The sequence below is a fragment of the Thiorhodococcus drewsii AZ1 genome, from assembly GCF_000224065.1.
In the GTDB taxonomy this organism is placed as follows: Bacteria; Pseudomonadota; Gammaproteobacteria; order Chromatiales; family Chromatiaceae; genus Imhoffiella; species Imhoffiella drewsii.
This window is the reverse complement of sequence record NZ_AFWT01000038.1, coordinates 1-45,020: the sequence shown is the minus strand read 5'-3', so window position 1 is coordinate 45,020 and position 45,020 is coordinate 1. Positions and strand designations below refer to the sequence as shown.

39 protein-coding genes, 1 tRNA gene and 1 pseudogene are annotated in these 45,020 nt (G+C 63.1%); 23 read left to right on the top strand and 18 right to left on the bottom strand.

All coding sequences use genetic code 11. The features are described 5' to 3' along the window. Nucleotides 1-709: pseudogene (locus THIDRDRAFT_RS26250) on the top strand (hypothetical protein); the annotation flags it as partial. A gap of 115 nt (nt 710-824) precedes the next feature. Further along, nucleotides 825-1,115, top strand: coding sequence for a nucleotidyltransferase family protein (locus THIDRDRAFT_RS18940; protein ID WP_007042519.1), 291 nt, complete (start codon nt 825-827; stop codon nt 1,113-1,115). Nucleotides 1,116-1,205: 90 nt separating this feature from the next. Here the strand turns inward: THIDRDRAFT_RS18940 and mnmG are convergent, their stop codons facing one another. Then, the gene (gene mnmG, locus THIDRDRAFT_RS18935; RefSeq protein WP_007042518.1) at nt 1,206-3,080 is read right to left on the bottom strand and encodes a tRNA uridine-5-carboxymethylaminomethyl(34) synthesis enzyme MnmG; all 1,875 of its coding nucleotides are present in this window, start codon (nt 3,078-3,080) and stop codon (nt 1,206-1,208) included. 131 nt (nt 3,081-3,211) lie between these two features. On the opposite strand from mnmG, the gene THIDRDRAFT_RS18930 reads away from it, so the two are divergent. The 4 genes from THIDRDRAFT_RS18930 to THIDRDRAFT_RS18915 all read left to right on the top strand — a co-directional run bounded on the left by THIDRDRAFT_RS18930 (nt 3,212) and on the right by THIDRDRAFT_RS18915 (nt 9,010). Then, a complete protein-coding gene (locus THIDRDRAFT_RS18930) occupies nt 3,212-4,156 on the top strand; it encodes an AAA family ATPase (RefSeq protein ID WP_007042517.1) in 945 nt (314 codons plus the stop codon). Then, the gene (locus THIDRDRAFT_RS18925) at nt 4,153-5,121 is read left to right on the top strand and encodes a DUF58 domain-containing protein (RefSeq protein ID WP_007042516.1); all 969 of its coding nucleotides are present in this window, start codon (nt 4,153-4,155) and stop codon (nt 5,119-5,121) included. The genes THIDRDRAFT_RS18930 and THIDRDRAFT_RS18925 overlap by 4 nt, the downstream gene beginning before the upstream one ends. A 96-nt stretch (nt 5,122-5,217) precedes the next feature. Continuing rightward, a complete protein-coding gene (locus THIDRDRAFT_RS18920; RefSeq protein WP_007042515.1) occupies nt 5,218-6,999 on the top strand; it encodes a sensor domain-containing diguanylate cyclase in 1,782 nt (593 codons plus the stop codon). A 25-nt stretch (nt 7,000-7,024) separates the two neighbouring features. After that, nucleotides 7,025-9,010, top strand: a complete 1,986-nt coding sequence (locus THIDRDRAFT_RS18915; RefSeq protein ID WP_007042514.1) for a transglutaminase TgpA family protein — start codon at nt 7,025-7,027, stop codon at nt 9,008-9,010. A 61-nt stretch (nt 9,011-9,071) separates the two neighbouring features. On the opposite strand, the gene THIDRDRAFT_RS18910 is transcribed toward THIDRDRAFT_RS18915, so the two are convergent. Then, complete coding sequence (locus tag THIDRDRAFT_RS18910; RefSeq protein ID WP_007042513.1) at nt 9,072-11,510, bottom strand: response regulator; 2,439 nt, start codon at nt 11,508-11,510, stop codon at nt 9,072-9,074. Between the two features lie 353 nt (nt 11,511-11,863). Between THIDRDRAFT_RS18910 and THIDRDRAFT_RS18905 the strand changes: the two genes are divergently transcribed. Beyond that, nucleotides 11,864-12,805: an AEC family transporter gene (locus THIDRDRAFT_RS18905; RefSeq protein ID WP_007042512.1), complete on the top strand. Its 942-nt coding sequence runs from the start codon at nt 11,864-11,866 to the stop codon at nt 12,803-12,805. A 60-nt stretch (nt 12,806-12,865) separates the two neighbouring features. Here THIDRDRAFT_RS18905 and THIDRDRAFT_RS18900 read toward each other — a convergent pair whose 3' ends face one another. Next, on the bottom strand, nt 12,866-13,462 hold the full coding sequence (locus THIDRDRAFT_RS18900; protein WP_007042511.1) for a DUF2076 domain-containing protein: 597 nt from the start codon (nt 13,460-13,462) through the stop codon (nt 12,866-12,868). Between the two features lie 270 nt (nt 13,463-13,732). On the opposite strand from THIDRDRAFT_RS18900, the gene THIDRDRAFT_RS18895 reads away from it, so the two are divergent. Together THIDRDRAFT_RS18895 and THIDRDRAFT_RS18890 are read left to right on the top strand one after the other, a co-directional pair. After that, nucleotides 13,733-13,957, top strand: a complete 225-nt coding sequence (locus THIDRDRAFT_RS18895; RefSeq protein WP_007042510.1) for a hypothetical protein — start codon at nt 13,733-13,735, stop codon at nt 13,955-13,957. 11 nt (nt 13,958-13,968) lie between these two features. Continuing rightward, nucleotides 13,969-14,472, top strand: a complete 504-nt coding sequence (locus THIDRDRAFT_RS18890) for a MerR family transcriptional regulator (protein WP_007042509.1) — start codon at nt 13,969-13,971, stop codon at nt 14,470-14,472. A 30-nt stretch (nt 14,473-14,502) separates the two neighbouring features. On the opposite strand, the gene THIDRDRAFT_RS18885 is transcribed toward THIDRDRAFT_RS18890, so the two are convergent. From THIDRDRAFT_RS18885 to THIDRDRAFT_RS18860, 6 genes are all read right to left on the bottom strand, one after another. Further along, nucleotides 14,503-15,489, bottom strand: a complete 987-nt coding sequence (locus tag THIDRDRAFT_RS18885) for an AAA family ATPase (RefSeq protein WP_007042508.1) — start codon at nt 15,487-15,489, stop codon at nt 14,503-14,505. Between the two features lie 153 nt (nt 15,490-15,642). Beyond that, nucleotides 15,643-16,845 carry a DUF4350 domain-containing protein gene (locus THIDRDRAFT_RS18880; protein WP_007042507.1) on the bottom strand — a complete coding sequence of 401 codons (1,203 nt, stop codon included), beginning with the start codon at nt 16,843-16,845 and terminating at the stop codon, nt 15,643-15,645. Continuing rightward, the gene (locus THIDRDRAFT_RS18875) at nt 16,842-18,320 is read right to left on the bottom strand and encodes a hypothetical protein (RefSeq protein WP_007042506.1); all 1,479 of its coding nucleotides are present in this window, start codon (nt 18,318-18,320) and stop codon (nt 16,842-16,844) included. Before THIDRDRAFT_RS18875 ends, THIDRDRAFT_RS18880 begins: the two co-directional genes overlap by 4 nt. Further along, complete coding sequence (locus THIDRDRAFT_RS18870) at nt 18,310-19,323, bottom strand: stage II sporulation protein M (RefSeq protein ID WP_007042505.1); 1,014 nt, start codon at nt 19,321-19,323, stop codon at nt 18,310-18,312. The genes THIDRDRAFT_RS18875 and THIDRDRAFT_RS18870 overlap by 11 nt, the downstream gene beginning before the upstream one ends. 6 nt (nt 19,324-19,329) lie before the next feature. After that, nucleotides 19,330-20,016 carry an RDD family protein gene (locus tag THIDRDRAFT_RS18865; RefSeq protein WP_007042504.1) on the bottom strand — a complete coding sequence of 229 codons (687 nt, stop codon included), beginning with the start codon at nt 20,014-20,016 and terminating at the stop codon, nt 19,330-19,332. Nucleotides 20,017-20,077: 61 nt separating this feature from the next. Further along, the gene (locus tag THIDRDRAFT_RS18860) at nt 20,078-20,659 is read right to left on the bottom strand and encodes a chorismate--pyruvate lyase family protein (protein WP_007042503.1); all 582 of its coding nucleotides are present in this window, start codon (nt 20,657-20,659) and stop codon (nt 20,078-20,080) included. 64 nt (nt 20,660-20,723) lie between these two features. Here THIDRDRAFT_RS18860 and THIDRDRAFT_RS25830 point away from each other — a divergent pair, with 64 nt between their 5' ends. Together THIDRDRAFT_RS25830 and THIDRDRAFT_RS18855 are read left to right on the top strand one after the other, a co-directional pair. Further along, the gene (locus tag THIDRDRAFT_RS25830; protein ID WP_139058813.1) at nt 20,724-20,990 is read left to right on the top strand and encodes a hypothetical protein; all 267 of its coding nucleotides are present in this window, start codon (nt 20,724-20,726) and stop codon (nt 20,988-20,990) included. A 341-nt stretch (nt 20,991-21,331) separates the two neighbouring features. After that, entirely contained in the window at nt 21,332-21,529 is a 198-nt protein-coding gene (locus tag THIDRDRAFT_RS18855) for an alanine-zipper protein (protein WP_007042502.1), read from the top strand. On the opposite strand, the gene THIDRDRAFT_RS18850 is transcribed toward THIDRDRAFT_RS18855, so the two are convergent. Beyond that, nucleotides 21,508-22,473 (bottom strand): L,D-transpeptidase family protein, encoded by a 966-nt coding sequence (locus THIDRDRAFT_RS18850; RefSeq protein WP_007042501.1) that lies wholly within the window; start codon nt 22,471-22,473, stop codon nt 21,508-21,510. The two genes, THIDRDRAFT_RS18855 and THIDRDRAFT_RS18850, sit on opposite strands and share 22 nt — an antisense overlap. 33 nt (nt 22,474-22,506) lie before the next feature. Between THIDRDRAFT_RS18850 and THIDRDRAFT_RS18845 the strand changes: the two genes are divergently transcribed. Continuing rightward, entirely contained in the window at nt 22,507-24,558 is a 2,052-nt protein-coding gene (locus tag THIDRDRAFT_RS18845; RefSeq protein ID WP_007042500.1) for an elongation factor G, read from the top strand. A 22-nt stretch (nt 24,559-24,580) separates the two neighbouring features. Here THIDRDRAFT_RS18845 and THIDRDRAFT_RS18840 read toward each other — a convergent pair whose 3' ends face one another. Beyond that, nucleotides 24,581-25,639: a GGDEF domain-containing protein gene (locus THIDRDRAFT_RS18840; protein WP_007042499.1), complete on the bottom strand. Its 1,059-nt coding sequence runs from the start codon at nt 25,637-25,639 to the stop codon at nt 24,581-24,583. A 334-nt stretch (nt 25,640-25,973) separates the two neighbouring features. Here THIDRDRAFT_RS18840 and THIDRDRAFT_RS18835 point away from each other — a divergent pair, with 334 nt between their 5' ends. Next, nucleotides 25,974-26,285: a FeoA family protein gene (locus tag THIDRDRAFT_RS18835; protein ID WP_007042498.1), complete on the top strand. Its 312-nt coding sequence runs from the start codon at nt 25,974-25,976 to the stop codon at nt 26,283-26,285. A gap of 6 nt (nt 26,286-26,291) precedes the next feature. Then, nucleotides 26,292-28,652: a Fe(2+) transporter permease subunit FeoB gene (gene feoB / locus THIDRDRAFT_RS18830; protein WP_007042497.1), complete on the top strand. Its 2,361-nt coding sequence runs from the start codon at nt 26,292-26,294 to the stop codon at nt 28,650-28,652. Between the two features lie 20 nt (nt 28,653-28,672). Here the strand turns inward: feoB and THIDRDRAFT_RS18825 are convergent, their stop codons facing one another. The 3 genes from THIDRDRAFT_RS18825 to THIDRDRAFT_RS18815 all read right to left on the bottom strand — a co-directional run bounded on the left by THIDRDRAFT_RS18825 (nt 28,673) and on the right by THIDRDRAFT_RS18815 (nt 30,773). Further along, nucleotides 28,673-29,182, bottom strand: a complete 510-nt coding sequence (locus tag THIDRDRAFT_RS18825) for a SixA phosphatase family protein (protein WP_007042496.1) — start codon at nt 29,180-29,182, stop codon at nt 28,673-28,675. Between the two features lie 110 nt (nt 29,183-29,292). Continuing rightward, complete coding sequence (locus tag THIDRDRAFT_RS18820) at nt 29,293-30,168, bottom strand: fructosamine kinase family protein (RefSeq protein WP_007042495.1); 876 nt, start codon at nt 30,166-30,168, stop codon at nt 29,293-29,295. After that, on the bottom strand, nt 30,165-30,773 hold the full coding sequence (locus tag THIDRDRAFT_RS18815) for an HNH endonuclease (protein WP_007042494.1): 609 nt from the start codon (nt 30,771-30,773) through the stop codon (nt 30,165-30,167). The genes THIDRDRAFT_RS18820 and THIDRDRAFT_RS18815 overlap by 4 nt, the downstream gene beginning before the upstream one ends. A 473-nt stretch (nt 30,774-31,246) precedes the next feature. On the opposite strand from THIDRDRAFT_RS18815, the gene THIDRDRAFT_RS18810 reads away from it, so the two are divergent. The 4 genes from THIDRDRAFT_RS18810 (at nt 31,247) to THIDRDRAFT_RS18795 (ending at nt 37,215) form a co-directional block, all read left to right on the top strand. Next, nucleotides 31,247-33,484 carry a primosomal protein N' gene (locus THIDRDRAFT_RS18810; RefSeq protein ID WP_007042493.1) on the top strand — a complete coding sequence of 746 codons (2,238 nt, stop codon included), beginning with the start codon at nt 31,247-31,249 and terminating at the stop codon, nt 33,482-33,484. Between the two features lie 173 nt (nt 33,485-33,657). After that, the gene (gene argS / locus THIDRDRAFT_RS18805; protein WP_007042492.1) at nt 33,658-35,439 is read left to right on the top strand and encodes an arginine--tRNA ligase; all 1,782 of its coding nucleotides are present in this window, start codon (nt 33,658-33,660) and stop codon (nt 35,437-35,439) included. A 3-nt stretch (nt 35,440-35,442) separates the two neighbouring features. Beyond that, nucleotides 35,443-36,066: an SPOR domain-containing protein gene (locus tag THIDRDRAFT_RS18800; protein ID WP_007042491.1), complete on the top strand. Its 624-nt coding sequence runs from the start codon at nt 35,443-35,445 to the stop codon at nt 36,064-36,066. A gap of 207 nt (nt 36,067-36,273) precedes the next feature. Then, entirely contained in the window at nt 36,274-37,215 is a 942-nt protein-coding gene (locus THIDRDRAFT_RS18795; protein WP_007042490.1) for an L-lactate dehydrogenase, read from the top strand. 43 nt (nt 37,216-37,258) lie between these two features. On the opposite strand, the gene THIDRDRAFT_RS18790 is transcribed toward THIDRDRAFT_RS18795, so the two are convergent. The 4 genes from THIDRDRAFT_RS18790 to THIDRDRAFT_RS18775 form a co-directional block, all read right to left on the bottom strand. Then, nucleotides 37,259-38,434, bottom strand: coding sequence for an RtcB family protein (locus THIDRDRAFT_RS18790; RefSeq protein ID WP_007042489.1), 1,176 nt, complete (start codon nt 38,432-38,434; stop codon nt 37,259-37,261). A gap of 106 nt (nt 38,435-38,540) precedes the next feature. Next, on the bottom strand, nt 38,541-38,732 hold the full coding sequence (locus THIDRDRAFT_RS18785) for a hypothetical protein (protein WP_007042488.1): 192 nt from the start codon (nt 38,730-38,732) through the stop codon (nt 38,541-38,543). A gap of 111 nt (nt 38,733-38,843) precedes the next feature. Continuing rightward, nucleotides 38,844-40,064 (bottom strand): slipin family protein, encoded by a 1,221-nt coding sequence (locus tag THIDRDRAFT_RS18780; protein ID WP_007042487.1) that lies wholly within the window; start codon nt 40,062-40,064, stop codon nt 38,844-38,846. 524 nt (nt 40,065-40,588) lie between these two features. Continuing rightward, nucleotides 40,589-40,661, bottom strand: a tRNA-Ile gene (locus tag THIDRDRAFT_RS18775). A gap of 556 nt (nt 40,662-41,217) precedes the next feature. Between THIDRDRAFT_RS18775 and THIDRDRAFT_RS18770 the strand changes: the two genes are divergently transcribed. From THIDRDRAFT_RS18770 to THIDRDRAFT_RS18755, 5 genes are all read left to right on the top strand, one after another. Then, complete coding sequence (locus THIDRDRAFT_RS18770) at nt 41,218-41,808, top strand: helix-turn-helix domain-containing protein (protein ID WP_007042486.1); 591 nt, start codon at nt 41,218-41,220, stop codon at nt 41,806-41,808. A 204-nt stretch (nt 41,809-42,012) separates the two neighbouring features. Then, nucleotides 42,013-42,903 carry a phage integrase N-terminal SAM-like domain-containing protein gene (locus THIDRDRAFT_RS27355; RefSeq protein WP_425358450.1) on the top strand — a complete coding sequence of 297 codons (891 nt, stop codon included), beginning with the start codon at nt 42,013-42,015 and terminating at the stop codon, nt 42,901-42,903. Then, nucleotides 42,893-43,264, top strand: a complete 372-nt coding sequence (locus THIDRDRAFT_RS18760; RefSeq protein WP_007042484.1) for a hypothetical protein — start codon at nt 42,893-42,895, stop codon at nt 43,262-43,264. The genes THIDRDRAFT_RS27355 and THIDRDRAFT_RS18760 overlap by 11 nt, the downstream gene beginning before the upstream one ends. A 325-nt stretch (nt 43,265-43,589) precedes the next feature. Then, complete coding sequence (locus tag THIDRDRAFT_RS25825) at nt 43,590-44,087, top strand: hypothetical protein (protein ID WP_139058812.1); 498 nt, start codon at nt 43,590-43,592, stop codon at nt 44,085-44,087. A 13-nt stretch (nt 44,088-44,100) separates the two neighbouring features. Next, a complete protein-coding gene (locus THIDRDRAFT_RS18755) occupies nt 44,101-44,604 on the top strand; it encodes a hypothetical protein (protein ID WP_007042482.1) in 504 nt (167 codons plus the stop codon). The last annotated feature ends 416 nt before the right edge of the window (nt 44,605-45,020 follow it).

The window sequence follows — 45,020 nt, the reverse complement described above, 5'->3', positions numbered from 1 at the left end:
GGCGGGCGCCGCCTCGCCGGCCCTGGCCGCCGCGACCGCAGTCAAGGGTGGATCGGCGGTCCTCAAGAGCGCACGCAAGCTCGGTAAACTGCCCTCCTGGCTGGGCAAGAGACTCGTCAAGGAGGCCCAGACGGTCAAGAAGACCCGCTCGCTGGATTCGGTGAAGGGCCTGTTCGGCGACGTCTACACCCTGGCTAAAACGCGCGGCGGACTGACTCTGCTCAGCCACACCCGCGATGCCGCCTCGCTCACTCGCATGGCCCGTTTCGCCGAGGCATTCGGCCAGCACAGCGCGACCCTGTACCGCATTGGCGGCGAGACGATCGTCAAGACCGCCGAACGCGCCGGAGCTCTCGGCCGCGACGCCGTCAGGCTGGCCGCGACCTTCGGTCTAGGCGGGCTGCGCACCCTAGACAGAATCGGCGCGGTTACATTCGTCAAGTATTCCGCCCGCGCCACCAAGATCGGCTACAAGGGCGATCTGATCCGGCTCATCGCCCGCTGGCTGACACGGATCCCGACCTGGGCGCTCTATGGCCTGGCCGTACTGGGTCTCGGTGTCTGGGTTCCGTGGCGATGGCTCGGAGGACGGTCGGGACACCGCCGAGAACCAGCGCTGGCGACAGCACACCCAACTCGAACGCGGCAATGCAGTGCGGGTCTATCGCGGCATCGACTGGAAACGCATGCGCTGAGCCCAGTGCGGTAGGCAGGTGATCGCGACTCAGCGAGACCCATGCTAGCCTTGCTGCAGCGCATGTCGATCCACTGGTATCTTCTGAGACGGGAAATCGAGCTTCTGCTCCTGCTGTAAGGAGGAAAACGTGAGCCGTGAACAAACGCTAAAGCTGCTCGCCGAGCACAAGGCGAATCTCGCTCGGCGTTTTGGTGTCGCCGAGCTGGCGCTCTTCGGCTCAACGGTGCGAGACGAGGCCCGCGTGGACAGCGATGTCGACATCCTCGTCTCTTTCGATGGCCCCTCGACCTCTCACCGCTACTTCGGCGTACAGTTCTACCTCGAAGACCTGCTCGGACGCCCGGTCGACCTGGTCACACGCAAGGCACTGCGCCGAGAACTGGCTCCCTATATCGAACGCGAGGCGATTCGTGTCTGAGCCCAGCGACAGCAAGCGGGAGTGGGGCTTCTACCTCGATGACATGATCGCCTTCGCCGAGAAGGCGCGATCGCGTCTCAGCCCCCCAAACTAGCCAGCCTGTCGCTTGAGATGGATGAGTAAGAGCGACACCGCCGCCGGAGTCACACCTGGGATGCGCGCAGCCTGACCCACGGTTGTCGGGCGGACCCGGTTGAATTTCTCGCGCACCTCGGCCGAGAGTCCCCGCACCTGATCGAAATCGAAGTCGTCCGGCAAGACCTTGGCCTCCTGCTCGCGCTGACGGTCGATCTCGGCGCGCTGACGGGCGATGTAGCCGTCGTAGCGCGACTGGATCTCCAGTTGCTCGGCGACCTCGGGCGCCAGCGGCTCGGGCGGATCGCCCGCCAGCGCCCGGATACCGGCATGGCCGACATTGGGCCGGGCCAGCAGGTCCAGCGCCCGCGCCTCGCGGCGCAGCGGTTCGCCGAGCACCTGGGCGGCGAGCGACTGGTCCACCGTCTCGGGCCGCACCCAGGTGTCGCGCAGACGCTGACGCTCGCGCTCGATCGACTCGCGTTTGTCCTCGAAGAACCGCCATTGCTCCTCGCCGACCAGACCCAGACCCCGTCCGATCTCGGTCAGACGCAGATCGGCATTGTCTTCGCGAAGCATGAGCCGGTACTCAGCACGGCTGGTGAACATGCGATAGGGTTCGTTGGTGCCACGGGTGATGAGATCGTCGACCATGACGCCGATGTAGGCCTGATCGCGATAGGGCGACCAGGGCTCGCGTCCCTGGACCTGGAGCGCCGCGTTGGCGCCGGCCAGCAGCCCCTGGGCGGCGGCCTCCTCGTAGCCGGTGGTGCCGTTGATCTGACCGGCGAAGAAGAGACCCTGGACGAAGCGGGTCTCCAGCGACGGCTTGAGATCGCGCGGATCGAAGAAGTCGTATTCGATCGCGTAGCCGGGCCGGGTCAGGTGGGCCTGCTCGAAGCCAACGATGGAGCGCACCAGCGCCTCTTGGATGTCGTAGGGTAGGCTGGTGGAGATGCCGTTGGGATAGACCTCGTGGGTGGTGAGTCCCTCGGGTTCGACGAAGATCTGATGCGAGCTCTTGTCGGCGAAACGCACGATCTTGTCCTCGATCGAGGGACAGTAGCGCGGCCCCACACCCTCGATCACGCCGGTGAAGAGCGGCGAGCGCGACAGCCCGGAGCGAATGATCTCGTGGGTGCGCTCGCTGGTATGGGTGATGTGGCAGCTGATCTGACGCGGATGGTCCTCCGCACGGCCCATGAAGGAGAAGACCGGGACCGGATCGTCGCCGGGCTGCTCGGTCATGCGGCTGAAGTCGATACTGCGGGCGTCGATGCGCGGCGGGGTGCCTGTTTTGAGACGTTCGACACGAAATGGCAGCTCGCGCAGCCGCTTGGCCAGCGCATTGGACGGTGGATCGCCGGCGCGCCCGCCCTCATAGTTGGAGAGACCCACATGGATACGACCGCCGAGGAAGGTCCCGACCGTCAGCACCACGGCAGACGCCATAAAGCGCAGCCCCATCTGGGTCTGGACGCCGACAACGCGATCCTGCTCGACGATGAGGTCGTCGACCGCCTGCTGGAAGATCGAGAGCCCAGGCTGATTCTCCACCGCCGAACGCACGACCGCCTTGTAGAGCAGACGGTCCGCCTGGGCGCGAGTGGCACGCACAGCCGCGCCCTTGCTGGCATTGAGGATGCGGAACTGGATCCCGCCCCGGTCGGCGGCACGGCCCATGAACCCGCCGAGCGCGTCGATCTCCTTGACCAGATGCCCCTTGCCGATCCCACCGATCGCCGGGTTGCAGCTCATCTGACCGATGGTCTCGATGTTCTGGGTGAGCAGCAATGTGCGGGCGCCGCAACGCGCCGCAGCCAGTGCCGCCTCGGTCCCGGCGTGGCCGCCGCCGACAACCACGACATCGTATCGATCGCTCGCAATCATGATAGGAAACCTGCTTCAAACAAGCCGAGTAGTTTAACCCAATTCATCGCCTCTCCGGAGAGGTTTACCCTCTTGATACCAGTGCCTTTTTCACCGTGCCCAGCAAGCACGGCACGAGCGGAGCCTAGTCCATGAGCCTGACCCAACGCCATCCGAGACCGCGCGCCAATCTCACCGAAAGCATCCTCGATAGCGCGCGCGCCGTCATCCTCGGCAAGGATCGCGAACTGCGGCTCGCGCTCGCCTGTCTGCTGGCGCGCGGCCATCTGCTGATCGAGGATCTGCCCGGCGTCGGCAAGACCACCCTCGCCCACCTACTGGCGCGCCTGCTGGGTCTGGACTACTCGCGCATCCAGTTCACCAGCGACCTGCTGCCGGCGGACGTCATCGGGGTCTCGGTCTACGACCGCGCGAGCGAGGGCTTCCGCTTCCACCCGGGGCCGATCTTCTCGCAGCTGGTCCTGGCCGACGAAATCAACCGGGCGACGCCCAAGGCCCAGAGCGCCCTGCTGGAGGCGATGGAGGAGCGCCAGGTCACGGTCGATGGCGAAACCCGTCCCCTGCCCGAGCCCTTCTTCGTCATCGCCACCCAGAATCCGCTGTTCCAGGTCGGCACCTTTCCGCTGCCCGAGTCTCAGCTCGACCGCTTCCTGATGCGCATCCAGCTCGGCTACCCGGACGCCGAGCAGGAGAAGACCCTGCTCGCCGGCGAGGACCGCCGCGCCATGGTCGCCCGTCAGGCGCCGGCGCTCGACAATGCCCAATTAATCGCGCTTCAGGACGCGGTGTTCCAGGTTCATGCCGCGCCCCCCATCATCGATTACGTGCACGCCATCCTCCAGTTCACGCGGGCGAGCGAGCGGTTCGCCTTCGGGCTCTCTCCGCGCGCGGGTCTCGGCATGCTGCACGCCGCCAAGGCCTGGGCGCTGATGGCCGATCGGGACTACACGATTCCGGAGGACGTGCAGGCGGTCTTGCCTGCCTGCGCGGTGCACCGGCTGAGCGCTGGCGCCGCCGGACAACGGGTCGGCGAGGAGGAGATCGCGACCTTCCTATTGGAACGGGTCCCAGTGTGAGCCCGCGCGACCGCATCCGCCGTGTCTTCGAGGGCATGCTGCGTCGCGTGCCAAGCGACCCGGATGGCATCGCGCGCGTGCGGGCGCGCCAGATCTACATCCTGCCGACCGCCACCGGAACGCTATTCGGCGCCGTGCTCATGCTCATGCTGATTGGATCGCTGAACTATCAGAACAACCTGGGGCTGCTCTTCACCTTCTTCCTCGCCTCGATCGGGATTGTGGCCATGCATCACGCCTGGTTCGATCTGCTCGGGCTCGCCATCCAGGTCCGAGGCGGGACAGCGGTCTTCGCCGGGGAGGCGGCCCAGTTCGAGGTCGCCTTGCGCTCCGAGCGTTCGCGCCCCCGCTACGACATCCGCGTCCTCAAGGATGGCCAGGGACCGGATCCGCAATACGTCCCGCCAGGCGACCAACGTTCGGTCCACCTCGGTATCGCGACCGAGCGTCGCGGCCCGCTCCGGCTCGTGGACCTGAAGGTCGAAACGCGCCACCCGATGGGACTCTTTCGCGCCTGGTGTCTCATCGCCAGCGACGCCAGCACGCTGGTCTATCCAAAGCCGGCTACTCAGGCGCCGCCACCCACATCGGACGCCGGGGAGGATCGCCGTCCGCATCGCCACCGAGGCGAGGGGGCCGAGGACTATCAGGGATCGCGCGGCTATCGCCCAGGCGATTCCCCGCGCCATATCGACTGGAAGGCCTTTGCTCGAGAGCGCGGCCTGACGGTGAAGCTCTTCGGCGGGGATCAGGGCCAGGAGCTCTGGCTCGACTGGTCGCACCTCGACGCGACGGACCCCGAGGTGCGCCTGAGCCTGCTGGCCCGTCAGGTGCTGGACGCCAGCACCGCCCGAGTTCGCTTCGGGCTGCGTCTTCCCGGTGCCGTCGAGGGGCTGGACCAGGGCGCGGCCCACACCCAACGCTGCCTGACCCGCTTGGCGCTGTTCGGATATGAAGGTGCGTGAGGCTTCGGCGGCCAGCAGGAGACTCGACAGCGTCGACAGACTGTCGGCATCTTTTTCATCCGTTGAAGCGAATCAGAACCCACCGACGTCAATGGCATGAACAGTCCCGGAAAAGACCTAACGGCCTCACCACGCCCTGACATCCGGCGCTTTTGGGGCGGCATTCGCTTCCGCCTGACACTCATGTTCGGTGGGGTCTCGCTGATTCTCGGCATCACCTCCACAGGACTCATCGAACATCTCGCCGCACGCAGCATGATCGCGCTCAGCGGGGAGCGGACGCGCGAAATCTCGCGCTCCATCGCGAACAGCATTTCGCAGAGTCTTATCGAGCGACTCCGCGAGATCACACTCATGAGCCGCTCCCCGCTACTCACCAGTGGTGACTGGACGAATCCCGCCGTGCGAACCATCATCGAAGCGGCGAAGGAGAGCTACACTCCCTACGCCTGGATGGGCGTGGCCGACACGAGCGGCAGGGTGGTGATCGCAACCGGGCATCTCCTCGAAGGCAAGGATGTGAGCCAGCGACCCTGGTTCGTTCACGGCCGCACGGGACCATTCCTCGGTGACGTCCATCAAGCACTGCTGCTGGAGCACTACCTCCAGAACGCCGATCCGGACGTCCCCCTGCGCTTCATCGACTTCGCCGCTCCGATCCGAGACCCCGAGGGCCAATGGCTGGGCATCGTTGCCACCCATGCCAATTGGAACTGGGTCGATGCCGTCATCAGCGAAGGAATGAGCCCCGAGAACACCGCTCAAGACATCGAGGTGCTCTTGGTCGATCAGGAGGGCTATGTGCTCTACCCCATCCAAGGCGACGGCCAGCTCCACTCTCTCGGGCAGAGGCTTCCCAAGTCGGGCTATGCGATCCTGGACTGGGACAATCGAAGATATCTGACCGCCCAAACGATCGTTCGGGCACCGGGCACCGATACCCTGAGCTGGCACATCGTCGTTCGCCAGCCGGTCGAGGTGGCCCTTGGATCCGTCGCCGACCTGCGCTACCACATGCTCCTGCTGGGCGTATTCATGTCGCTCCTCCTGGTGTTTCTGGCCAACCGGGTCGCAATCAGCTTCAGCCAGCCACTCCAGAAGCTGGCGCAGGTGGCCTACCGTATCGATCATGGCGAGGAAACGTTCAACTTCACCGTACGCCCTTTCAAACTCCGCGAGCTGAACGAACTGGTCTCATCCATCCGAGGCATGACGGCGACGCTGTTCGAACGCAAGCACGCACTGGAACAGGTCAATCGTTCGCTGGAGGACCGAATCCGCGAGCGCACCGCGCAGCTGCGCGAGGCCAACCTGCAGCTGGCCGCCCTGGCGACCACGGACGGCCTGACCGGGGTGGCCAACCGTCGCCGCTTCGACGAGATACTGGAGCAGGAATGGGAGCGCGCCAAACGCGCCGGAACGCCCCTTTCGCTGCTCATGATCGATATCGACTTTTTCAAACAGTACAACGACCACTACGGCCATCAGACGGGCGACACCTGTCTGCGAGAGGTCGGGCGTCTCGTTCGGGACTCGATCCATCGCGCCGGAGACGCCGTCGCCCGCTATGGCGGAGAGGAGTTCGCGGCGGTGCTGCCTGGGACGCCCGAGGAGGGTGCGCTGTCGTTCGCGCGTGCGCTCTGCCAGTCGATGCATGCGAGGGCTCTGCCGCATGCCCGCTCGCCAGTCGGGGTGTTGACCTTCAGCGTCGGGGCGGCCTCCATGATCCCCAAGCCGACCGAGGACGCATCGCTGCTGATCGCGCGGGCCGACCAGGCGCTTTACCAGGCAAAGAGGAACGGGCGCAATCAGGCCTGGCTGTGGGAAGACGCACGCGCTTCGCACGCGTACAACCAGTCGTCGCCAACCGACACTTAAAGACCAGGCACCAAGGAGGACGAGGATGCGCAAAACCCGCCCCATCCCACCGCATGAGCGTCCCGAGCCCCACCAGACGCTCTGGACCAGCCTGCTGGTGATCGCCGCCGGGCTGCCGCTGACGCGCTACCTGGACTGGCGGATCGACGCCTTTCTCGCCCTGGTGGTCGCGGTGCGACTCGCCGCCTTTCGCTGGCCGGCCGCGCTACCCGGACCCGCGCTACGCGCCCTGCTCACCATCGCCGCGATCGCCAACTGTCTGTACGCCAACCATACCCTGGTCGGACAGGACGGCGGGACAGCGCTCCTGACCAGCATGCTGGCGCTCAAGCTGTTGGAGCTGAAGACCCGGCGCGACCTGCGTCTGACCCTCATCCTGATCGGCTTCCTGATCGTCGCCCAATTCCTCTTCGACCAGTCGTTCGGACTTGCGCTCTATCTCGCCCTTGTCGCACTGGGGCTGGTCGCGCTGCTGGTCGATCTCAACGGCGGGCTCCGAAACCGCGAGTTCCGCTCGGCCGTCTCGGTCGCAGCCAGACTCGCGCTCCAGGCCCTGCCCCTGACGCTGGTGCTCTTCCTGCTCTTCCCGCGACTGACCGCCCCGCTCTGGGACCTGGGACTGGATCGAGACAAGGGAACGACCGGGATGTCCGACACCATGGAACCCGGACGCATCAGCGAACTGGTGGTGAACGGAGCGCTCGCTTTCAGGGTCCGCTTCGAGGGCCAACCACCGCCGTCTGGCGAACGCTACTGGCGCGGCCCCGTGCTCTGGGAGATGGATGGACGGCGCTGGACGCCCGGCAACCCGCCAGCGGTCGATCCCGCCCGAGCGCGGCTGGAGAGCGCGACGAGACAGCTCGACTACGAGGTGCTGCTGGAGGAGACCAACCGGACATGGCTGTTCGCCTTGGACGTACCCATCACCGCGCCCGATGCCAGCTTCATCACATCCGACCTGCAGCTCGTCTCGCGTCAGCCGGTGGATACCGCCAAGCGCTACCGGGTACGCTCGGCACTCGACTATCGAACAGGGGAACCCAACGCGACACGACGCGACTACGCGCTCAGGCTTCCAGCCAACGTCACCCAACGGATGCGCGATCTGGTCGCCGATTGGCGTGCCGAGTCAAACGACGACTGGGGCCTGGTCCAACGCGGACTTGAGTATCTGCACCGCGAGGACTTCCATTACACCTTGCTACCACCCGCACTAGGCGCGAACCCGGCAGACCAGTTTCTGTTCGAGACCCGTAGCGGGTTCTGCGAGCACTATGCCAGCGCCTTCGCCTTGCTGATGCGCATCGGCGGCGTGCCATCGCGCATCGTGCTGGGCTATCTCGGGGGTGAACCGAACCGAATCGGCGGCTACATGGCGGTCTGGCAATCGGATGCGCACGCCTGGGTCGAGGTGCTGATCCGGGGACGCGGCTGGGTCCGGGTGGATCCGACCGCCGCCATCGACCCGAGCCGCATCGACAACCGCAGCGCCACGCGGCTGCTCGGCGCGGGCTCCTCCGTCCGCTTCGATCTCCACGATGCCGACCGGCTCGCCCGGCTGATCAAGAACCTGAGGCTCTTCACCGACAGCCTGGACGCGGCCTGGCAGAATTGGGTGCTGGATTTCTCCCTCGCCGACCAGTACGCACTGCTCGAACGGATCGGACTCGCCGATTTCGGCGAATACGGGATCGCGATCCTCATGATCCTGGCCGCATCCCTGACGCTCGGCCTCATCCTGCTCGCCATGCTGCGCGGCGAACGCCGGCTGAGTCCGCTCGACGCCCAGTACCAGCGATTCTGCCAACGCCTCGCGCGCGCTGGGATCGCGCGCCAGCCACAGGAGGGACCGAGCGACTATGGCCGACGGGTCGCTCGACAGCGCCCGGACCTTGCGGCGAAGGTGAGCCGTTTCATCGCACTCTATATCCCGGCCCGATTCGGTCGTGCGGGACAGGAGGCGACAGCCGATCGGCTCCGTCGTCTGCTGCGCGGGTTCCATCCCAGGTGATCGCCAACCGCACCCTGAACGCCAGAGGCCCTACGGGAAGGAGACACCTGGGCTGCGCCACTCATGCAGCCCGTGTCCGGCTAATCCAGTTGATGAGCGCTCCGTGCAGCTCCTTGAGACCGAGTGGCTTGCTCAGATAGTCGTCCATGCCCGCCTCCAGGCACTGCTCGCGATCGCCCGGCATCGCCAGGGCGGTCACCGCGATGATGGGGATCAGACGCAGCGCCGGGTCTTCGCGCAAACGCCGGGTGGTCTCCAAACCGTCCATTTCAGGCATCTGCACGTCCATCAGAACGATATCGGGGCGAGCCTCCCCGACCATGGCGATCGCCTTCAACCCGCTGTTGGCGGTGCGCACCTCGCAGCCTTTGATGCGCAGATAGGTCGAGATCATCTCCAGATTGCTGTCGTTGTCGTCCACCAGCAAGACGCGCGGAGGCGATCCCGTTTCGACCGGACCCTCGACGTCCGCGCTCGGAACCACGTGCCAATCGAGCCGATCGGCGCTCTGTGCCTCCGGATCCCAGGGCAGGACGATCTCGAAGCGGCTGCCCTCGCCGACCTGGCTCCGTACCTCGATGCGACCCTGGTGCAACTCGGCCATGCCCGAGGCCAGCGCCAGCCCCAGTCCCGTGCCGTCGTACTGACGCGACGGCCGGCTGTCGAGCTGCACGAACGGCTGAAAGAGACGCTCGTACTGCTCGGCCGGTATGCCGACACCCGTATCCCAGATACAGAAACGCACCTCGCGCAGAGCGGCATCGGCGACGACGTCGAGACCGACCGAGCCGCCCTGAGGGGTGAACTTGACCGCGTTCCCCAGCAGATTGACCAGCATCTGCTTGAGCCGACGGCTGTCGCCCTGAACCAAGCGCACTGCAGGGTCGACGCTCATGGTGACCTTGAGCTCCTTGCGCTTGGCCGATAGACCGATCAACCGCAGGCTGGCATCGCAGAGCTGATCGACAGGGACCTGATCCATGCGCAGATTCATCTGGCCCGAGGCCACGCGGGACATATCGAGGATGTCGTTGATGAGTTCGAGCAGATGGGCGCCGTTCTCGTGGACCATACGGATGGCCTTCTCCTGCTGACCGTTCAATGGCCCAAGAAGACGATCGCCCAGGGTCTCGGACAAGCCCAGGATGGAGGTCAGGGGGGTGCGCAGCTCGTGACTCATGGCGGCGAGGAACTCGTCCTTGGCCTGGGCCGAGCGCGCCAGCTCGGCATTGGCCCGATCCAGCTCCTGGGTGCGACGCTTCACGCGGTCGGCGAGCTGGGAGCGCTCCTCGGCGAGCGCGGCATGGGCACCTCGCAACGCCAACTCGGCCTCCTTGCGCGCCGAGATATCGGAGAAGGTCACCACAGCGCCGACCAGCTTGCCGCCACGATGAATGGGGTTGGAATGGTATTCGACGGAGAAACAGCTTCCATCCGGACGCCAGAAGACCTCGCCGTCGCCAAAGGCCGGAACGCCGTGTTTGTAGGTCGCCAACGCCTGACAGCTCTCCAGCGGATAGGTCGTGCCGTCAGCGTGCGAGTGGTGCACCACCTGGTGCATGTCGCAGCCGATGAGCGCGGCCGGCGACTGATGGCCGAGCATGCGCGCCGCAGCCGGATTGCAGAAGATGCAGATCCCGTCCGTATCGACCCCATAGATGCCCTCGCCGGTGGATTCCAGCAGCATGCGCGAGCGCGCCTCGCTCTCGCGCAGACTCGCCTGCGAGCTGGCCAGGTTCTCCTGCATGGCCTTGAGCGCGGAGAGCATCTCGGCCTGCTCGCCGAAGCCCTCGACCTTGATCGGAACCGAGAAATCGCCCGCGCTGACCCGGCGAGCAATGGCGGTCGCTGTGGCGATCGGTTGACCGATGTTGCGATCGACGAGCCAGATGAGCAGAAAGACGGCCCCGCTCATGGCTCCGATCATGAGACCGAGGATCCAGGCCTCCACCCCCCTGGCCGAGGCATCGAGCTGGGCCAGGACGCGATCCTTGTGCGCGAGCGCGGTTCGCACCACCTCGTCGATGAGATCGGTCGGCTCGCGGTCGATCCCGCGCACCCGCTGGTCGACGACCAACTGAGGACTTGCGTCCCCGGCGCGGTAGAACACGAGCGCCTGGCGGTATTCGCGACCCAGCCGTTCGTGGGCGTCGAGAAAACGTCGGGCGATGGCGATCGCCCGAGGCTCATCGGCCAGTTGACCGATCAGTCGCTGAATGCTCTCGCGAGTCAGCGTCTCCTCTTGCTCGAAGCGGACGAGATAGCGGTCGAAGAGCGCCTTGTCCTGCCCTCGGAGCAGGACATTCTTCCACTCCTGCACCTGTTTCTTGAAATGCACCTGGGCGGTCAATGCCGTCGTGACGACCAGTGAGCTATGCTCGCGCACACCCGCTTCGCGATCGGCGGTCGCTTTCAGCTGATAGATGCCATAGAGACTGACAGCAAGATTGACGACGAGAATGGTAACGAGCCCGGCGGCCAGTTTGGTTCGGGTTTGCATGCGGCGGCGCTGACGATGGAAGCAACGAATGCGGGACGAATCCAATGGATCCAGACTTTCCGCGTCGAAGGAGAGTGGATCATAGCGGCGCCCGAGGATCTTGCCCAGACATCGCCTATCCGTTAGCCAGTGTCACGCATGTCATGCGCCTGCCCCCTGGAGGCTCTCGCTCAGGATTCACGCCCCATCGGTTCCCAGCGTTCGTCCCGATCAGGATCGGGACGACGACCGAAGCCATCAGTCTCGGTACTGTATGACATTGAGCCGGCGAACAGAGGCATGTCACCCCAAGCGCGGGTTGACAAGCCGACGTTCGGCTCGACACCATCCGACGCTCCGACTGGATATCCGCCGTGCCATCCCTTCTCGCCGCCACCACGCCGCTCTTCCTGTTGATTGCGCTCGGCGCACTCGCCGTCCGCGCGGGCTGGATGCCACGCGAGGGGACGGTCGCCATGGGGCGCTACGTACTCTCCTTCGCCCTACCGGCGCTGATGTTCAAGGCGCTGGCGCAACGCCCGCTCGACGACATCATCGTCGCGCCCTTCCTGGTCGCCTATGTGGCCGGATCGCTGATCGCCTTCGCCGTCGGGCTCGGAGTGGCGACGGCGGTACGCCGCACGCCACTGTTCGACAACGCCTTCTTCGGACTCGGTGTCTCCATGTCGAACAGCGGCTATCTCGGCTATGCGCTCATCGCCCAGCTCTTAGGCGAAACGGCGCTGAACGCGGTCGCCATGGCGATCCTGACCGAGGTGCTGGTCATCCTGCCGCTGACGCTCATCCTGATCGAGGTCCATCACAGTCGCGAGCATCATGGGATGCTGCACACACTCGGCAAGGTCGTGCGTATGGTGGCGCAAAATCCGCTCCTGCTCGCGATCGGTCTGGGACTCCTCTTCTCTGGATTTGGCGTGCATCTTCCGGGGGCGCTGTCGGGAACCGTCGATCTGCTGGCCGGATCCGCAGCGGCGGTCGCGCTCTTCGCCATCGGCGGCAATCTGGCCGGACAACGTCTGCACCACGGATTGGACGGCGCCCTGGCGATCGCCGCCGGCAAGCTGCTCCTACATCCGGCCGCCGTCCTCCTGATGCTGGCGTTGGTTCCTGCCTTCGACCCGACGCTGACCCAGGCGGCGGTGATCCTGGCAGGACTGCCCATGGTGACCATCTTTCCGCTGCTCGCCCAACGCTACGGTCAGGGCGAGCGCTGCGCCTCGGCGCTACTGGTCACGACCCTGGCCTCATTCGTCACCTTGAACCTGGGGATCTGGCTCTTCGCCGGCCCCCGCTGAAGCGCCTCTCGACACCCGACTCGGGAAACAAGCGCTCGCTCGATACGGCTGCGCGGCAGATCAGGCGTCTCCGTCGTCGCCTCCCCCGAAGCCGTCGAAGACACCGCCATCGTCCTCTTCCTCGACATCCGCCATACGGGTCCCGTCGGCCGGCTCAAAAGCCGCTGCGGGCGGACTCTCGGCGGACGACTCCTCGCCCGAGAACAGATCCGCGATGGCATTGCCGATCAGCATACCGCCCGCCACGCCCACAGCCGTCTGAACGGCGCCGCTCAAAAAGCCGCCACCACCCGCAGAGGGCTGAAACATGGCGCCAGCCGAACGCGCTTGGTGACGATTGGCGTTCCAGTCGCCGCTCATCGTCGACGGGGTCTTGGCGGGTTGAGGGCTGGCCCCGAATAGACCACCGAGGAATCCACCGCCCTGGGGACGCTCGGCCGCCGCTCGCTCCAGTTCCTCGACGCGTTCCTGCAACCGGCGTAGCGCCTGCTCCTGAACCAGGATCGCCTGGGCCATGTAGTAGGGTGCGGCCGGCTGGCGATCCGTCAGATCGAGTATGAGACTCTCCGCCTCGACATCGCGCGGACCGGTCTGAGACTCCGCCTTGCGCAGACGCTGGAACAAATCCTCGATCGTGGTCTGCTCTTGTACGTTCATGACATGAAACCTCGCATAGGTTTGGATACGTCTACTCTACGCAGCTCGAACAAGAAATATAGTTCGAACATCAGCCAGACCACCCCTCTGGAGGTCTTCTCGCACCCAAGCAAAGCGGAAGGACGCGAGCCGGGACTCGGACCTGGAAGCAATCGATGGATACGTGATCGCGAAACATCGGGCTTGACATTGATCTAACGTTGACGTGAGATATAGACATCTAACGTCAACGTTAGATCATGCAGCCACCCCTGTCACGGAGGAACCCCCATGGCCACTGATGTGATGTTGCATATCGAGGAAGCGTTGGACAGCGAGACCAAGCAGCAGTTGGTTGCCCGGCTTGCCGAACAGTTGGGAGTCTCGGGCGAAACGCATCATTCCGAAAAACCCCATCTACTGTTCTTTCCGACCGATCCCGTGCATGCACCGCCACACCGTGTCCTCGCGGCGGTGCGCGAGCAGGGCTATCAGGTCCAAATCGTGGATCTATGAGCGGCCGATTGATGAGTCTGAAGATCGGCGCGATCGCGCAGCGACTGGAAACGACGGTGCGAACCCTACGGTTCTACGAAGAGCATGGCCTGGTGCATCCCCGCCGCACGCCCGGCAGAACTCGGCTCTATACGCAAGACGATGAGGCGCGCTTCGCGGCCCTGCTGGGCTTGGCTCGACTCGGTTTTTCCTTGCAGCAGCTCGCTGAGCTTGCAGGTCTGCGGGCGTCAAGCCAGACGGGGGATGAGGCGAGTCGAGCGGTGGCATCGCGACTCAAAGCGATGGATACCGAGCTCGAAGCGCGTGCACGTGCGATCGAGGAACGACGCCAGGATATCGCGCGGGGTTTGGCGTTGGTCGAGCGCTGTCACGGCTGTCAGCAACGCCCCGTTCGCGCTATCTGCGATCGGTGCCCGGCGAGTGCCGGCGTGCGGGAGATCGAGGTCTTGAACGTCGTGTGGGACGAAGCGGAACCTCACTGCCCGACCGCATCCGCCATGAGCGAGAATCCGTAACAAACGCTTCCCCCGCGCTCAAGGGACGTCTCAGACACGCGGTGCGGGAATCCCGGCGACGAGGTCGGCCAACACCTCGTCCGGGCGGTAGCCCTCGATCTCCAGATCGGCGGTCAACTTGAGCCGGTGACGCAGCACCGAGGGGGCCATCAGCTTGACGTCATCCGGGGTGACGAAGCCGTTTCCGGCCAGGAGCGCATGACCCCGGGCGGCGCGAACCAGCGCGACGCTGGCGCGCGGTCCGGGTCCGGTCTCGATGCCCTGCCAATCGCGCGCGGCGCGCACCAGACGCACGGCATAGTCGAGCAGGCTCTCGTCCATCCGCAGCCGAGCCGCGATCCCCTGCAGATCCAGCAGATCCTCGGGATCGCAGACCTGCTCGACCCCCGAGGTATCCAGCCGATCGCCGACCTTGCCCTGGGTCGACGCGCGGACCAGCGCCAATTCGTCCTCGACCTCCGGATAGTCGATGAACACCTTGAGCAGGAAGCGGTCGAGCTGGGCCTGGGGCAATGGATAGGTGCCCTCCTGCTCGATCGGGTTCTGGGTGGCGAAGACCAGGAAGGGCGACGGCAAGGGCAGCGCCTTGCCCTCGATCGTGACCTGCTGCTCCTGCATCGCCTCCAGCATGGCCGACTGGGTCTTGGCGGGCGCACGGTTGATCTCGTCGCCCAAGAGCAGGTTGCAGAAGAGTGGACCACGCCGAATCCGAAACTCCTCGCTTTTCAGGTCGAACATGGCGTGACCCGTGACATCGCTCGGCATCAGATCAGGTGTGAACTGGATGCGCGAGAAACGTCCACCGAGCGCGGCGGCCAGGGCGCGCACCAGCAGCGTCTTGCCGACCCCAGGCACGCCTTCGAGCAGCACATGCCCGGCGGCGGCCAGGGCGACGATCGACTCGCGCACCACCCGGCGCTGACCGACGAGCGCCAGTGCCACCGACGCCTCCAGCCGTGCAAGCCGATCGGCGGCACGTTCCACCTCCTGGGGTGACGCGGTCTCAGTTCGATTCATCCAGTTCTCCAAGAAGTTATTTAGAGGCGCTCAGCAGCCAGCTACCAGCTGTTGTTTTGCCACGATTTTCGTAGGTGCGAATACATTCGCACCGACATCAAGCTGACAGCTGGAGGCTGGTAGCTGGAGGCTGGCACCTGACAGCTCTTTCCCTCATCGCCGATGACTCGACGACGCCCGCCGCGCCGGTCGGCCACGGCCGGGTCCAGCCCGGCGCCAGAGCGACTGGAGCAACCGAGCCTGTTCGACGAATCCGGCGGCATCCTCGGCTCGGGTGAAGAGCGCACGGCTCACCCGCTCCGCCGGCCAGCCGGTGAACTCGGCGATAGCATCGGCCTGGGCGTTCCGATCCGAACGCTCCAGATGCGGGTGACGTCTCACCCAGGCGGCGAGAATCCGGCGCCGGCTCGTCTCAACCAGACGGGCGGCACGGCCGTGGCGCCAGAGGAAATCGCCACTGGCATCCAGATGTTCGAGCAGATCGCGCTGACGCGCTCGCGATTCGTTCCGCAACGGCCCCAAACGAACGCCGAGCGACCAGAGCCATACCAGAAGCAGCACGCCGACCGAGATCACCGCCTGGGGCGCGGCCGACCAGATGAGCTCGCCGAGCCAGGGAACGGAGCTGTCATAGAGCAGCCAGACCTTGCCGCCAGCGTTCGGCGCAACAAGCCGCGCCGCGAAAAAGGCGTGATCATGACGGCCGATCTCGGCGTTGGTCATGAAACCGCTGTCGCTGACCACGGTCAGCCGGCCGGCCCCGACCGCTCGCTCGACCAGACGCAGCCGACCGCCCAACCTCAGATCGCCGGGCGCCTCGGACTCCACGACCAGATGGTAACGGGGATCGAAGGCCACCCTGAGCGGCCTGGATAGATCCGGTGCGGGAATCTCGAATGCGGATGCCTCCGAACCCTCTTGAAGCCGTTTTTCGTCGGACTCGCTCTGGAGCCGGATGCCGAAATCGGCCAGCAGGTCGTCGCGGGGGCGCTCGTCCTCGTCCCAAAGCCGCACGGCCTCAACGATCAGATGGCCGCCCTCCTCCATCCAGCGCCGCAGCGCCGCGCGACGCGTGGCATTCAATGGACCGAGACCTCTGACGACCAGGGTGTCGGTCGTAGACTGCGGATCGTTCAACGGGGCGCGTCCGGCCACACTTTCGACCTGGATCCCGCTGCGCCTCAGATAACGCTCGAAGGCCAACCAGGGATTGCGGCGCGCCTCGGCGGAATAGCCGACCGGAATCTGGATGGCGCGACGCTCGAAGTTGTCGAAAAACCAGAGCACGCCCCCGACGCCGAGGACGAGCAGCAAACCATAGAGGACCAGCGCGGCAAGGCGCCGCTCGGAGTTCATACAGCCACGTCCTCGGTGGACCTGGACTCCCTCCAGCGGCACCAATCGGTCAGCAAGGATTCGATCACACCAGGATCAGGCACGACATGGGCATAGGCGAGCCCCCGCCACTCGCGCACCAAGCGCGGCAGGGGGCCAAGCTCGCTCGCGGAGCATCGCTTCCGGGCCAGCGCCAGACATTCGAGTTCGGTCGCGCCGTCCGGGATACCGAGCCCCTGCTGGATGAGATGCAGCAGTGCCGCACGGTACAAGAGCCCGAGCGCACCGCGCGCATCGCCCTCGGCCAGGCAGGCGCGAACCTGGTCCGGGATCGCATCCAGGGACATCCCTTCGGGGATCGATTCGAAGATACCGACCGGCTCCGGCCCTGGATCTGGTGGCCGGCGAGACAGGCCGCGCCAGTCGCGCAGCACGCGCCGCGCGAGCAGGGCCAGCCCCACGAGCGCCAGGGCCATAAGCCCCCACTTGAGGGTGCTGGCGACGCGAACCGCGATCGCGGCGATCCATTCAGGAAGCGTCTCGGCGGGCTCGGCACCCTGCTCGTCTCGCTCGATCGGAGCCCAGACCCACACCTCGCGCTCCTGACCGAAGTCCGACGCCTCGAGGACCTCCTGGATGAGCTGTCGCGCACGGTCCAGGTCCGACGTGGAGGCCGCCTGCGCCGAGCCGGGTGCCAGACCCGCACCGAAGACCAGAGCAAGCAACAGGACCGGCGCCGCTCGCGCCGAAGCGGTCCAATGGGGTTTGGGCTCGGCCGCCTTGCGGAATGCCAACTCCAGGTCCCAGGCTTCCAGCTCGGTACGCCGGTTCAGATAGAGCATGAAGCCGGCACACACGTAAAAGGGCGCAATACAGGAGAACACCAGAACGTAGGCCAATGCGCTGATCCAGTAGGCCCATGTATCCGCGTCCAACACCGCCGATTGAAGATCGATGCGCGGCAGCTCGGACGGCACCAGGAAGAAGAGCCCCAGCAACATCGCGGCCCAGAGCACGATCTCGAAATGATAGGAGACGAGCGTCAGCCAGCTCGGGGTCGCCCCGCCCTCATTGAGTAGACGTCGACGCTGGCGCCCGTCACGCCCTCCGAGCCCTTCGAGCAGTGACACGGGCATGGTGAACGCGCGTCTGGGACCGAGCCGCCGCCAGAGCAGAAACGGCAGGATCCGTCGCCCCCATCCGACGCGCAGCAGGCCGGGAAGATCGACGCGCGTTGGAACGCGACCGAAGAGCGCGCGACTCGACCAGGCCAGTAGCGGCGCCTCGTAGAGTGGTTTGAGCCACCAGACGGCCAGCAGCCAGATGTCTGGGCGGAATCCGGTCAGCGGCAACAGGATGAGCGCGACGGGCAGCGCTCCGACGCACCAGAGTCCCCACAGTGGCCAGAACCAGCCCCGCGCGAGCGCGAAGCCCAGATCCAACCCCTCCCAGGGACTACGCGGACGCAATGCGACCTGGATTCGATCAATCTCCATCGTCCGACTCGGCCTCCATGCGCGGACGCCCACGACCGGCCAAGGTCAGATAGAGCGCCACCAGGATCCAGCCCGCCACACCGACGGCGTACTTGACGACCGCTGGAGCTGGACCGGCGGACCAGAATGCCTCGACCACAGCCGCCAGCAGCAGCATGAGCCCCGCGCCCCCGACCAGCCGGACGGCATCGAGGGCGTTGCGTCGAAGCGCAACGAGCCGGGTGCGATTGCCCGGCGCCAGCAGTGCCTTTCCGAGCAGCAATCCAGACGCACCGGAGATGGCGATCGCCGTCAGTTCGTAGGGACCATGACCGCTGACGAAGGGCCAAAAGGTACTTCCATAGTCCAGTTGGGTGAGATGTCCGGCCGCCGCGCCGATGTGCAGCCCGTTGAAGAGCAACACGAAGGCGCTGCCCAGACCGAACATCAATCCCCCGGCGAAGTTGCGAAAACCGATGCCGACGTTGTTGAGGATATAGAAACCGAACATGGCGAAATCCGTGTCCGCCTGGCGCTCTTGGGCACGGCCCGGCTTGCGGTTGTCCGGATCGTAAAGGGCTTCGATCTCGGCGACCTGATCCGCATCCATCAGGGAAAGAATGATTTCCGCGTCCTGGTACGCCTGTAACCCCATCGCCAGCATGGGCAGGAATAAGAGCGCCGCCGCAAGCCAGAAGAGCGCGGCATGTCGGCGCAAGGTTCGAGGAAAGTCATAGGCCATGAATCCGAGCGCGGCGGCGAGGGGGCGCGTCCTGCGCCGGTAGAGATGACCGTGGCCGCGTCGCACCAGATCGTGCAGCTCCTCGGTCAGACCCGGACTGTAACCGCGCCGACGCGCCAAGGCATAGTGGCTGGAGAGACGTCGAAACAGCCTGGGAAAGGCGTCGAGCGCCACCGGGTCAGGTCCGTCCCCCCCCTTCCCTGACGTGTCGAGCCGTGAGATGAGCGCGCGATAGTCATCCCATTCGGCCTGATTCTCGGATTCGAAGGGCTGCTGTCTCATCGTCGATCAGCCCTGTCCGCGCGCCAGCCAACTGGCCCAACCAGTCACCTGATCGACCGCCGCCGGCCCCCGATGGCCGGTGTCCGCCGTCAGGATCTCGGCCAGCTCGACGCGTCTTGCCGTCGATAGACGCGGGCCGCGCTCGACGAAGGAGAGAATCGCCTGCTGGGTCGCCAGATCCAAACCGGGAGGCGGCGGACGCGAGGCGATCTGCGGAATCGCGGCAACCGGCCGGCGGCGCTCACGGTGCACCACCAAGGTGCCTGCGGCCAGATCGCCGAGACGCCTGAAATCGCGATCAACGAGACAGGAGACGAGTCCCACTCCATAGAGGACCGGCATGAAATCCAGGACACGCAGCAGATTGCGAATCATCGAGGCCGACAGACCAACCGGGGTCCCATCGTCATGGACGACCGCCAAACCCATCGCCGACTTGCCTGGTGTGGCCCCCTTGGTGATCTCGAACAGGACCGGATAGAACCATTCGAGCAGGAAAAAACCGAGCAGCATGAGACCGAGCCCAACCCCCGCGAAGGCCATGAGCAGCGTCAGGGCCAGATAGAGCGCACCTCGAACGACCGCGTCCAACAGGAACGCGAGCCCCCTCGGGACGGGACCCGCAACCCGCAACCCCAGATCGACGCCCTCCGGGGTTTCGTTGAAGCGAATGGTATCCAAGGGTGGCGACATGGGAGCCTGACTCGATCGATGAAGGACGGACGGCGCGACGTTCGCGCTGAAGATTGAAGAATCAACGATAGAGGGTCAACGGAAAGTATTCCGTGATCAAGATCACCGGCCGCCCGTCGATGATGATGCGGTAGGTGCGAAAGACCGCCGCCGCGCCCTCGGCCGTTCGGTCCAGACCGATGTCCAGAACCTCCCGATAGCTCTCCAGACCGCTGTCGCGAATCAGGACCCCGATGCCGATCTCGCGGTCGATCAGCCGTTGCCGGAAACCCGGCGGGATGAGATCGATACGGATGAGCGAAAAGGCCTCGACATAGTTACGGTCGGTACTGGTCCCGCGCAGTCTGGCATCACGCACCAGACAGAGATCGCCCGTCTGGACCTGAATCCATGGAACGGATTCGCTGGCCACCTCAAACCGCTGTTCCAAGGTATCCACCGCGACCGACTCCCAGAAATAGGCCTCCAGGGTCTTGGTCACGGTGCCATCGGTAACCAAAAGGGCACGCAGAAAGGCGGGCAAATCGCTCAAAGGGACGGAATCGCCAGATACCGACGTGATCACGGCATCCTGCGAGAAACCGCCGCAGCGAAAGGGCAATTGAGACGGCGCCCGCGAGGCGCGTCCGTAGTAACGATGCATCAAAAACTCCTAGATTCCTTCACGGACTCGACCCGGCCGGGAGGATATGGACTCAGGTGGCGACATGCAGGATAGCGCTGCGGCACAACAGCCGGACAACCGTGATCGTTTCGTGCTCGAAAACGCGGCTCGAACAGAGAACGGCAGAGAGGAATATCCCTGCAACTCAAGCGGGCTTGGTGATTTTGCAACTTGTTGGTTCAAGGCATCGATTCTTACTTTCACAACCTTCGCCCAACTCGATCAAAGACGCAACTGCACGAATCGACTGGCTGATCATCTCTTTTCCAGAGATGCGAAAAAAGAACAAAATTATCGCTCAAGCAGTTAATTTAAATGAATAATTTAAAAAATTTTCGATATTTAGCATGGGCGTTACCAATCGTCGGATGTCATCTGAATTCAAACCGTGGTAAAAAATCTGATTTCGAGCCCACCTGTGGGCTTGATGTTGAATCGAATTTGCCCCAATCTCTGTACCGACCCCAACCCCAGGGCCGCTCCTCTTCATGAGTCTGAGTACGTCCGCATGAGCACAGGCTCCCGTACGAACTTGGACCATGGCGAATCGCCAGAGCAGGCGGCGTTGGTGCGCGTGAGGTTCGGAAATAATCCGCATACTGTGTTATACATTGATGGCCCAAGGGCCAACGACCAGGAGATTCCAAACCGATGAACAAAACACTGAAGTTCGCGTCCCTCTCTGCTGCCGCTATTCTGACCGTTTCCATGTTCGGTGGCTGCACCACCGACCAGACCGCCCGCGACATGGCTCAGCAGGCAATGGACACCGCCAACAGCGCCCAGTCCTGCTGCAACGCCAACACCGAGCGTCTTGACCGCATGTATCAGAAGATCATGGGCAAGTAAGACCCATTGTTCGACGAACTCCGGTGTCCCACGACCTGTGGGACACCGGAGTCTTCCTTGACCGCCCGCTCGACACCCTCCCAATCGACTTCGACTCCTTCGGCATTCGCCACCGCCTCAGGAATCACGCTTCTCGCGCTCTGACGCACGCTCTTCTCCCCAGTCTGGACCTCCAGATAGAGATCGTTGCCGCGCCAACCCACCTTATACGGCTGATCGATGATGGCCACGGGCGTATCAACGTCCACCAACCCGAACAGTTCCTCGACCCCCTCGGGGTACATACGGATACAGCCCCCACTCACCTCCATCCCGAGGCCCCATGGCATACTGGTGCCATGGATCAGATAATCGGGATTGCTCAGACGCATGGCATAACGGCCGAGCGGATTGTCCGGTCCAGGCGGAACCTGGGGAGGCAGGATATCGCCGCGCGCGGCATGCATGGCGCGCACGTTGGGTCCCGGAGTCCAGGTCGGATCTTTGCGCTTTTGGATGACCTTGAAGTTACCGAGCGGGGTTCCCATGGCGTCCTTGCCGACGCTGATGGTGTAAATCCGCACCTCACTGGGATCCTCGGGCGGATAGTAATAGAGACGCTTCTCGGCCCGATTGATCACGATCCCTTCACGCGGCACGTTCGGCAACACGAAGAGGCTCGGAACCATCACCTCGGTTCCATCGCCGGGTACCCAAATATCAACATTGGGATTCGCTTGGCGCATGTCGTCGAAACCCAGATTGTTCTGGCGAGCGATGTCGAGCAGCGTATCCTTATTGCGCGCCTTGAAATAGAAGGGAACCCCGACGACCGAGTCGTTCGGATTCTCGAGTCGGAAGGTTTCGGCCAGGGCACTGGTACTCCCCCCCCAACCAAGCAGCGATACGCACATCACCGACACGAACCACACCCGATTGCGTTTGCCATGAACAACAGCTCTCATAACCCCTCTTGCTCCTAATCGAAGTAAAACGCGATGAAAAAACCGGCCCGATTCTCGCAAGTCCGCAATATCGGGATCGCCGCTCACGTGGATGCGGGTAAAACAACGCTTACCGAGCGCATCCTGTATTACACCGGCGCCTCCTACAAAATCGGCGAGGTGCATGACGGAGCGGCCCACATGGACTACATGGCCGAGGAGCAGCAGCACGGTATCACCATCACCGCCGCCGTCACCAAGGCCCCTTGGCGCGACCACCAGATCCAGCTGATCGATACCCCAGGACACGTCGATTTCACCATCGAGGTCGAACGCGCGATGCGGGTGCTGGACGGTTGCGTCATCGTTCTCGACGGGGTGCGCGGAGTCGAGCCACAGACAGAAACGGTGTGGCGGCAACGCTCGCACTTCAAGCTTCCGACCCTTTTCTTCATCAATAAGATGGATCGGCCGGGCGCGGATTTTGACCGAAGTCTCGCCGCCGTCAAACAACGTCTCGGTGCCGAGCCGGCGCCCGTCACCGTACCGCTGCCGGACGGCGGCGCCGTCATTCATCTGATCGACCGAACGCTGATTCGTTTCACCGGCGAACAGGGCGAGGAGGTCATCACCGAGCCCTGTCCGCCAGCCCTGTGGGAGAGCTGCGCCGACTTACGGGAGGCGCTTCTACTCACTGCGGCGGAGGCCGACGAAACCCTGGCCGAGGCGGTTCTATCGGGAACGGAGCCTACCCCCGAGGCCGTCCGCGCAGCACTACGCCGTGGCACCCTGGACGGACTCCTCTGCCCCTGCTATGGCGGAAGCGCGCTACGCAACATGGGCGTCCAGCCCTTGCTGGACGGCATCATCGAGTGTCTTCCCGCGCCACTCGACCGACCGCCCGTGTCCGCCGAAGGCCCCGACGGCGAGCAGGAGTCGGTCGAGATGGACCCTCAAGGACCGCTCGCCGCGCTGGCCTTCAAGGTCCAGCTGTGGGACGGACGGCGTCACGTCTTCGTCCGACTCTACCGAGGAACGCTCAACCCAGGAGATACGCTGGAATTCCGCTCAAGCGACGGCCGAATTCGACGTGAGCAGGTCGCCCGGCTGTTCGAGATCGACGCCGGTAAAAAGATCAAACTGGATCATGCCGAGGCCGGTCAGATCGTCCTGCTCGCCGGGCTGCGCTGGGCAACGACCGGCGACACACTCTGCGCGCCCGGGCATCTGTTGATGCTGGAGCGCATCGCACTACAGGCGCCGGTCCTGGGTCTGGCGATCGAGCCCGCCGCCGGAACGGACGAGGAACGCCTGCTGGAGGTGCTCGGCAAGATCGAGCAGGAGGACCCGACACTTCTGGTCGAGGAGGATCCGGAAACGGGCCAGCGACTGCTGCGCGGAATGGGCGAGCTACACCTGCAGATCGTTCTGGAACGCATCGAGCGCGAGTTCGGCATCCAAGTCCGAGCCGGCCGTCCGGCGGTCGCCGTGCGCGAGACGATCCGTCGCACCGCCAGTGCCGACGCGCTCTTCGCCCCGCCGCCGCGCCCGGACGTTCGCCAACCGGACCTCATGGCCCGCGTCGCGGTCACCCTGACGCCACGCCCGCGCGGCAGCGGCTGCGAGATCCAGCTCACCCCGAGGGTCCTTCCCGAGGGGGCGTCACTGAACCAGGCTCAGGTCCAGGCGATCCAAGACGGTATCCAAGGCGCACTCGCATCGGGCCCGCTCAATGGAACCCAGGTCATGGATGTCGCCATCCAGGTGACCGAGGTCGAACTCTTTGGGCCCGGATCCACGCCCGAGGCCCTCGTAGCCGCGACCTCGAAGGCATTGCGCAAGGCGTTCGAGTCGGCGACGCCAACCCACATGCATCCCATCATGCGTCTGGAAGCGGTGGTTCCGGCGACCAGTCTCGGAACCGTGCTGGGTGACCTGCAGGCTCGCCACGCACTCATCCAGGACACGGCAGCGCTCGGCGATCAGGTGACCATCCAGGCCGAGGTCGCACTCGAACAGCTGCTCGGATACAGCACCCGCCTGCGCAGCATGACCCAGGGCCGGGGACAGTTCAGCATGCAGTTCGATCGCTTCGATCTCTGCTGAACCCGTTCCGCTCGGCGGGGGATCAACTCCCGTCCGGCGCCTGCGAACCCGCCCGGTCCTCGTTCACCACAACCCGGTTGCGCCCCAGATCCTTGGCACGATAGAGCGCCTGGTCCGCGCGCTCGATCAAGCTCTCCACGCTCTCGCCTGACCAGGCCTGGACGACACCGATCGAGACCGTAACGGCACTGATCACCTCCTGACTGTTCTTGCGCCTGATGCGCACGCCTGCAGCCTTGTGCCGAATATCCTCGGCGACCCTGCGGGCCGCGCTGATACCCTCGTTGATGATGACGACGAATTCCTCGCCACCATAGCGCGCGGCGAACAGCGTGTCGCTCTCGAACCCCTTGAGCAAACTACCAAACATTTGCAGGATCCGATCGCCCATCGGATGACCATAGGTATCGTTGCAACGCTTGAAGTGATCCAGATCCAGCAACAGCAGCGAGGTCGGTGCGCCGGGCAGGCTCAGCGACTGGAGTATGGCGTCGTTGAAGGCGCGCCGATTGGCGATCTTGGTGAGCGGATCGATGCGCGCACTGAGCTGAGTCTCCTCCAATTCACTGCGAAGTCGCTCGACCTCGAGACTGGCCGATGCGAGCTGTTCCTGGAACGCCTTGTTGCGTTTCTCCAGCTCAACCGTCTCGGCGAGCAACCGACCGAGAACCTCTTGGGTCTGCTCCTGGTCGATCGAGAGGTCGAGGACCTCCATCGCATCCTTCAGCGTACTGCCGTAGTCCCGCGCCCCTTCGGCGCTTTTCGAGACCGACTGCGCCAACTGCGCGAGCATGCCGACGAGCAGATGCTGAACATCCGGACTGTTCGGCAGATAGCCCTTGATGATGTGCTCGAAAAAGAGCGATTCGCTCTTTTCGGGGTCGTAGCAGCCGGCACTCGGAAACTGTTCGAGCAACACCTTGCTCAGATCGGGGTGCGCGTTCTGAACATGCGCGTACCAGAGCGCATAGTTGTAGGGCGTCGGCGGAATCTGGCGCTGCACCATCAAGGGGATGGCCATCCGCAGATAGTCGGAGGACGTGTGCAAATCCTCCCGAAACTCGATTCTCTTGCCAGCCATGAATGCTCACTCTCGATCGCGCCCCGACGCGGGACTCATCATCTAGCCCGCGGCCGATTCGTAAGCCTCGGGTACCGTCATCATATGCCATGAGCAAGCCGACGATGCTGGTGTTTGGACACCATCACGCCGGACCGAAGCTCCCAGCCACCGCCGGAACTGGCCGAGCAATTGCAACGTCTACAGATCGGTCCCAATATGGAATCGGAGTCTAGACAGGTTTCAGTCGCCTGAGAGTTCCTCTTGTCCGCGCGTCTGTAGAAGCCCCTCCATTCAGGTATGCTTCCATCATCGACAATGTCTCTCGCCCGCCCATCATTAGCAGTACCGACCCATGCCCCAGTCCGCCGAACTCATTCGATTGTCCGATCTTCCGCAAAGCACGCCGGCACTTCTGGCCGAAATCCAGGGCGGACGCCATCTGATGCGCCGCCTTCTATCACTGGGTCTGCGGCAAGGTAGCCGGTTGAGCGTGGTACAGCGCCGTGGTCAGGGCCTGGTACTGGCGACCGGCGAGGTACGCATCGCAGTCGGCTCTGGAATCGCCGACAAGCTCTGGGTCACCCCATGCGATCTCTCGGAGGATGACCCAGACCCGGATGCCGAAACGGCGACCGATCCCGCGCGCTCCAGCATGGGGCTATGACATACGATGACAGCGCCTAATTCGCACCCCACCGCCGTCTCGGCGCAGCCGCCGCGCCCACTCACCGTCGCACTGGCTGGCAACCCAAATTGCGGTAAATCCGCGCTCTTCAACGCCTTGACCGGCATCCGCCAGACCACCGGGAACTGGCCGGGCGTCACGGTCGAACGTAAGGAAGGTTCTCTGGAGCTGGATGACCGCCGAATCAAGGTCATCGACCTGCCAGGCATCTATTCGCTCGACGCCAGCTCGCTCGACGAGGTGGTCACGCGGGATTACCTCCTCAGCCGCGAAGCCGACCTCATCGTCAACGTCCTGGATGCGAACAACCTGGAGCGCAATCTCTATCTGTCCGTCCAGCTGTTGGAGATGGGCATTCCGGTCATCGTCGCACTCAACATGATGGACGTCGCGCGCAAACGCGGCGTGCGGATCGACATCGCTCAGCTTGCGGAGACGATCGGCTGCCCCGTCGTCCCCGTGGTGGCGGTCGCCAAGGAGGGTCTGACCGAGCTCCAGGCACGCCTCCTGGCCGTCGCCGAGGGGCGCGAGCCGGCCGGGCTGCCACTGGGCCAGAGTGAATTCGTCGAGGAAGCGATCGCGGACCTCGCACCCAGTCTGAGCGAGGTCGCCGATCGGGCCAACAGCCGCTGGCTGGCACTCAAGCTCCTCGAATCGGACCCCTCGGCCGAGCAATCGGTCGCCCCCAAGATACTGGAACGCGCTGAACAGCTGCGTCATCAGATCGCCGTGCGCACCGGAGAAGACGCGGACCTCCACATCGCCGATACCCGCTTCGGCCATGCACACGCCCTGGCGCAACGGGTCATGCGCGAGAGCCACCGGGTCGAGCGCACCCTATCGGACCGCATCGACCGGGTCGTTCTCAATCGTATCTTCGGCATCCCGCTCTTCCTGCTGATGATCTATCTCATGTTCATGTTCACCATGAACATCGGGGGCGCCTTCATCGACTTTTTCGATCTCGCCGGCCGGGCCTTGTTCGTCGACGGACTCGGGGCATTGCTTCACGACCTGAATGCACCCGACTGGCTGTCCCTGGTGCTGGCCGAGGGCATCGGCGGCGGTCTGCAGGTGGTCGGAACCTTCATACCCATCATCGCCAGCCTCTACATCGTGCTCTCGATCCTGGAGGACTCGGGCTACATGGCGCGCGCGGCCTTCGTCATGGACCGCTTCATGCGCTCGATCGGATTGCCGGGCAAGGCGTTCGTGCCTTTGATCGTGGGCTTCGGCTGCAACGTCCCGGCAGTGATGGCGACCCGCACACTCGAAAGCGAACGCGAACGCAAGCTCACCATCCTCATGAATCCCTTCATGTCCTGCGGGGCCAGACTTCCGGTCTACGCCCTGTTCGCGGCGGCCTTTTTCCCGCATTCGGGCCAGAACCTGGTCTTCGCGCTCTATCTGACCGGCATCGCCGTCGCCGTCCTATCCGGACTGGCGATGAAGCACACCCTGCTCAAGGGCGACAGCTCGGGTCTACTGATGGAGTTGCCACCCTATCACCTGCCGACCGTCAAGGGCGTGCTGCTGCGTACCTGGGACCGGGTCAGGCTCTTCCTGCGCGAGGCGGGCAAGGTCATCGTGGTGATGGTGCTCATCCTCAACGTCCTCGCCACCATCGGCAGCGACGGCTCGATGGGCAACCATGAAAGCGACCAGTCCGTCCTGGCCGCCATCAGCCGCACCGCGACCCCGATGTTCGCCCCCATGGGCATCCGCGAGGACAATTGGCCGGCCGTGCTTGGAATCTTCTCCGGCGTTCTCGCCAAGGAGGTCATCGTCGGAACATTGGATTCGCTCTATGGGCGCCTGGCCGAGGAAGAACATCCGACCGAGACGCCCGAGCCATTCGATCTGTGGCGCGATCTGGGGCGCGCCGCCTCCTCGATCGAGGAGAACCTCTCGGCGCTGGGTGCGCGCCTGCTCGACCCACTCGGACTCGACGTCGGCGATCTAAGCGATCAGAACGTCGCCGCAGAGGAACAGGGCGTCGGCAGCAAGACCTTCAACGCCATGACCGAACGCTTCGATGGACAGGCCGGCGCATTCGCCTATCTGCTGTTCGTGCTGCTCTACTTCCCCTGCGCCGCGACCATCGGGGCCATCGTCCGCGAGGCCGGCGTGCGCTGGGCGCTCTTCGTCGGTGCCTGGACTACGGGCGTCGCCTTCCTCGCGGCCAGCATCTTCTACCAGACCGCGACCTTCGAGCGTGACCCGCTGGGCGCGGGACTCTGGATCGGAGGGGGACTGACACTGCTGGTCGGGGTGATCGTCGGTCTGCGGTTCTGGGCCATCGGCGCCCGACAGGCCGAAGCTGGCCGAAGCGCGATCGACGCCTGAAGAGCGGAAACCGGCGACCCCTAAAGGGCGCGCGGTCGAGTCAAGGACAAGAGCTGCGCGCTCCCGGGATCGAGCAGCCCCCAATCGTCCGGCATTTCGAGCCGGGCAACGGCGGCGGTGGGTAGGAGCTTGCCATCGCCTGGTGGCTCGTAATCGTCCGCGACCAAATGTCTCAGCAACTCTTCGAGTCCGGGGTTATGACCGATCAGGAGCACGGTCGCAGCCTCGGGCGGAACCCGTGACAGCACCTCAAGCAGCTCCGGGAGTCTGGCCTCGTAGATGGCGGCATCCCAAACGATGCGTTTCTTCTTGAAATCCAGCCGCTTGCATACCTTAGTCGCGGTCTGACGGGCCCGCTCGGCCGGCGAGCTGACGACATGATCGGGCACCAACCCCTCGCGATAGAGCCAGGCCCCCACCTTGGGTGCGTCGTTCTTACCGCGTTTGGCGAGCGGACGATCGAAATCGGTCGAGGTGCCAGAGTCCCAATCAGACTTGGCGTGACGGAGCAGCAGGAGTTCTCGGGACATGGAAAAGAAGGGGTCGGCGTAGATCAATCTGGGTCGACAACCTGCCAATGACAACAATGGCGGTTTTTAACACATCCGTCATTTTGGCGTAACCGCGCGACGCAATTCCCTTAACGTATCTCAGCCAATAGGCGTGAGATCATCTGATGCGACTGGCTGAGATAACCGCCGCCGAAGAGATTCAGGTGGTTGAGGACGTGGTAGAGGTTGTAGAGCAGGCGACGGACTCCGTAGCCCGGATCCAGCGGCCAAGCGGCGCGGTAGGCCGCGTAGAACTCAGAACCGAAGCCGCCGAAGAGCTCGGTCATCGCCAGATCCGCCTCGCGATCCCCGTAATAGACGGCCGGATCGAAGATCACCGGCTGCCGGTCCGGGGTACTGCCGATGTTCCCGCCCCAAAGGTCGCCGTGCAGGAGGGAGGGAACGGGATCGTGCCCGATCAACAGGCCGAGATCCGCCATCAGGCGTTCACCGTCGCGCTGCAAGTCGCCGCCGTGGCCGTTGGCGGCGGCGAGTCTCAGCTGATAGCCGAGACGCTGCTCGCGCCAGAAGGACACCCAGTCGCGCTCCCGGCGATTGCTCTGCGGGGTGGAGCCGATGGTGTTGTCCCGGTGCCAACCGAAGGTCTCGGCGCTGGAGCGATGCATGTCCGCCAGCCGTTCGCCAGCGAGCGCGCCATCCAGCCTCCCGCCGAGATCCAACAGCTCCATAACGAGGAAGGACTGACCGTCGGCGACGCCGGTACAGATCGGGCGGGGAACCCGAATGGCCTCGGCCGAGGCCAGCGCGATCAATCCCTCGAATTCGGCCGCGAACATCTCGACGCGGTCGGTCGAGTTCAGCTTGACGAAATAGCGGCGACAACCATCGCCGAGCACGGCCGCCCGATTGATGCAGCCGCCGCCGACCGCTTGCTCCTGCTCGACCCGAAACGACTCGCCTGTCGCATCGCCGATCGAGTCGGCGATCCCAACCCATTGGTTCATGGACGACTCTCGCGTCCGAGCCGGCGCAACAGCGGACTGCAGCGAGGAAAATGGGCGCGCAGGAATTCCATCTGATCGGCCAGCACGTTGCGGCCCATCAGATAGACGTACTCGGCGTGCGTCGGTGTGAAGGGAACCGCCAGCAACTCCATTCCAGCGTCCTCGGGAGAACGGCCGGCCTTGTAGTTGTTACAGCGAATGCACGCGGTGACCAGGTTGTTCCAGTGATCCTCGCCACCTTTGCTGGAGGGGCGGACATGGTCACGCGACAGCAGACGCGGCGAGAACCGCTGACCGCAGTACATGCACATGTGGTCGTCGCGCTGAAACAGGGTGCGATTGGAGAGCGGGGGGACATAGTCGTCACTCTGAAGTTTGTTCAGAGAGCGATGGAGGCCGACCGTGGCGATGATGGAGTGAATCAGAAGCCGGCTTTGGATTTGGGTCGCGGCATTGATGCCGCCACGCAACAGGAACAGAGGATCGCCGCAGGAGTAGGCGACCTGACCGAGAAAATAGAGTCGGGCGGCGGTCCGGTAATCCACCCATTCGAGTGGCATACCGGCCAGATCCGTTCGCAGTACCTGTTGATTCAATGGCAACATAGTCGGAAGCGGCTCGGAATTTGCGAGCATCATACACGCTTGCGGCACCTGCGCAAACGATGCTCGGTGGACGATCGGGAGAGGATTTCGCGCCTGGATGCAGACCCAAAACCTCTGATGAGACCGAGAATCGAACAGCCTCTAAATGGGGTTAACCACTTGATCATTCACACCCTCTAAAGGGTCTCGGTTAAATTTCGAGCCTGTCAAGACAACCGCTCCAAGCTAACCGGGATGATCGCGCAACTTATTGATTTTTTGTTCTCAAACGGTGGCTGGTCAATATTTTACCAGAACCGCAGGAGCGCTTGAATGACGCCAACTTGGGAGCGCCCACGAAAGGCTATCCCCAGACTTATCCACAGGCATTGTGAACAAATGAAGACTCCCCTCGCTCGACGGTACCGCCAGACAGCCATCTCTAGCACCAACGGAGTATCAACGCGGCCCTTGAACGGAGACGCAGCGACGACGTGAGCGTAAACCTCGAACGCCCTTCCGATGACGCCCCAACGATCATCCTGCGGGTCGCCATCGCGGCCCCCCTGCTCGGACTCTTCGACTATCTCCCGCCCTCGGACTCAACCGCTCGGCCGACCCCGGGACAACGACTCCTGGTGCCCTTCGGGCGGAGCCAGCGGGTCGGCATTCTGGTCGAGATCGCCGACGCGACCCAGGAGGATCCGGCGCGGCTCAAGCCGATCGAAAAAGCACTGGATGCCGAACCCATCTTCGGCGAGAAGGATCTCGCCCTCATCCAATGGGCCGCCGCCTACTATCAGCAGCCGCTCGGCACCGCACTCTTCACCGCCCTGCCCGCCCGACTGCGCCAGCCCAGCCCGATCCTGGAGGAATGGGTCCCGGGGATCCGGGCGACCGCGCAAGGATTGAGTCTAGACCTGGCGACACTGTCCCGTGCGCCCAAACAGCGCATCCTATTGGAGACGGCCCGCGAGTGCCCAGACGGAGTGCCGCTACCGGAGCTCTCCGCTCGACTCGGCGATTGCGCGGGGGGCATTCGTGCGCTTGAGCGCAAGGGTCTGATCGAACGCTGCCGGCTGAAGGCGCCGGCACCGGCCGTCGTTGATATCAGCCCCGACGGTCCCGAACTGAACGCGGATCAGCACAGGGCGGTCGAGACGATCGGCGAAGCCCTTGGCGCCTTCCGTCCTTTCTTGCTTCAAGGCGTCACCGGAAGCGGTAAGACCGAGGTCTATATCCGACTCATCCAGACCCTCGTCGCGACCGGACAGCAGGCGTTGGTGGTGGTGCCCGAGATCGGCCTGACACCGCAGCTGCGCGACCGTTTCCGACAGCGCATTCCCGGTCCCATCGCAGTGCTCCACTCCGCCCTGAACGCGAGCGAACGCGAGCTCAATTGGCACAGGGCCGCGCGCGGAGAGGCGACCCTCATCCTCGGGACGCGCTCGGCGATCTTCGTGCCCATCCCGCGTCTGGGGCTCATCCTGGTCGACGAGGAGCATGACGCCTCGCTGAAACAGCAGGACGGATTCCGTTACTCGGGCCGCGACCTGGCGGTGCGACGTGCCCAGCTGGTCGGATGCCCGGTGGTGCTGGGCTCGGCCACGCCCTCGCTGGAAACCCTTCAGAACGCCACATCCGGACGCTATGGCTGGCTGAGACTGCCGCAGCGCGCCGGCGGCGCACAGGCGCCGACGATCTCGCTACTGGATATCCGCGACCAACCGCTCAAGGCCGGCCTCTCGCACGTGCTGCGCACGGCCATGCAGTCGGAACTGGCCGCCGGCAATCAGATCTTGCTGTTCCTCAATCGGCGCGGCTACGCACCGCTCTACACCTGCCATCACTGCGGCTGGGTCGGCGAATGCCCGCACTGCGACGCGCGCCTAACCCTGCACCTCGGTCAACGGCGGCTCTGGTGCCACCATTGCGGCTGGTCGAACCGACTGCCGGAGCGTTGCCCAAGCTGCAACGGCGAGGATCTGCGCATGATTGGACGCGGCACTGAACGGCTGGAGGATGAACTGCGCCCGCTCTTTCCCGAGGCCAGCATCGCCCGCATCGATCGCGACAGCACACGACGCCGGGGCGAGCTGGATCGCGTGCTGGAGTCGATCCGGCGCGGCGAGATCCAGATCCTGCTCGGAACCCAGATGCTCGCCAAGGGACACGATTTCCCGCAGGTCACGCTCGTCGGCATCCTGGATCTCGATCAGTCACTCTATGCCAGCGACTTCCGTGCCCCCGAACGCACGGCGCAGCTCATCGTTCAGGTCGCTGGCCGTGCCGGACGGGCCGAACGACCGGGCCGGGTGGTGCTCCAGACGCGACACCCCGAGCACCCGCTGCTCCAGTCACTGCTGCGCGACGGCTATTCCGGGTTCGCCGCCGCCGCCTTGGCCGAACGGCAGGCCGCCGAACTCCCGCCCTTCGCACATCTGGTTCTGATGCGCGCGGAATCCCCGCAGGCGGACCAGCCGACGGCCTTCCTGCGGGAGGCGCGCGCACTGGCCGAGGGATTGGATCCGAGCGTCGTCCATCTGCTCGGCCCGGCACCAGCCCCGATGGAGCGCCGCGCCAACCGCTACCGCAGCCAGCTCATGGTGCTGTCGAACGAGCGCCCCGCGCTCCAGCGTTTCCTCGCCCGCTGGAACCAGGCCCTGCGTACGCTGCGTCCTCCCAAGGGGCTACGCTGGTCGCTGGACGTGGACCCGCAGGACATGCTCTAGTCGATGGATTCAGGTATTCTAATGGTCTGTGATCACAACCACTTCGGTCGCCGCGACCAGGCGCCGAGGCATCCCGATTCATCCCATTGCGGACCAGTTCAGGGCCCGAGCCAGCCATCCAAACGGCAGCTACGCGTGCTCGACCGTGTGCCAGGACCAAAGCGTCAATCTGCATGAAGCAAGACATCAAAGATCTCATCGCCACCGCGCTCCAAACCCTCGTCGACCAGGGTCTGCTCGACCTTCAAACGTTGCCCGAGCCTCAGTTGGAACGCACCAAAGACACCAGCCACGGCGATTTCGCCACCAATCTGGCGATGGTGCTCGCGAAGCTCGCCCGTACCAAGCCGCGCGATCTGGCGCAGCGACTGATCGAGGCGTTGCCCGCCTCCCCGCTGATCGACAAGGTCGAGATCGCGGGTCCCGGATTCATTAACTTCTTCCTCGCCGAGGGCGCCTATCACTCGGTCGTACCGCAGATCCTGACGACTGGGCAGGCATACGGACTGAGCCAGGTCGGTGCCGGCAAGCGCGTGCAGGTGGAGTTCGTCTCGGCCAACCCGACCGGCCCGCTGCATGTGGGGCACGGACGCGGCGCGGCCTACGGCGCGGTGGTGGCCGATCTGCTCGCTGCGGTCGGTTTCGACGTCCATCGCGAGTACTACGTCAACGACGCCGGCCGCCAGATGGACATCCTGGGCACCTCGGTCTGGCTGCGCTATCTGGAGCTGTGCGGCGAGGCGCTGCGCTTCCCGAGCAACGGCTACAAGGGCGACTATGTCTGGGACATCGCCGCCACCCTGCACCGCGAGCACGGCGATGCCTACCGTGTGGACGCCGATCAGGTCTTCGCCGACCTCCCGGCCGATGCACCGATCGAGGGCGAACCGGAAAACGCGGCCGGCGACAAGGAGGCCCATATCGACGGCCTCATCGCCGCAGCCAAGCGTCTGCTGGGCGACAACCGCTACCGCTATGTCTTCGAACTGGGGCTCAACACCATCCTCGACGACATCCGGGCCGACCTGTCGGAGTTCGGGGTCGACTATCAGGAATGGTATTCGGAGCGCTCGCTGACCGAGAGCGGCGCGGTCAACAAGGCCATCGAGCGGCTGCGCGCGAGCGGCCACATCTACGAACAGAAGGGCGCGCTCTGGTTCCGCTCCACCGCCTTCGGCGACGAAAAGGACCGCGTGGTGGTGCGCGACAACGGCCAGGCCACCTATTTCGCCTCCGACATCGCCTACCACATGGACAAGATGGAGCGCGGGTTCGACCGCGTCATCGACATCTGGGGTGCCGACCATCACGGCTATATTCCGCGCGTGAAGGCCGCGCTGCAGGCGCTCGGCGGCGACGCCGAGCGTCTGGAGGTGCTGCTGGTTCAGTTCGCCATCCTCTACCGTGGCGGCGAGAAGGCGCAGATGTCGACCCGGTCCGGCGAGTTCGTCACCCTGCGCGAACTGCGCAAGGAGGTCGGACGCGATGCCGCCCGCTTCTTCTATGTGATGCGCCGTTGCGAGCAGCATCTGGACTTCGACCTCGACCTGGCCAAATCCGAGTCCTCGGACAACCCGGTCTATTACGTCCAGTATGCCCACGCGCGTGTCTGCAGCGTGCTGCGCCAGGCGGCCGAAAAGGGGCTGGTGGTCGATCCGAGCCCGGGCGCGACCAACCTGGAGCGACTGACCGAGGCGCACGAAGAGACCTTGCTGCGCACCCTGATCCGCTACCCGGAGGTCGTGGAGTCGGCCGCACTCAAGGCCGAACCGCACCAGCTCACCCAGTATCTGCGCGAGCTGGCGAACGACTTCCACACCTATTACAACGCCCACCAGTTCCTGGTGGACGACGGCGTCCTGCGCGACGCCCGCATCAAGCTGATCCTGGCCGTGCGGCAGGTGTTGCGCAATGGCCTGGGATTAATCGGCGTCTCGTCACCAGAGAGCATGTAACCTATGGCCAGGGATTACCGACGGGGCACTCCGATTCGAGCGAGCCAGAAGCGCAAACAGAACCGTTCCTGCGTCTGGTGGTTCCTGATAGGCACCGCGTTCGGTGTTCTGGCCACCAACATCCTGAGCGCGCGGCACAGCGACACCAGCGGCTCTCCCGAGACCGCCGCCAAGCCGGCGACCGAGACGGAGAAGCCGCACGCCGCGCCGAACTTCAGGTTCCAGGAGATCCTGTCCGATACCCAGGTCGACATCGGCGATAGCGCCCCGCCGCCTCCGCCACCCGCACCGCGCCCACCGCCGCGAGTGGAGCCGAATAAGCCCGCCGCCAAGCCTCAAACGGCGGCCCCAGCAGCCTCCACGCCGCCGGATGACACGGTGAAGCCGCGCAGCGGGACCTATGTGGTCCAAATCGGTTCATTCGGACGCCAGGCCGATGCCGAGCGGCTTAAGGCCGAACTGGCCCTGCTGGGCATCTCCACCAACATCCAGGTGGCGACCCTGTCGAGCGGCCGGGTCACACACCGCGTGCGTACCGGCGCCTACGCCAGCAAACAGGAAGTCGAGAAGATCCGCGCCATCCTGAGAAAGCACGGCAAAGACAGCATGGTGTACCCGATCAAATAGGGTACGTCGGGCGGACGGGACATCGAGCACCGCAGCCGCAAAAAAACCTGATGGCCCAGCTCAACGGCTGGGCCATTCTTGTTTCTGCGAACGATTCATGGAGGGACCGAGACGGGTATAACACACACGACGCGACCGAATAATGAGCCGGAAGAAGCTCTCAACTCGGCGGACCATAACGAAAATCTGACCAAAGGAAACGACAGCATGCTGTATCAACATACCATCGGAATCATTGGTGCCGGACAGGTGGGCATGGCCGCAGCCAATGCCCTCTTCCAGCAGCGCATCGCCAACGAGCTGATCCTCGTCGACCTGGACCGAAACCGGGCCGAAGGCGAGGCGATGGATCTCATGCATGCCCAGGGCTATGTCGGTCGCCGTCGGGTACGGGCGGGGGACTATGCCGATCTGGCCCAGGCCCAGATCGTGATCGTCACGGCGGGTGTCGGACAACGGCCCGGCGAAGACCGCCTCTCGCTGCTCAACCGCAACGCGGCGGTCTTCCGCCAGATCGCCGAGCAGCTCGACCGTCATGCCCCCGAGGCCATCCTGATCATCGCCTCCAACCCGGTGGACGTGCTCACCTATGTGATGCAGACGCTCTCCAAGCGCCCTCACGAACAGGTCATCGGCACCGGAACCATGCTCGACACCACCCGGTTGCGCACCCTATTGGCCGAGCACTACATGGTGGATCCGCGCTCGGTTCATGCCCTCATCCTGGGCGAGCACGGGGATTCCGAGATCGCCGTCTGGAGCCATGCCAACATCGGAGGCACACCGATCTGCGGCAACAGTATCCTCGGCAAGCCCTACGATCCGGCGCAGATGGACCAAATCCTGACCCAGGTGCGCCGTGCGGCCGAGGAGATCATCGCACGCAAAGGCTACACCAACTGGGCCATCGGGCTGGTGCTCGCCCATCTGGTGCGCACCATCCAGGAGGATCAGAACAGCGTGCTCCCCATCAGCGTGCGGCTTGCCGGCGAATATGGTATCGAGGACGTGTGCCTGAGCATCCCGGTCGCCGTCGGACTCCGAGGCGCTGGTGGACGGGTCCCCATTCCGCTGAACGACGCGGAACGGCAGGCACTGACTACATCGGCCGAGACCTTGAAACGCTGTCTGCACTCGCTCGACCTCTGAGCGCATACCGGCGCGCCTCCCCATCCGTCCAGCGGTTGAGGGCCTACCCCTTTACCGTCAAGACCTGCTTCAGCGTATGCACGACCTCGACCAGATCGCTCTGGTTCGCCATGACGGCGTCGATGTCCTTGTAGGCGGCGGGGATCTCGTCGATCACACCCTTGTCCTTGCGACACTCGACGCCCTGGGTCTGGGCCTCCAGATCCTTGCGGTTGAAGCGACGGGTCGCCTCGCCGCGGCTCATGCGCCGACCCGCTCCATGCGAGCAGGAGCAGAATGACATGGGGTTGCCCAGTCCGCGCACGATGTAGGACTTGGCCCCCATGCTCCCTGGGATGATGCCCAGATCCCCCTCGCGCGCCCGAATGGCACCCTTGCGGGTGAGATAGACCTCCTTGCCGAAATGGTGCTCGCGCGTCACATAGTTGTGATGACAGTTGATCGCCTCCGAGGTCGCCTCGAAGGGCGGCAACTGGCCGCGCAGCGCCTCAATGATGAGCCGCATCATCTGACGGCGATTCTCCATCGCATAGTCCTGCGCCCAACCGACCGCCTCCACATAGTCGTCGAAGTGCTGGCTACCCTCGGGCAGATAGGCCAGGTTCTGGTCGGGCAGCTGGATCTTCCAGCGCTCCATCTCGCGCTTGGCCCGCTCGATGAAATGCATCCCGATCCGGTTGCCGATCCCGCGCGATCCCGAATGGAGCATGATCCAGACCTGCTGGGACTCGTCGAGACAGAGTTCGATGAAGTGGTTGCCACCGCCCAGCGAACCCAGCTGGCTCTGCCAACGGGCGTTGATCTTGGGATGCTTGGCCAGGATGGGCTCGAGACCGGGCGCCACGCGCGCCAATCCTTTATCGCACCAGTGCTCCTGGCCATGGCCATCCATCCCGACCGGCACTCGGGCCTCGATCGCCGAACGCACCTTGGCCAGCGAATCCGGCAACTGGTCCGCACGCAGCGACAGCCGCAGGGCGTTCATGCCGCAGCCGATATCGACGCCCACGGCGGCGGGAATGATGGCCCCGAGGGTCGGGATCACCGAGCCGATGGTCGCCCCCATTCCCCAATGCACGTCGGGCATCGCCGCCACATGCGAATGGATGAAGGGCAGATGGGCGACGTTTTCGAGCTGCTTCATGGCATTCTCGGCCACGTCGTCCGTATAGATCTTGACCGGAACTCGGCCCTTGCTGATGACTCGCTTGATAGGCATGTGTCTCTCCGTCGACGAACCGAAATTCATCGAATCGAACCGCAAAGGCGCAAAGCGCGCTAAGGTCGAATATCGAATGACTTTGCGTTCTTCGCGCCTTTGCGGTTCAAACTGTCTTATCCGTATTCCCGCGACCTCGCACCCGGTCAGGTTCGACCGGATCGAGTCCATGGAAGGCGTCGATGCCGTCCTCGATGGCCCGGCGATGGCCGGCGCGGATGCTGGAGGCGGATCGCACGTGTGGACCGCCCTTGCGCAACAGTGGCGATCGGGCCACCGGGTTTCTCCGTTTGTTCATCTCGATTCGTCCTTTCATGAAGGGCCGCCGTCCATGGCGGCATTCCGTTTCGTCCTGACCAGCGCGCCCCATCGCGCCAAAGCTGGCAGCTGGCAGCTGGAGGCTGGCCGCTCATCCCCCCTTGGGCGCCTCGATCCGGACCAGTCCCTGCAGCAGCGATTCCATGCCGCCGAAGACGGTCAGGTTGCCGACCCGCTCGGTAACGCGCTCGAGCGCCTCCAGTTCCTTGAGCCGCAGCAGCACCGGGTTCTGGTCCATCAGCTTGGCGGTGTTGAGCAGCGACCGGGTCGCGGCCGTCTCCTCGCGTCGACGGATGAGGTTGGCCTGGGCCGCCTTCTCCGCCTCCACCACCTGGTTGAGGATTTGCTTCATGTCGCCCGGCAGGATGACGTCCTTGATCCCCAATGATTCGATCGCGATCCCATGCGGCTCGGCCCGCTCGCGAATGGCGACCAGCACCTCCTGTTCGGTCGTACCCTTCCGCTCCAGGAGTTCGTCCAGGGTCCGGTCCGAGATGGCCCGGCGCAGTCCGAACTGGAGTTCCCGGTACAGGAAGTCCTTGTGCTTGGGCAACCCGGCCCGAACCTGGACCGGATCCATAACCCGATACTGGGCGCTCAGGTTGATCCGCAGACTCACCTTGTCGCGGGTCAGAATCTCCTGGCCCTGGACCTCGAGCTCCTGCAGACGCAGATCCGTCAGCTCAACCTGGACATTGCGATCGAAATTCCAGAAGGCGTGCACGCCCGGCTCCAGGGTCCCGACCAGCCGGCCATCGAGCAGCAACAGACCCGTCTCATGGTCGGCGATCTCCTCCTCGATGATGTTGTCCAGGAACTCGGCACCCGGCAGCTTGCTTCCGGCCGACCGTGCCTTGGCCCGATACTCGGCCGCTGCCCTGGTCCAGCCATCCCGATGGCGCATCCGGCGGATGCGCTCCATCACCTCCGCCCCCACGGCGGCCCCCTCTGTCAGATCGATTCGCTCGACCCGCACCTCGACCGGCCCCTTCCAGTAGAAGCGACGGCTCATGGGCGGAATCAGGCGGGTCAGCTGTCCGTCCAGATAGATGAGCCCGGCCTCATGCTCGCCGGTTTCGACCGTTTCGACCCACAGATTCCAGAGCGTTGAGGACTCCTTGCGGAACACCTCGGCATGCGGATGGGCCAGTTCCGGATCGGTCAGATCGAAGGTCTCGAACTCCAGCGATCCGACGATATCCAGCCAGCGATAGACGCCAGGTCCGAGCACCTGATCCAGCACTCCATTCCTTAGCACCAGCACACGCTCGTGCTGGGCGACGACCTGTCGCTTGTATCCAATCATGTTCATCTTCCCGCTCTCCTCTGTGCCGTCGCTATCGACGACATGACCGGCCGTTTCGGCCCGCCCGCCGCCCCGATCAAGAATCCGGCATTGCAGTGACCTGTTGTCGTTGGTTGGTTGGTGGAGCCGGGATCGGGTCGCCAACGTTCGGCCCGATCCCGGCGTTCTATCGATTCGGTGTCCAGCTCAGGCCGGACATCGTTCGGAGCCGGCCGCTCGAAACCACCGGCTGAAAGTGGACAGGCTCGCCCCACGTTGCGCCGATGGGCCAGGGCAGCTGCATGACCGGTATCATTCGGCTCGATCGATTCGCATCCCTGCGGCATCGCCCGCCATCCGGCGAGATCGCTCGAAACCGCACGATTTCGATCCATGCGTCGCACCCTGGCACAAGATCGTCACGACGCCCCCGATCCGGCCTCCCTGCCGGCCGCCATGCGGCACGCAGTTCCATCCGATCGGGCCGGGGCTCACCCTGTGGTTTTGATTGGACGGGTATTCCAATCGAGGGCGACGGTCAGTCGCCAAAGAGACAGCGGCGGGAGTCGAACCCGCGACGGACTGGTTATCGGCCAGTTGCTCTACCCACTGAGCTACGTTGTCGCCTCACGGTCATATCGAGCAATGGGTACGGACCGAGGGAACGCACTGGGCGCCCAGGTCCGCCACCGGGGCATAGGGAACCCCAGGCGCTGATCGCTCGACGATCTCCGCAAGATGGTGATGCCTGAAATCCTCGATCTTCAGGCAATAAAAAACCCCGACCAGTGCTCCCGGTCGGGGTTTCGTATCCCACCGGAAGGCCCTTATGCCAGGCCTTCCGAGATCGCAATCGCAGAAAGACTCAGCGCAGAGACAGGGTACTCAGCGTCCGCCCCAGCAAGGAGCCGCGGTTCCCTCGTTGATCGATGTCGTCTCTGAATGTCATCTGAATCCTGTTCCTCACGATTGAATTGACTGCTGATTTCGATGGCTGGCTAGTCTAGCCAGAATTTCAAGCAAGTCAACATAAATATCAAGATTCTTGTAAAATTAGCCGCCAGCCGCCAGCCGCCAGCCGCCAGCGCAAGTGAAACAGAGCCTGGCGGCTTCTCATCCAAAACAGCGGCGACGAGATCGCAACCGATACCGACCGACACAGGACCCAAGCAACGACCCTATGCAATCAACCAACATACCAGGCCGTATCAAGCTCGCCCGCAAGATGGCGGGGTTTCGCACCCAGGCCAGTCTCCTCGCCCGCATTCCGGGCTGGAAATCCTCTCGCCTCGGCAACTACGAGGCCGGAATCTCCACGCCCAGCGCGGACGATATGCTGCTGATCGCCGAGGCGACCGGCGTGTCAGCCTGCTGGCTGATGTTCGGACAGGGCCCCATCCGGCCCAACGAGCGCGATCTGCAGGCGGTTCGACACCAGAACCTGACGCACGCCATGGATGGGATCGAAGAGGATCAGGAGCGTCTGGACGAGACGGTGAAACGGCTGCGGATCTCGCGCAAGCGGCTCAGGGAACACCTGGACAACCCCTTCCTGCCGATCACGGACGAACTGGCGCGACGCCTGGAACGTCTGCTCGGCACTCAGCCGGGCTGGCTCGACGAGCAGCATGTGGAGCGCGACCCGCTGTTCCTTTCGTTTCCCGAGGAGATGCGGGAGCTGATGATGATCTATTCCGAGCTTCCCGCCGCCCAGCGGCCGATCCTGATGGCCACGGTCAGGGCATTGAAGGATTCGCTCCAGTCCGCTTGACCCGCCGGACTCGCCAGCCTTTGCTCGCGTTTCGCCCGCCATCATGAGGTCGTTGTGAGGTTCCAGCAGGCTGGGAGAGCAAACGGATACTCGCGGGCTCGAAGCCCGCAATGAAACGCCCGCCCACACTCCAGCCGTTGTCATATCGTGTAAGACAAGCTAGCATCGAATCCAGACCGTATCGCCGGGATGGTGTTGTCGGACATGCCAATCAAACACGAACCGCTTCGCGATGCCCTTCCCCGGACCGACACCGACCGGATCGTTAGCGGTTCGCGGCTGCTCGGAGAGATGCGCGAGCGCATTCGTTTCAAGCATTACAGCATCCGCACCGAGCAGGCCTATCTCGGCTGGGCCAAGCGTTTCATCCTCTTCCACGGCAAACGCCACCCCCGCGAGATGGGCGAGGCGGAGATCGTCGCCTTCCTCAACCATCTCGCCGTCGAGCGCAACGTCTCCGCCTCGACCCAGAATCAAGCCCTCAACGCACTCGTTTTTCTCTATAAGCAGATCCTCGGTCGCGAAACCCTGACGCTCGGAGACATCGCGATCGCGAAACGCCCGGAGCGCCTACCGACGGTGTTCGACCGCGACGAGATCGCGCGCCTGTTCCGCCATCTCGAAGGGACGCATAAGCTCGTCGCCGCCCTGCTCTACGGCTCCGGTCTACGCCTGCTCGAGGCATTGCGGCTGCGCATCCAGGATGTCGAATTCGGACGCCATCAGATCAGCGTCCGCCGCGGAAAAGGCGCCAAGGACCGCGTCACCCTGCTCCCACCCGATCTGGTCGAACCGATCCACGCTCGGGAAAGACCTGTCGCCATCACATCGGCGAATCAGCCGTCCAGCGAGCCGTCAAGAATGCCATCGCCCGTGCCGGTATCCATAAACACGGCAGTTGTCACACACTCAGACACAGCTTCGCCACCCACCTGCTCGAAGACGGCTACGACATCCGAACCGTGCGAATTGCTTGGCCATAGCGACGTGCGCACGACCATGATCTATACGCACGTGATGAACAAAGGGCCGATGGGCGTGAAGAGTTCCTTGACGAAGCTCATTGGCTCGTGGACTCATCTCCATGATGACTAAAACGACCCTGAAGCCAGGACAGAAGGGCACCAAACGCTTGATGGAGAAATATGGAGAGCGATTGATCTGCGTACACTATAGATATGATAAGCAGACGAGCAGGCGCTACACAACGGTGGAACTCGTCGAAGAGGTCTCCGACTGGGAAACCCCAATGACCAGGATTTCCCAACCATCCGAATTCGCGACGTCGCGCCGAGTGGCCGTCCGCGTCGACTATTGGGAAGCGGAACTGCGACAGCAGGTGAAAACCTGCATTTGGCGGCCGCGTCAAAAACTTTGGGAAATGAAGTATAAAAACGTGATTGTGTTGGGACTCGAAAACAGACTCGTGGGAGAGGATGAAGTCGTGCCTGAGTAAACGACCAAGGTATCTAAATGTAGGCGCCTAGATTTAGGTATCTAGATTTGCATGCCAAGCATCTAAATATGCAAGCATGTTTCTAGATCTAGAAACTTTGGCTGGACGGCTGCGCCGTCCATTGCATGTTAGGTCGGGGTGCAGGGCGATCATACGACTTTATAGATCAATGCCTTACAACGTACAACCAGCTTTCACGCTGTCGCATAAGACATTGATGGATAATCTATATAAGCGTTTCTTGATGCGATTTCCCTGGGTCGGGGTGTCGGTTCGGCCATTGCAATCTAAGATAAAGCAAAAACAAGATAATGAGGTTTTTTGAATGCCATTTCTATATTATTTTATTACCACAATAACAATTTTTGTTGTTGGTTTTTTTGTATTATTGCTTTGGGTAGCCATTGAAGAAATCGGCGGCACATCATTCACTATTACATTATTTGTCATCGCTAGCTCTATAATCTATGTCTTTATGTTTATCCAACGCAAAGTGGCTAAGCATCATGACGTTCAGCGACATCTAAGTCAGCGAGACTATAATCGCAAAATGAAGAAAATAAAAATAAGAGCCGATTCCAATTTTAGCTCGACTTCAAATTCTGCAAACAAAATCAATATGACGCAAATGGCGAATATTATCAGGTCGGAGACAAGCAAGAGAAAACAATACATAACTCCCAATAACCTCGAAAGGATTGAAAATAAGCTTGCAACTTATATTGGCACTCATGATTTTAAGTCGGCATACTCCCTTCATCAACTAATTATTAATACAAAGCCAAACCAATTAAACCAAAAGCTCGATAACCTTTTAGATTGAGAGGAGTCATAAAGTGGCTGGCGGATACGAAATTGCAAGTTTTGTAGTTGATGTCATCACGGCATTTAAAGGCAATGATTTGGCCTGGAAAAAGCAAGCTTGTGATGATCTGTTAGAATTAAAAAGAAAAAAACAGCTAGGGGAACAGGAAATAGCACATGCCATCGATCTTATTAAGGCTCGACACAAGGGTGAACTGGAAATGGAACAGGAAAGACAAAAAAGGAGACTAAAAGACTACAAGGACTTTTTGGACAGCCTGGATGAAATGAAAAGAGAATTAATCGATAATTTTTCTGACATGCCAAAACCAATGGTGCTTCTGATATACAATCATGGAAAACAAATCCTTGACAACATGTATAAAAAAGAAAACAAAAATGCGCATGAAGGAAGATTTGCAAACTTCATGATTACTTATTTCAACGACTGTCAGAACGCAAAGCAACGGGGTACCGAAAACAGACTTCCGTTGCCAGAAGGAATAATGGGGCTTATTGGTAATCAGCCCACGTAGGTTGGGGAATCCAGGGCTTTTAAGGTCACGCAAAGTGCTCACGCGTAACGCTCTGATTTGGCTCAACTGGCGAATCCTTTATCTCGTCAATGGCGCTAAAACGATGGTGAGCAAGTGGCGTAAGTTTATGATTATGAATATTGTATTTTCGCACCTTCAAAGCCCTGGTTGGGGAATCCCAACATTACAATCAATAATCGCCTAACGAATAAGGTTAGATCGTCCAACAAGCGGTTAAAGAGCGGACCCCACAGACGCGGCGGAGCTTATTCTGCCAGGGCGTGCAAGCGGGGCCGCTTAACCCATCCCATTACACAGAACTCTGAGTGTACGATAGCGAACTATTTTTTCTGAGACATGTTGGAGCACACGATGGGCTGGGCGTCGGAAGAATTGGCCTCGATTGATCTGGGCGA

Excerpts from the sequence above, each read along its gene's own strand:
- THIDRDRAFT_RS18825 (WP_007042496.1), bottom strand. The coding sequence starts at position 29,182 with ATGTCCCGAGAACTCCTGCTGCTCCGTCACGCCAAGTCTGATTGGGAC.
- THIDRDRAFT_RS18785 (WP_007042488.1), bottom strand. The coding sequence starts at position 38,732 with ATGAACAAACGGAGAAACCCGGTGGCCCGATCGCCACTGTTGCGCAAG.
- THIDRDRAFT_RS18760 (WP_007042484.1), top strand. The coding sequence starts at position 42,893 with ATGATGACTAAAACGACCCTGAAGCCAGGACAGAAGGGCACCAAACGC.
- THIDRDRAFT_RS18815 (WP_007042494.1), bottom strand. The coding sequence starts at position 30,773 with ATGTTGCCATTGAATCAACAGGTACTGCGAACGGATCTGGCCGGTATG.
- THIDRDRAFT_RS25830 (WP_139058813.1), top strand. The coding sequence starts at position 20,724 with ATGCAGGATAGCGCTGCGGCACAACAGCCGGACAACCGTGATCGTTTC.
- THIDRDRAFT_RS18865 (WP_007042504.1), bottom strand. The coding sequence starts at position 20,016 with ATGTCGCCACCCTTGGATACCATTCGCTTCAACGAAACCCCGGAGGGC.
- THIDRDRAFT_RS18885 (WP_007042508.1), bottom strand. The coding sequence starts at position 15,489 with ATGAATCGAACTGAGACCGCGTCACCCCAGGAGGTGGAACGTGCCGCC.
- THIDRDRAFT_RS18880 (WP_007042507.1), bottom strand. The coding sequence starts at position 16,845 with ATGAACTCCGAGCGGCGCCTTGCCGCGCTGGTCCTCTATGGTTTGCTG.
- THIDRDRAFT_RS18875 (WP_007042506.1), bottom strand. The coding sequence starts at position 18,320 with ATGGAGATTGATCGAATCCAGGTCGCATTGCGTCCGCGTAGTCCCTGG.
- THIDRDRAFT_RS18820 (WP_007042495.1), bottom strand. The coding sequence starts at position 30,168 with ATGAACCAATGGGTTGGGATCGCCGACTCGATCGGCGATGCGACAGGC.
- feoB (WP_007042497.1), top strand. The coding sequence starts at position 26,292 with ATGACAGCGCCTAATTCGCACCCCACCGCCGTCTCGGCGCAGCCGCCG.
- THIDRDRAFT_RS18850 (WP_007042501.1), bottom strand. The coding sequence starts at position 22,473 with ATGAGAGCTGTTGTTCATGGCAAACGCAATCGGGTGTGGTTCGTGTCG.
- argS (WP_007042492.1), top strand. The coding sequence starts at position 33,658 with ATGAAGCAAGACATCAAAGATCTCATCGCCACCGCGCTCCAAACCCTC.
- THIDRDRAFT_RS18890 (WP_007042509.1), top strand. The coding sequence starts at position 13,969 with ATGAGTCTGAAGATCGGCGCGATCGCGCAGCGACTGGAAACGACGGTG.
- THIDRDRAFT_RS25825 (WP_139058812.1), top strand. The coding sequence starts at position 43,590 with ATGCCATTTCTATATTATTTTATTACCACAATAACAATTTTTGTTGTT.
- THIDRDRAFT_RS18780 (WP_007042487.1), bottom strand. The coding sequence starts at position 40,064 with ATGAACATGATTGGATACAAGCGACAGGTCGTCGCCCAGCACGAGCGT.
- mnmG (WP_007042518.1), bottom strand. The coding sequence starts at position 3,080 with ATGATTGCGAGCGATCGATACGATGTCGTGGTTGTCGGCGGCGGCCAC.
- THIDRDRAFT_RS18845 (WP_007042500.1), top strand. The coding sequence starts at position 22,507 with ATGAAAAAACCGGCCCGATTCTCGCAAGTCCGCAATATCGGGATCGCC.
- THIDRDRAFT_RS27355 (WP_425358450.1), top strand. The coding sequence starts at position 42,013 with ATGCCAATCAAACACGAACCGCTTCGCGATGCCCTTCCCCGGACCGAC.
- THIDRDRAFT_RS18790 (WP_007042489.1), bottom strand. The coding sequence starts at position 38,434 with ATGCCTATCAAGCGAGTCATCAGCAAGGGCCGAGTTCCGGTCAAGATC.
- THIDRDRAFT_RS18840 (WP_007042499.1), bottom strand. The coding sequence starts at position 25,639 with ATGGCTGGCAAGAGAATCGAGTTTCGGGAGGATTTGCACACGTCCTCC.
- THIDRDRAFT_RS18915 (WP_007042514.1), top strand. The coding sequence starts at position 7,025 with ATGCGCAAAACCCGCCCCATCCCACCGCATGAGCGTCCCGAGCCCCAC.
- THIDRDRAFT_RS18870 (WP_007042505.1), bottom strand. The coding sequence starts at position 19,323 with ATGAGACAGCAGCCCTTCGAATCCGAGAATCAGGCCGAATGGGATGAC.
- THIDRDRAFT_RS18795 (WP_007042490.1), top strand. The coding sequence starts at position 36,274 with ATGCTGTATCAACATACCATCGGAATCATTGGTGCCGGACAGGTGGGC.
- THIDRDRAFT_RS18930 (WP_007042517.1), top strand. The coding sequence starts at position 3,212 with ATGAGCCTGACCCAACGCCATCCGAGACCGCGCGCCAATCTCACCGAA.
- THIDRDRAFT_RS18920 (WP_007042515.1), top strand. The coding sequence starts at position 5,218 with ATGAACAGTCCCGGAAAAGACCTAACGGCCTCACCACGCCCTGACATC.
- THIDRDRAFT_RS18910 (WP_007042513.1), bottom strand. The coding sequence starts at position 11,510 with ATGCAAACCCGAACCAAACTGGCCGCCGGGCTCGTTACCATTCTCGTC.
- THIDRDRAFT_RS18900 (WP_007042511.1), bottom strand. The coding sequence starts at position 13,462 with ATGAACGTACAAGAGCAGACCACGATCGAGGATTTGTTCCAGCGTCTG.
- THIDRDRAFT_RS18800 (WP_007042491.1), top strand. The coding sequence starts at position 35,443 with ATGGCCAGGGATTACCGACGGGGCACTCCGATTCGAGCGAGCCAGAAG.
- THIDRDRAFT_RS18835 (WP_007042498.1), top strand. The coding sequence starts at position 25,974 with ATGCCCCAGTCCGCCGAACTCATTCGATTGTCCGATCTTCCGCAAAGC.
- THIDRDRAFT_RS18855 (WP_007042502.1), top strand. The coding sequence starts at position 21,332 with ATGAACAAAACACTGAAGTTCGCGTCCCTCTCTGCTGCCGCTATTCTG.
- THIDRDRAFT_RS18895 (WP_007042510.1), top strand. The coding sequence starts at position 13,733 with ATGGCCACTGATGTGATGTTGCATATCGAGGAAGCGTTGGACAGCGAG.
- THIDRDRAFT_RS18860 (WP_007042503.1), bottom strand. The coding sequence starts at position 20,659 with ATGCATCGTTACTACGGACGCGCCTCGCGGGCGCCGTCTCAATTGCCC.
- THIDRDRAFT_RS18770 (WP_007042486.1), top strand. The coding sequence starts at position 41,218 with ATGCAATCAACCAACATACCAGGCCGTATCAAGCTCGCCCGCAAGATG.